The sequence below is a fragment of the Sphingomonas sp. P3_C6 genome, assembly GCF_056402595.1.
The window spans coordinates 1-47,521 of record NZ_JBFUHB010000034.1 but is presented as its reverse complement, the minus strand read 5'-3'; the positions used below and the strand labels follow the sequence as shown (position 1 = coordinate 47,521).

The following is a 47,521-nucleotide window of genomic DNA, read 5'->3' as shown; positions in this document are numbered from 1 at the left end:
GTGTTCGAGGCAGCCGTTACATCACCCGCCGCGACCGTGACGTTGCCGCCGGTCGCCATGGCGAAGATGCCGTTGCCGGTGGTGGTCGTCACCGGACCGACCGTCTTCACGGTCGTCGAGCCCTTGCCGAAGTTCTCGGCGTCCACCCCGAACCGAGCGTCGATCGCGCCATTGGCGGTGACGTTGACGTTGCCCGTGCCGCCGGCCAGGAAGACTGCCCCGACGATGCCGGCGTTACCCGCCTTGATGTCGCCGTTCGCGACGATCGTGACGTTACCCGTCAGCGACTGGGTCTGGACGTCGATGCCGTCCTTGCCGCCCGTCAGTGCCGTGACCGTGCCGCCGGTGACGACGTTCACGCCCGTGCTGGTCGCCACGTCGCGAACCGTGATGCCCTCGCCCGACGCGGCCGAGACATTGCCGCCGACATTGATGTCGATCGACCCGACACCGCCGGTCTGGACGGCGTCCAACCCATTGCCGGTGCCGTTGTTGGCGATGCCGCCGCCGGTATAGACGATCGGTCCACCGGCCGCCTTGATCGTCAGCGCCGCAGTGCCGCCGGCGGTTGGGGTATTGCCGGCATCGACGCTGATCGAGCCGCCATTGGTGACGGTGACGCCGCCGGTGCCGGTGTTGGACACCGCGAGGCCGTTGCCGCTCACCGTCTTGCCGGCATCGACGACGATCTGAAGCGGGATGGCCGACACGCCAGTATAATTGCGGTCGGACGGCGGGTTGGCCGGGAAGGTCGTATCGGTGGTCGAGGTATCGGTGCACTGCACGGTGATGCCGCCGACGATGCAGTCCGCCCAGGCCTGGCCCGGGGCGATCACGGTCATCCCCGCGGCCGCCGAAATCCCCAGCGTGGAGCGCAATGCGAATCGACTGACCTGCGAATAAAGGTCGCGACGCCGCGCAGATTTCGCGCTGGTCTCATTGCCCGTCAGAGTCGAAAAGTCGCCAGAATCCACGATGCACGCCATTGATCTGCCCCTTTATTGTGCAGCAATACTGTGCGACCCGAATAACCTTCGGGGTGTTCCGGCTTTTTTTTGGGCTCTATTATTCGGCCCGTCCGGTGTCAACTAAACCTCGACTAATCGTCGACTAAATCGTCATCATCCCTCCAGCAGCCCGGCATTGGCCATCCCCGCCAGCAGGCCCGGCAGATGGTCTGCCGCAATCTCGCGAATCGCGGGTGTGCCGGTCACGGGTTCGCTATGACGCGAAAAGGCCAGCCGGCCGGCCAGCGCTTCTTCCACCAGCCGATTCGCGAGCGCCGCATGATCCAGCGTACCATTCATCGACGGCAGGAGCGCGCGTGTCGCGGGGTCGAGCGCGATGGTCTCGTGTCGCACATTGGTGGTCGACAGGCTGCCGTCAGCCGCATCCCCGCGCGCGATCGCGATCGCCACTGGCATGTCTGCGACCGCACCCGCCAGCACCGGCTCCGACGACGGGGTCACCATGCCGACCAGAACCATCCGGTACAGCGCATCAAGCAGCAGCGCCCGCCCCTCGGCCCGCGCGTCGTCGGGGATCGCCCCGGCGCAGTCGTCGAGGCTCGATGAGGACGGGAAGCGCTCGACCAGCCGCGCGATCCCCTCGGCGACGGTGCCCGAGCCCGTGGTGAGTGAACGGCCCGCCGCATCGGTGACGACGTAGTTCTCGCCGTCGCGGTCGAGGTGCATGCCGGCCGAGGTCATGAAATGCAGGTGCTCGATGCTTTGCGGGGACAGCGCCCGGTTCACCGTCGCCATACGCTCGCTCGCGATCAGCAAGGTCTGGCGAAACGTGCGCCCGGACAGGAAATCAAGATATTGCTCGGATCCGACCAGATCGTTGGCGGACCGCGCCCGGACCTGCTGCGCGACCTCCGCGCCGTAATTTTCGAGGATCATCGACGCCAGCTCGCACTCGGCCAGGAAGCCGAGTCCGTTGCGCGATGCGTTATTGGCGAAATCGCGCACGGTGCTCGGATGGTTCATCTCCTCGAGAAACTCGTGCGCCACATAATCGTCAGGCAGCGTCGACAGCCGATCCGCCCAGATGCGCAGCATGTCGCCATAAGGCCCCTTGTCGGGCGTCGACGCCGCCAGGAAGGCGAGCAGCTCGCGCGCCTTGGCGACCCGGCCGAACGAATCGACTTGGTCCGGCACCTCCAGCAGGAAGGCGTCGCGCAGCGGCTGCAGCATGCGCCACCCCGGCAGCACGTTGTAACTGATGCAGGCGACGCCCAACGGGGACAGCCGCGCGCGGACGATCTTGAAGATCGCATCCTGCACCGCGGTCGGCACCCAGCTATAGACGCCGTGGCAGATGATATAGTCGAAGCTGCCCAGCTCCTCGCCGATCTCGGTGAAGCTCTGGCACCGGATCTCGATATTCTTCAGGCCCAGCCTGGCGATGCGCGCCCGCCCCACCGCCACCTGGGTCCGCGCGAGATCGACGCCGACAAAGGTCGCGTCCGGATACCGTGCGGCATGGGGGATGATGTTGCCGCCCGAGGCGCAGCCCAGTTCAAGCACCCGGGCGTTCGCCATCGGCGCAACCTCCAGCCCAAACAGATGAGCGATCGCGCCGAGCCGCGCCGGCTGGCTCTGCGCAAAGGCCTTCGACTGATACGGCAGCAGATCATATTTCAGCGCCGTCCGCGCGATGATCGCCTCGATCTCCTCAGTCGTCGCCGTCGCGCTCATATGATTCTCCTCCCGCGGATCACGGTGCGCCGGGGATGTACCTGCCTCTGGCCCGGAAGCAGGGTCTTATTGCAACGATCATCCGTTTCGGATTGGTCAAAGGCGACATGATGAACTTCTGCTGTCGCGACAGGCTGATGGATGTCATCATTACCAGGCGCACGTGAACTGAGCGTGGAAGCGCATGATCGCCTCGGCACCCCTCATCCCGGACATGAAGCAGCGCCGAACCGCGGGATATGGTCTACATGGTCGAGCAGATAGCCGCGCTGCTGGAGGCGGCTTGGACGCTCGAGGAGCACGTCAGCACATCCATATGTTTCGATGATCATGCTCAGCACCAACGCTCGCGTGGAGGCCGTCCTTGATCTGGACAAAGACATCCCGGTGCGCGACGGCCTGATCTACTTCAATGCCCTCGGTCGCCGTCGGAGCGGCTTACCAAGCATCTGATAATAGAACTTTATTTCGCAGTCATGCGTGTGTGGTCCCGGCACGACCCCTGACAAGAACCAGGACACTGACCCGAGCCGCGCGGAAAATTGTAGCGAGCTAGAGCGTTGGGCGTGAAATGGGAATCGGGTTGGGGATTTGTTCGTGCCTGGAATATGATTCATCGTCATGTGGAGGTGAATCATGGGAAGGACTGGTGCGCTTACAGGACTCACGCTGGGCAGCTAAACGCGCGGAAAAGCGTGGGTTTCGGGGCCATTCCATACCCGTGGTCCACTCGTGGTCCACCCCAAAAATTGGTCCGTGACTCGGACTCACACCCGAGACGGAGAGGCATTTCCTGAGCCGATACGCCACAAACCGATTCGCTTTATTTTGGCCTCGATGGCCGTCGCGATGGGCGCATTTCGGGATTCGACCAACCGGCGTTTGCAATCTTGAAACCGCGTCGCGACCGGCTCGCCAGCGCATACTCCAGGCTGAACCTCTGACATTAGACGGGCGCGTCATCCCTTGCACTCCGTAGGGTTGAGAACCTTCTTTGCCCGCACAAGGGACCGCCGTACCGCGTGGCACCTCGCGTCGAGCCCCCAAGTTCAACTCCGCGGGAGGGGTACCAGAATTCCTGATATCACATTGATAATATGGAAGAGTTTAGGACGCGCTCAGCGGCTACCCCACATTTTTCCCCACATCATTCGCTGGATTTCTTGAAATCTCGTGGAGCGCCGCGGCAGCTTTGCGCTCCGAAGTCGGCCATTCGGCATCGCTGCCGAGCGCCCCAATAACGGACATACGTTCAGCTTGCACCGGAGGTCCGTTCGGCCCGTCCCGGAGGTCGCGAGGAGTGGCGGCTATACCCCCGCGTTCGGTCGTCAGGACAAACTCTCTAGCAGACGGAAAACAGTCGTTGAGAGTTTCGGACGCCGCCAGGCGTCGGAAAGTCTTCGGTGCCCGAACCCGCGGGCCCTAGGCGCTGCTCTATGGGGATTTCGATTTCGGTCGGTTCTGGGCGGTGGTGGACGCTGCCGATACGCGGTCGGAATCGATAGCAGACCTTCTGCTTTTCAGATGGCGGTGTGGATGTCGAAAGTCGGACCGTCCGATTTTGGCCGACCAATGGCTGCTTTCGGTCAGGCTCAATGCAGTCGTCATCGTTCCCCGGAGCACGGTCTCGGTGAGGGTCGTTGCGGGCGAGCCGTGCCGGATCACGACGCTGATCTCCCGGGTGAGCTGGCAAAGGCGGGTGGTGCGCGCGGTTGATAACGGCGTTCGACGATCTCGATGATGATCATGCGCCCGCCGCAGCACGGACAAGGTGGCAGGGTTGGTTGCGGTGCGGAGGTGACGTCGTCGACGGGCGGCGGCGCGACTGCGAGCAACTGGCGAGCCCGTTCGAGATTATCCTTGCGCGTACCGCTGGCGAGCAGGCCGTAATGTCGGATGCGGTGGAACCCCTTGGGCAGGGCATGCAGCAGGAACCTGCGGATGAACTCATCGGTCGCGAGCGTCATCACCTGCTGCCGATCAGCGCCGCCACGGTGATAGTCCTTGTAGCGGAACGTCACACCCGCCTCATCGAACCGGAGCAGGCGGCTGTTCGAGATGGCGACCCGGTGGGTGTAGCGCGCCAGATAGGCGAGCACGGCCTCGGGCCCGGCGAACGGCGGCTTGGCATAGACCACCCAGCGCTTCTTCCGGACCGGCGACAGGTGACGCAGGAACGCCCTGCGCTCGGCAAGGTGTGCCATGCTGCCGAAGAAACCGAGCCGGCCTGCGTCGTACAGCGCGACCAGCCGGGTCAGAAACAGGCGGCGGAACAGGGCGCCAAGCACCCGCACCGGCAGGAGGAACGCGGGCCGGGCCGAGATCCAGCGTTCACCATCGAGCGAGATACCGCCACCTGGCACGATCATGTGGATGTGGGGATGATGGGTCAGCGCCGAGCCCCAGGTGTGGAGCACGGCGGTGATGCCGATGCGGGCGCCGAGATGCTTTGGGTCGGCGGCGATGATCTGCATCGTCTCGGAGGCGGCGCGGAACAGCAGGTCGTAGACGACCGCCTTGTTCTGGTGGGCGATGGCGCCGACCTCGGCCGGCAGCGTGAACACGACATGGAAGTAGCCGACCGGCAGCAGATCGGCCTCGCGCTCGGCAAGCCAGATGCGCGCGGCGGCACCCTGGCACTTGGGGCAGTGCCGGTTGCGGCAGCTATTATAGGCGATCCGCCAATGGCCGCAGTCTGTGCAGGCCTCGACGTGACCGCCAAGGGCCGCGGTGCGGCACTGCTCGACCGCCGACATGATCCTGAGCTGGTGCAGGCTCAGGTGCCCGGCATGCGCGGCCCGGTAGGCTGGCCCGGCCGTGCGAAAGACGTCGGCGACCTCGATCGTCGCCACCGGCGTCAGCCATCCGGCTCGGCTCCGCTGTTGGTGAGCGCCAGTCGGTCGAGCGGGCTGATCACCGCGCGCATCGTCTTGGTGGCGACCTGAGTGTAGAATGCGGTGGTGTTGAGCTTGGCATGCCCGAGCAGCGCCTGGATGACGCGGATATCGACGCCATCCTCGAGCAGGTGGGTGGCGAAGCTGTGGCGCAGGGTGTGCGGACCGACCCGCTTGGCGATGTCCGCCGCCGCTGCAGCCTCGACGACGACGCGGTAGAGCTGCCGGGTGCTGATCGGCACCATCGCGTTGCGGCCGGGGAAGAGCCAGCCATCCGCGTGCAGCACGCCCTGCTGACGCCCGGCGCGCCACCAGTCGCGCAGCAGCGGGAGCAGGCCCTCGGGCAGCATGGCGTTGCGATAGCGCCCGCCCTTGCCGCGCTCGATCCGCAGCAACATGCGCGTACTGTCGATGTCGCTCACCTTGAGCGCGGAGACCTCGGCGACGCGCAGCCCCGCACCATAGGCGACCGAGAGTGCGGCCTGATGCTTGAGGCAGGTGGTCGCCTCCAGCAGCCGCTTCACCTCGCCCAGGGTCAGCACGACCGGGATCTTACGAGCATGCGCGGTGCGGACCAGCTTGCGTGCGAGGTCCGGCCGATCGAGCGTCTGGGTGAAGAAGAACCGCAGCGCCGCGACGATGCTGTTCATGGTCGGCGCTGGCACGCCGGCCTCCTGCTGCTCAATCTGAAACCGGCGGAGATCCTCTGCGGTCGCGGTGTGCGGCGATCGCCTCAGCCACGTCGCAAACCGCCCGACATCGCGGAGATAGTTGCGCTGCGTCTCGTGCGAGAACTTACGCAACGTCATGTCATCGATCAGGCGCTGGCGAAGCGGGCTCGCGGCAATAACCGGTATGAGATCGTTCATCGTATGACTCCTCAGTTGAAGGAGCCTCGATGGTCTGCCCGCCTCAGGCGGCGCTCAACTCAGGCGCAAACCTCGTATCTACGTCTCGACCTCACCGCGCACGCCAATCCCACGCAGCGGGTTCGTGCAACGGATGCCTGCTGCCGTTGAACCGGGAAGAGGCACCTTTATCAGCCCCGGTACCGCACGGCCGCGATAAAAGCTGCCAGGGCCGGGGACTGCTGTCGGCGGCTCAGATAGTAGAGGTGATAGCCGGGGAATGGTGGGCACCAATCTTCCAGCACTTGCGCGAGCGCGCCTGCATCTAGTTCGTCCTGCAGATAGTCCTTCGGCAAGTAGCACAAGCCAAGGCCATCGACGGCGGCCTGCCGGACCAGCGCTATGTTGTTGACGACGAACTGCCCGTCGACTCGCACATTCACAGCGCGGCCATCCTTCTCGAGGTCCCAGACGGAAACGCCGCCCTTCGCCTGATGACGAAGATTGATGCAGTTGTGGCTTGCAAGCTCATCGGGCGCCCGCGGTAATCCGTGCGCCGCAAAATATTCCGGTGAGCCAGCGACCGCCATCTGCATCTCGGGACCGATCGGCACGGCCACCATGTCCTGGGCAAGTGTTTCGCCCAGCCGCACGCCTGCATCGAACCGCTCCGCAACGATGTCCACGAAGCCGTTATCGACCGTCACCTCGACCGTCAGGTCCGGATAGAGCGGCAACAATTTCGCCAAGGCGGGTAGCAGAATGGACTCCGCGGGCTGATCGCCCGTGGTGATGCGCAGGGTGCCGGCGGGCTTATCGCGTAGCTCGGTCAGACCATCCAGTTCTGCCGACACCTCATCGAAGTGCGGCCCCACGCGCTCCAGCAGGCGCTCGCCGGCTCCGTTGTCGAAACACTTCGGCTGGTCCGTGTGAGCAAGCGTACGCCGAGTCGCTCCTCCAGCTTGCGGATCGTATGGCTCAGCGCAGACGGCGAGACCCCGAGCTTCGCGGCAGCCCGCGTAAAGCTGCGCTCCCTCGCCACTGCGAGGAACGCGACCAGATCCGCCATGTTCTCACGATGCATCATTGAATTTTGCTCACAGCCGCATGCCGATCCTTGCGTCTAATCAGCATGATGAGAAAGTCCTAATATCGGGTCATGGAAAAGGCCCAGACTTTGACTGAAGCAGATGTACCCCTGCCCGCGGGCACCCGGGCGGGTGGATGGCCGGCGGTGTTGGCGCTAACGCTGTGCGTCTCAACGCTGATCGCATCGGAATTTATGCCGGTCAGCCTGCTGACGCCGATAGCCTCGGGGCTTCGGGTCAGCGAAGGCCAGGCGGGGCAGGCCATAGCCGTGTCGGGCATATTCGCCGTGCTCACGAGCTTGTTCATCGCCTCAGCGACGCGGCGCCTCGATCGCAGAACCCTCCTGCTGTGGCTTACCGGCCTGATGATCGCTTCCGGCGCTGTCGTCGCGTTAGCGCCGAGCTATGCGGTCTTCATGGTTGGGCGCGCGCTGCTCGGCGTGGTGATCGGCGGGTTCTGGTCGATGTCAACCGCTACGGTGATGCGGCTGGTTCCCGAAGAGGCGGTGCCCCGGGCGCTCGCGCTGCTCAACGGCGGCAATGCGCTCGCAACGACGATCGCCGCACCGCTTGGCAGCTTCCTCGGTCAATATATCGGCTGGCGAGGCGCGTTTTTCTCCGTCGTCCCGCTCGCTGCCGTGACGCTCGCCTGTCAGTATTTTAGCTTGCCCAACATGCCCAGCCGCGAACGCGCGAATGGCGTGGCGGCGTTCAAGGTCCTTCGCCGCCCGCAGGTGCCGCTCGGCATGCTCGCGGTCGCGCTATTCTTCATGGGGCAGTTCGCTCTCTTCACCTACCTTCGGCCATTTCTGGAGACGGTCACTGCTGTTGATGTGACCTCGCTTTCACTGATACTGCTGGGGCTCGGCCTTGCCGGCCTTGCCGGAACCTATGCGATCGGCTTCGCACTCAAGCGGACGCTTTACGGGCTGCTAATTGCGACGCCGCTGGCGATGGCACTCATCGCCGGGGGGCTGATCGCCCTTGGCTCGTCACCCGCCAGTGTCGCGATACTGCTCATCGGCTGGGGCCTGATCGGCACCGCCGCGCCTGTCGCTTGGTGGACCTGGGTCAGCAAAGTGCTTCCAGGCGAAGCAGAGGCCGGCGGCGGACTGATGGTGGCGGTGATCCAACTCGCGATTACGCTCGGTGCGGCGCTTGGTGGGACTCTGTTCGACGGCTGGGGCTATCAGGCCACGTTCTTCGCCAGCGCCGCGCTGCTGGTTTCGTCGGCACTGATCGCTGCGCTTGCCTCACGCGCACCCCGCCCAGTGACCGATTGCGCAGCCCCTGTCACCGCCAGCACGGCGACATCCTGAAACCGGGGAGACTCATGCAACACCCGTCTAACACCCGCACTGCACTGAGCCGGCGCAACCTCATTGGCGGTGGCGTGCTCGCCACGGCAGCGATCGCCTTAGTCGACGCCCAGCTGGCGCTCGGGCAGGCCACGACCAAAGGAGCTACCATGTAATTGACTGAGGACTGGGACAAAACCTTCCCCAAGAGCGACAAGGTCGACCACCAGAAGGTCACCTTAACCAACCGCTACGGAATCACGCTCGCCGGCGATCTCTATCTGCCGAAGGACCGTCGCAGTCGTGCGCTCCCGGCGATCGCGGTCGGCGGACCGTTCGGAGCCGTGAAGGAGCAATCCTCGGGTCTCTACGCACAGACGATGACCAAGCGGGGCTTCGTCACGCTGGCCTTCGATCCCTCTTACACCGGCGAAAGCGGTGGAACGCCGCGCAACCTCGCGTCGCCCGACATCAACACCGAGGATTTCAGTGCCGCCGTCGATTACCTCGGCCTGCATCCGGCGGTGGACCGCGAGCGCATCGGCGTTCTCGGCATTTGCGGGTGGGGTGGGATGGCGCTCAATGCGGTCGCCGTCGACACCGAAGACTTTCCGACGCCTGACGGCGTCCGAAACTCTCAACGCTAGCGGTCTGGCGGGTTTCAATGCTGCTTGGTGGAAAGCAGCCTTTTCCAGACAATGCACAACTGTACGAGTGCGCAGGTAGGTTCGAAGGCTAGCGGGAGACGGCCTGCCGCTTTCGCGACAGCAGGATCAGCGCCGGCAAGAACACCAGCACCAACGGCACCGCAGCGGTCAGGCCGAAGATGATCGCGGTGGCGAGCGGGCGCTGCAGCCCCGCGCCGCGCGACAGGCCGAGCGCGAGCGGCGCCAACGTCAGCGCGGCGATCAGCGCCGACATCAAAATCGGGCGCAGGCGCTTGCGGCCGGCTTCACGCAGGGCGTCGATACCGATCACGGTGTCGCGCGGCAATTCGGCGAGGAAGAAGATCACCAGTTCAGTGACCATGCCGACCACCATCGTCAGCCCCATCAGCGCCGAGATGTCGAGTTCGATGCCGCTAATCCACAAGCCGACCAGCACCATCGCTGCCGACAGCAGCACAGTGACGATCGCCGCCAGCGTCCAGGCAAGCCGCCCGAACAGGAAGGTCAGCAACAGCGCGCTCAGCAGCAGCGCCGCGAGGAACACCACGGTGAGGTCGGCAAAGCTCTGCTGCTGCTGCGCGAAGAGGCCGCCATAGTCGACGCGCACTGAGGCCGGCAGGTGCAAACCTCTGACGGCCGCCTGTACGTCCTTCATGCCTGAACCGAGATCGCGCCCCTCGAGCCGGGCCGTGACGGCGATGAAGGGGGCGAGATCCTCGCGGGTAATCTGAGTCTGGCCCGGCGTGACGGTGACAGTCGCGATCTGCCCGAGCCGAACGAGATGCCCGTCAGGCGCGGTCAGCGGGAGACGCACCAGCGCGTCGGCGCGGGTACGCAGCTCTGCTGGCGCGCGGACGCGGGCGGCGACAAGTTGCTCGCCGATGCGGAGCTGGGTCGACTGCGTGCCGGCCACCAGCGCCTCGACCTGAGTCGAGATCGCATCGGGGTCGAGGCCCTGCTGCAGCGCCGCGGCGGGATCGACCTTCACCGTCAGCGCATCGCCCGCAACGCGCAGACCATCGACCACCTCGACGATGCCGGTGATCTTGCCGATCGTATCGCCGACGCGCTTGGCCGAATCCGCCAGCAGCTTGGGATCATCCCCGAACAGCTTGACCTCGACCGGTTGCGGCACCGCCGTCAGATCGCCGATTAGGTCCTCCATCAGCTGCGCGGTTTCGACTTCGAGGCCGGGGACCTTGGCCTGCACCTCACTGCGAATCTCGGCCATGACCTCGTCGAGCGGCCGGCGCGATCCGTTCTTCAGGCGGATGAAATAATCGCCCTCGTCCGCCTCGGTCAGGCCGCCGCCGAGCTGGACACCGGTTCGCCTGGAATAGCTCGCGACCTCCGGGGTGGCGGTGATGATCTGCTCGACTTGGCGCAGCAGCCGGTCGGTATCGCCGAGCGCCGCACCCGACTGTGCTCTGTAGTCGAGGATGAAGCCGCCCTCGTCCATCGCCGGCATGAATCCCGACGGCACGTGGTTCCACGCCGCATAACCGAGCACCGCCAGCCCAATGCCGACCAGCGCGACGAATAGGCCGGGACGCGCCAGCGCGCGGTCCGCCGCCTTGCCGTTCCAGCGTTCGAGCCGCTGCTGGAAACCGCCCGCCTTCTCGGCCGCCTCGACATCTTTCGCGCGCACCCAGCGCTCGGCCAGCAGCGGCAGGACGAGGCGCGCGAATAGCAGCGACAGCCCGAGCGCGGCGACCATCGTCAGCGCCAGCGCCTTGAAAAAGCCGCCGGTCACGCCGCTGACGAAGGCGAGCGGCATGAACACCACGATCGTCGCGGCGGTCGATCCGATTAGCGGTTTGGACATCTCGGCGGCAGCCTTGCCGACCGCCTTCTCGCCTTCCTGCAACCGGCGCATGATGTGTTCGAGCATCACCACCGCATCGTCGACAACGAGTCCGACCGCCGCCGCCATCCCGCCGAGCGTCATCATGTTGAAGCTCATGCCGAAGGCGAACAGGACAAGACATGTCGAGGCGAGGACGGCGGGCAGCATTAGCCCGGTGAGGATCATCAACCGCGTCGAGCGCAGGAACAGGAACAGCACGAGCCCCGCCAGCACCGCGCCGATCAGGATCGCGTCGCGCACCGCATTGGCCGCGCCAGTGACCAGTTCCGACTGGTCGTAGAAGGGCGTGACCTTGACGCTCGGCGGCAGGCCAAGGCCGGCGAGGCGCGTATCGACGTCCTGCACGATTCGTACGGTATCGCCGGTCAGCGACTGCCGGACGTTGACCAGCACGGCGTCGCGCCCGCCGGAGGAAACCTTGGTGAAGCTGGGCTGCACGGAAGGATGGATCGTCGCGATCTGGCCGAGCGTCACGATCCCGGCGGCGCTGCCGGTCGCGGCCTTGACCGGCGTTGCAGCGAGATCGGCGATGCTGGCGATGCGGTTCTCGGCCAGCACGAGGTAGAGCCGGTGGCGGTCCTCGAGCTTGCCGACGCCGCGCACCGCATTGGCCTTGCCGACGGTGGCGGCGATCGCGTCGAGCGAGAGACCGAGCGACTGCGCCTTGGCGGGATCGACGTCGATCGCGAGTTCGCGCGGGGAGCCGCCGAGGATGTCGATCCCCGCCACGCCGGGCACGGCGGTCAACGCCGGGCGGACGTTCAGCTCGGCGATCTGGCGAAGGGCATTCTGGTCGAGCGTGTCTGACGTCAGCGCGATGCCGAGCACCGGGAAGATCGTCGGATCGGAGCGGCGCACGTCGAAGCGCGTCCCCGTCGGCAGGTCCGGCAAAGTGGTGGCGAGCGCGGTCTGCGTCGCGAGCGTCGCCGCGACCATGTCCACGCTCCAAGGGAAATCGACCGCGACCTCGGCGGATCCACGGCTGGTGGTCGAGCGCACGCGCGTCACGCCCGGCACGGTGCGCAGCGCGATCTCGATCGGGCGGGTGATTTCGGCCGTCATCTGCTGAGCGTCGCGGTCGCCGGCATCGATCGAGACCACGACGCGCGGGAAATCGATATGCGGGAACAGGCTGACCGGCATCCGCGTCGCCGCGAAGATGCCGCCCGCGATCAGCAGGATCGCCGCCAGCCACAGCGCCTGTGCATTGCGTTGCAGGGCATCCTTCACCGCGTGCGGACCTTCATCCCATCCTCGACGGCGGTGCCGCCTTCGACCACGACCTGCTCGCCGGGCTTGAGGCCCTTCCCAATCGTGACGCGCTCGCCGGTCGCGGGCTCGGTCTCGACATCGCGGCGATGCGCGACGCCACCCGAGACGGCGTAGACATAGGGTTGCCCGGCATCGTCGAGCAGCGCCGCATAGGGAATGGTCAGCGCCGACCCTGTCTGCGTGACCGCGACCGAGCCCGACAGGATTTCACCCGCGCGCAGACCGCTGCCGGCGGGCACCTTGGCATAGACCGAGGCGAGCCTGGTCTGGGCATCGACATTGGTGTTGACCGACTCGATCGGCACCGAGACCGGCGCGCGCGCGGCATTGCCCGCGATCCGAATCGTCATGCCGGGACGCAAAGTCTGGGCGGTGTCGGGATCGACGCCGAAGCGCACGCGCACGTCTCCACTGCGCGTGACAGTGGCGACGGCGGCGGCGGGCTGCAGAAGATCGCCGACCGCGACCGGCACGGTATCGACGGTCCCCGCTGCCGGCGCGCGCAAGGCAAGTCCGCCGACGCGGTCGGCGAAGCTGGCGCGCAGGGCATTGGCGGCGGCGGCGGCGGCGCGTGCGGTCTCGACATCGGCGTCGCTCATCAGCCCGTCACCCCGCATGCGGATCGCGCGGGCGAGCGCCTTGTCGGCGGCGGCGGCATCGCCGGCGGCCTTGGCGGCATCGGCGCGCGTGGTCGGCGACGGCGACAGGCGGACGACGACCTGGCCCTGGCGCACCGTCGTGCCGGCGGGCGCGTCGATCGCGGCGACCTTCGCCTCGGCGGGCGCGACCAGCGACATCTTCGCCGCCGGGCCGGCTTCGGCTGCGCCATAGAGCGCGATGTCCTGCCCGGCCTGTCCTTGCGTGGCGGGGGCGAGCTTGACCAGCGCCACCGGGTCGGCGGCCTTATCCTCGCCGCCGCCCGAGCAGGCGGCGAGCAGCAGCGTTGGCGCGGCGATCCACAGCCGGGTCATTGTGTCCAAGTCTCCCTGAGCGTTCCGGTAAGCAGTTCGAGCGCGATGCCCTGTTCGGCGATCGCCTGTTCGGCCTGGGCGAGCAGGATGCGCTTGTCGCGCAGCGCCTGTTCGGCGGTGTCGGCGGTCGAGCGCGCGAGGTCGCCACGGGTCGCGGCGGTGCGGCTCTTGGCGGCGAAGCGCTCGGCGGCGGGCAGGTCGCGTAGCACGGTGTCGCGCTGCGTTCGCGCGATGCCGATCCCGGCGACGGCGGCGGCGATTTCCGCGCGGGTCTGGAACAGGCGCCCGTCATATTCGGCGCGCAAGGCTCCGCGCGTGGCCTTCTCGGTTGCGATGCCGCCGCGATTGCGGTTCCAGAGCGGTAGCGTGAAATCCACCGCCGGGCCGACGATGAGGTTGCCGGCGGTATCGCGGTTGACGGTCGAGGTCAGTCCGAGCGTTGGAAACTGGTCCATGGTCGCCTTGCGCACCGTCGCCTCCTGCGAGGCATAGCCCGCCTCGAGCGCGCGCAAATCGGTGCGGTTGGCCTGCGCGACGGCGAACAGGAGCGCCGGATCGAGCGGTGCGTCGAATTCGGGCGTAGTCGCGAGGTGCAACTCGGTCGCGGGCGGCAGGCCCAGCAGCTTTGTGAGCTCGAACCTGGCGGTGTTGAGATCGGTGCGCGCGGTCTGCAGCTTGGTCTCCGCGTCGGCGGCGGCGAGGCGCGTGGACTGCACCGGATCGCCCGCTATGTCGCCGCGTCCGGCCGCGCGCAGGTCGCGGTCGAGCAGCGAGCGGGCGCTGTCGCGGCTCGCCTCCGCCAGCGCCAGCGCCTGCGTCAGCGCGACGATCCGCACCGCCTGCAGCCGCGCCGCGCCCGCCGTCTGCCATTCGCTCCAGGCGAGGTCGAGCCGTATCTGATCGGCCGCCGCCTTGGCCGCCGCGACCTGCACGCCGCGCGTCCGCAGCGCGTTGAGATCGAGCGCCAGAGCGCCGACGAGGTCCATCAGCGGATCGGGGCCGGTCAGCACCTTGCTCGCACCAAGGTTCAGCGTCGGGTCGGGCAGCAGTCGCGCCGCGAAGACCTGCGCATCGGCGACCCCCGCACGCTCGCGCAGCGCCTTCAGATCGGGGTTGTTGAGTACCGCCAGCGTCGCCACCGCGTTGCCGTCCAGCGGCGCGGCAAGATCGATCGTTACGGGCTTCAGATAGGGGCGGTCGATCTTCGCTGCCGCAAGCGACAGTGCCTGCACATCAGGCGCCGCCAACATCGGAGGCCGGGGGTCGAGCGGCGCCGGAGCGTAGCTCTGGCACCCTGCCAAGATCAGGCAGGCAAGCGGGAGAAATCTACGCATCATGCGATCCTGGGTATCGTGATCGTCACGCGCAGCCCGGTCGATGCTCCGCCCGTGTCGGCCCCGCCGCCATGCGCCGACGCGACCGCCGCAACCAGGCTGAGGCCGAGGCCGTTGCCCGGCGTGGTCCGGCTTGCCTCGCCGCGATAGAAGCGCTGCAGTATGGCGGGCAGCTCCGCTGCGGGCACGCCGGGGCCGTCATCCTCCACCGAAATCCTCGCCTGCGCCGCGTCCGCCGCCAGCGTGAGCATCACGCGCGTATCCATGGGCGTGTGGACGCGTGCATTGTCGAGCAGATTGGCGATCGCTTGCGCCAGCAATTCGCGGTCGCCCCACACCATGACGCCGCGTTCGACCTTCCACGCCAAATGGTGGCCGCTGTCACTCAATGCCGGCAGGAAGCTGTCGCCCACATCATCGACGAGGGCCGACAGATCGACCCGCGCAAAGCTCTGTTCGAGCCCGCCACCCTCGACCTCGGAGATGCGCAGGATCGAGCTGAACAGGGCTAGCAACGCGTCGCCCTGCTCCAGCGCGCGTTCGGCCGCGCCATCGACCTTGCCGACCTGTTCGAGCTGGCCGCGCAGCCGCAGCAGCGGGGTACGCAGATCGTGTGCGACGTCGCTGGAAACCTGCCGCAGATTGTCCATCAGCCCGGCAATCCGGTCGAGCATCGCGTTGAGCGCGAGCGCGACGGCGTCGAACTCGTCGCCGTAAACGCTGACGGGCATGCGCTTGTCGAGATCACCGCCGACGATCGCGTTCGCGGTGCGGCTGATGACGCCGAGCCGCTGGCGCAGATACCGCCCGAGGAGCAACGCCCCGGCCAGGCCGACCAGCAGGACGACCGCGAAAGCTATCCCGAACAGTTCGAGAATCGTGGCGTCGATGGCCTCGACCGCCTCGGAATCGATCGCCACCACGAGCCGACCACGGCCCGGCAGGTCGAGCGCCTTGGCACGCGCATTGTCCGGGCCCTCCACCGGGTCGCGGAAGACGATCATGCTGAACCCCGGCGCCGGGCGCGTCGTGTCCATCCGTCCGGCGATGCGCTTGCCGGCAGAATCGAACAGCGCATACACGAAAGACTCGGTCGTACTGCCGCGCTCGCGCTCGGCGATCTCGTCTTTCAGTCCCGCCGTTCCGTCCGGCTCTTGCGCGAGATCGGAAAGTTCGGCGGCGATACGCTCGTCGCGTTGATGACGGAACTCCGCGTCGGCGGCGAAATAGACGGCGATGCCCAATACCAGGATCGCCGCGGCGAGGGCCGCGGCGTAGGTAAAGGCAATGCGATAGGCGGCGCTGGAGCGCAGGCTAGCCATCCGCGCGCATCCGGTAACCGGCACCGCGTATCGTCTCGATCGGATCGCCAGCAAAACCCTCGCGCAGCTTGGTGCGCATCCGGCTGAGGTGGCTTTCGACGATGTTGGTCTGCGGGTCGAAGTGGAAACCCCAGACTTCCTCCAGGAACATCGTGCGCGTTACGATCTTGCCGGCGTTGCGCATCAGCAGTCCGAGCAACTGAAATTCGCGCGGCTGGAGATGCACCGGGCGGCCACCGCGCGTCACCTCGCGCCGAAGCACGTCCAGGCCGATGTCACCGACTTCGAGCCGTGTCACGACCTCGTTGATCGGCGGACGCCGCGCGAGGGCATTCAGCCGCGCTACCAGCTCGGCCATGGCGAAAGGCTTGACCAGATAGTCGTCGGCGCCGGCATCGAGGCCATCGACGCGGTCGGCCACGCCACCCTTGGCCGTCAGCACCAGCACGGGGGTGCGGACCGACGCCGCCCGCAAGCGGCGCAGCACGTCGAGTCCTTCGACACGCGGCAGCATGCGGTCGAGCACGATCGCGTCGAAGCTCTCGGTCGCGCCGAGATGCAGCGCATCCTCCCCGTCGGCCACGCGCGTAACCACGTGGCCGAGTTCGCCCAGCCCCTGCTCCACAAAGGCGGCGATGTCCGTATCGTCTTCGGCGAGGAGGATGCGCATCGCTGGCTCAGTCCTTCGCGCCGGGGGTTTCGTACGCGTCCTCGACGATCTTGCCTGACATCGCGTCGACGCCGATCTCGTGGATACGCGCACCTTGCACAATGTCGAAGGAATAGCGCCAGCCGCCCTTTTCATATTCGTAATCCCCGGCTTTCACACGCCCCGGAGCGCGCTTCAGCGCGATCGCGCGGGCGGCCGCCATCGCGATCTTCGGCTTCGGTTTTGCAGGCGCGGCGGCAGCCGGGCGGGAAGCAGCAACAATGGCGATCGTCAGCGCAAGCATCGCAGGTTTCATGATCTCAGATCCTCGAACACGCGATCGGTGCTACCGCATATTCTTCTTGCCGCGCTGTAGATTGGCAGGCCGTGGCACGGCACATCGTTTTTCCCAATGTTTGTTAACGGCGGTAAGCGCCGCCCGTCGGTGCGCGATTGTATTTCGCCAATGTGGGCGCCGGGTGCTGGCGCCGCCGAAATGCGCGGAGCAGAAGGCCCGCGTTCCATGCGAGGAGTTTCGAATGCGCCTGTCCCTGATCGCCCTGTTGGCCGCCGTCGCCGCTCCTGCCCTCTCCGCACCTGCGGCCGCGCCCAGTTATGCCGTGACGGGCAAGATCGCCGGTCCCGACGGATCGTGGGACTATGCGAGAGTTGATCCTGAGACGCATCGGCTCTTCGTCGCGCGCAGCGGATCGGTGACGGTGATCGACCTCGCCGGTGGCGGCGTCTCGTCCTGGGGCGAGATCGCGCGCGGCCATGCCGTCGTACCGCTGCCGGGCAATCGCCTGCTGGTGACGAGCGGCAATGACGGCACTGCGCGCTTCCTCGATGCCACGACCGGTAAGCAGATCGCGAGCGTCGCGGTCGGCAAGAAGGCCGATGCTGCGATCTTCGATGCCGCGAACGCCCGCGTCTTCGTAATGAATGCGGACGGCGGCACCGTCTCGGTGATCGACACCGCCGCGATGCGCGTCACCAAGACGATCACGGTCAAGCCCGCGCTGGAATATGCCGCGCTGGTCGGCGGCACGCTCTTTATTAACGACGAAGATGCGAACGAGCTCGAGATGGTCGACGTGGCGAGCGGCAAGGCCGGCACGCCGATCGCCTTGCCGGGCTGCGAAGGCCCGACCGGGCTCGGCTATGACGAGCGCAGCAATCGCCTGATCAGCGTCTGCGCCAACGGCAAGGCGGTGATCGTCGACGCGAAAACGCGCAAGATCGTCGGCATGGTCGATACCGGCAAAGGCCCCGACGCGGTGATCCTCGATACCGCACGGCGGCTGGCTTTCGTCCCCTGCGGAAAGGACGGCGTCCTCGACATCCTGTCGCTCGACGCCCCCGGCGGCGTAGCGCGCGTCGGCCGCGTCACGACCGAAGTGGGCGCCCGGACCGGCGCGCTCGATCCCGCGACCGGCGCGATCTACTTGCCGACCGCCGCCTTCGCTGCACCCGCCACGCCCGGCGGCCGCCCAACGGCAGTTCCCGGCAGCTTCCACGTGCTGGTCGTAAAGCCGGCGCAATAAGTGTCCGAGATTAAATAACCCCAATGTAGGCCAGCTGGGCAGCGAGAGTCGCCCAACGGTCACAAACCGCGACCATCCACCCGGAACCAGCCGTCCGGGAGCGGCCTCCAAGGGGGAAATCACGTGAGAAATCGCGCGCTGCTGCTCGCCTCGACGATGCTTGTCCTGGCGACATCGACTACCGCTTTTGCCGACACCACATCGTCGCCGGGCGACGACGACACTCGCAAAGACATCATCGTCACGGCCCCGCGCGAAGAGGAGAAAGCGCGCGAGACACAGCGCGATGCGCCGAACCTCATCAACGTCCAGTCGGCGGAAGCGATCGCCAAATATCCCGATTTCAACTCGGCCGAAGCGCTGAGCCGCGTGCCGGGCGTGTCGCTTTCGAGCGATACCGGCGAAGGGCGCTTCGTCGTCATCCGCGGCATCGACGGCAACCTCAACGGCGCGACCTATGGCGGCGTGGTGCTGCTCAACACCAACCCGGCCGGCACCGTCTTCGGCAGCGGCCGCGCGGTCGAGTTCGACACGATTCCGACGGGGGCCATCGACGGTTTTATCGTCAGCAAGACCGGCATGCCCAATCACGATGCCGAAGGGCTCGGCGGCACGATCGAATTGACCCCGCGCTCGGCAGCGCGGATCGAACATGCCTTCATCGATGGCGCGATCGGCTATGGCTACGAACCCGCGCACGATCACACTGGCCCGCTCAACCTCGACCTCGCGGTCGGCGCGCGCTTTGGCGCTGGCAACAAACCCTTCTCCTTCGTGTTGACGGGCTCGTTCCGCAGCGACAAGCGCGGCTTCGACGATCTCGAGGCGGATTATGTCGACGATCCGCGTCTGACGGCTGCCTCCGGCCAGGCCTTCTCGCCGCTGCAGGTCAACAAGGCGCTCGCCGACATCCAGTTGCGGCGCTACGACTATAACCGGCGCCGGTTCGGCTATGGCGGCGAATTCGCTTTCACGCCGAACGACGACACGCAATATTACGTCCGGGCCTCGATCGCGGGCTATGTCGAATCCGTGCTGAAGAACCGGCTCACTTACGACAAGCTGGACGGCTCGCTGAGCGTCAATCCTGCCAACCCGGCCGGGTACGTGACGACGACCGCGATCACGATCAAGGGCACCGATGAGGAAGAGACGCACCGCAACCAAGTGTTCGTGGTCGGCGGACGCAATCGCTTCGGCAACCTCGCGCTCGACTATCACGGCGCATACTCGCGCGCGACCTTCAGCGTCGGGCGCAATTTCGGGACGACCTACACCGGCCCCAAGAACGTACCCTTTGCGATCGACAACATCACCAACGCCGATTTCCCGACCCTCGGCGTGACCAACGGCGTCAACGTCAACGACCCGACACTGTACAAGCTGACCAAGCTCGGCAACTCGACCGAAAAGGCGGTCGACGAGGAATGGTCCGGCGCGATCAACGCCGCGCTCGACACGCACTGGATCGGCAGCGACGACCGCCTGCAGATCGGCGGCGAAGTGCGGCTGCGCACCAAGACCGACACGCCCTTCGCGCAATCGTACACGCTACCGTCGAGCGGACTGCCCGCCCTGAACCCGGCGATCACCGACTATTACCAAGACCATTACAGCAACGGCCCGCAGGTTCCGGCCGGCGCCATTCGCGCACTCGCCGCAACCGCCACCAGTGCTGGCCTTGCCACCGACCTCACCGGCTATTTCAAGGCGGAAGAGGATATTTATGCGGGCTACGCGATGTACACCTTCTCGCTCGGCAAGTTTGGCGGCATCGCCGGCGCGCGTCTCGAGCATACGCAGGCCACTTACACGACTTACACCTTCGATACCGATCCGCTGACCGGCGACGATCTCCCGCCGGCACTGACGGTGCGCAAGCGCAGCTACACCAATGTCTTCCCGACGGTGCAGCTCCGCTATAACCTGACGCCGAGCCTGATCGCGCGCGCGACCTATTCGACCGGCGTCGGACGGCCCGGCTTCAGCCAGATCGCCTCGGCGATCTCGATCGACCGCGACAAGGGCATCATCACGCAGGGCAATCCCGATCTAAGGCCGACCACTGGCAACAATTTCGACCTCTCGATCGAACAGTATCTGCCGCATGGTGGGATCCTGTCGCTCGGCTTCTTCGACAAGGAGTTCGACAATTACATCGTCGCACGCCAGCATATCGGCAGCGACGCGCGACTGACCGATTTTGGCAATCAGGTCGTGTTCGTCACTTACGAAAACGTCGGCGCATCCTTCGCGCGCGGCATAGAAGGCGCGTACGACCAGCATTTCACCTTCCTGCCCAAGCCGTTCGACGGCTTCGGCATCGGCGCCAACGCGACCTATGTGGACAGCGGGATCACCCTCCATGACGGCGGCCGCAGGCAGATCCTGCCCGCCACCTCGAAATGGACGTGGAACGCGGCCGCATATTACGAGGCGCACGGCCTGCAGCTGCGACTGTCGGCGCAATATGTCGGCGCGAACCTGTTCGGCATCGGCGACGGCCCCGCCACTGACGTTTATCAGGATGCGCGCACGACCCTCGACTTCACCTCGTCGCTGGAGGTGCGCAAAGGCATCAAGCTCTATTTCAACGTCAAGAACCTGACGAACGAGCGCTACCGCATCTACGAGGCCGACACGACGCGGCCGATCCAGCGCGAATTCTACGACCAGACCTTCGAAGGCGGCGTGAAGTTCAAATTCTAGACGGAAAGAGATGCCCGCGATGACCGACACAAAGCAAATCACCCGCCGCACCGTCGTCGGCGGCATCGCCGCCGCCGCGGCGATCACTCCTTTCGCGCGCGCCGCCGTCGCCAAACCGACGGGCGGCTTCCTCGTCGTCGGCGATTGGGGCCGGGACGGCGCGCAGCATCAGCGCGACGTGGCGGTGGGGATGGGCAAGGCCGCGCGCGAGCTCGGCAGCCGTTTCATCCTCTCGGTCGGCGACAATTTCTACGAAAGCGGCGTCCAGACCGCGCATGACGCGCAGTGGAAGACATCATTCGAGGATATCTACACCGACGCAGCGCTGCAGGTGCCGTGGTACGTTGCGCTCGGCAATCACGACTATAAGGGCAATCCGCAGGCGCAGATCGACTATGCAGCGACCAGCGCGCGCTGGAAGATGCCGAGCCGCTACTACAAGGTCTCTGGCGATACGGCCGGTCTGCCCGGCGTCGATTTGTTCGCGATCGACACGTCGCCGCTTGTCCACAAATACAGCGAAAAGGCCGAGGCCGCGATCGCCGCGAACGTGACGCAGCAGGATACCGCGGCGCAGCTCGCATGGCTCGACCGCGAGCTCGCCGCGTCGACCGCGCTGATGAAGCTGGTGTTCGGCCATCACACCATTCGCTCTGGCGGCAGCGGACACGGCGAAACGCCGGAGCTCGTCGAGCTGGTCCGACCCATTCTCGTGAAGCACGGCGTGTCGGCCTATATCAACGGCCACGATCACGACCTCCAGCATATCCGCCGCGACGGTCTCGATTACGTGCTGTGCGGCGCGGGTTCGGAGGTGCGCGCCGTCAAGGCGGTCGAAGGCACGCAATTCTGCATCGCAAAATCCGGCTTCGGCGCGTTGAGCCCAGTGCCAGACGGCCTCGCGCTGGAGTTTCGCGATTATATCGGGGCTTCGCTCTATCGCGCCGTCATTCCTCGCCACAAAGCGTCTTGAAGGGTAGCCGACCGGGGACGCGTGGCGCGGGATTACATTTTCCCAATCTCCGAACTGTCGTGGTTTCGCCATCGAAACGTAACATGACTTCCATAGCCGCCGCTTCAGCCGGGAGCGGTAAGGGGTTTTAGAACATGAGAGTCGCATTGATCGTGTCCGCACTCGCGGCCACGTGCGGGGGCGCTTGCGCCCAGGCCGCACCACCTGCAATCGACGTAGACTACCGCATCGTCGGCCGGATTCCCGGACGCGACGGCTCCTGGGATTTCGCGTCGGTCGATACCGTCGGCGGCGCGCTGTACATCGCACGCGGCGAGGCGATCGAACGCGTCGATCTTGCCACGCACAAGGTCGTCGACGCACTCGCGCCCGCGCGCCGAGCGCATTCGGTGCTGGCCATCGACGGCGGCGAGACCGTTTTCGAAACCGATGGCGAAACGGGCCTCGCGCGCTTCGTCTCGGTCAAGGACGGCAAGGTGCTCGCCGAGATCGCCACCGGCGCGAAGCCCGATGCCGCGTTCGTCGATCCGGCGACCGGCCTGATCGCGGTGATGAATGCGGGCGACGGCGACGTGGCGCTCATCGACCCGAAGACCCGCACGCTCGTCGGCAAGATCACCGTCGGCGGCGCGCTCGAATTCGGCGTTGCGGACGGCAAGGGCGGTGGCTTCGTCAACGTCGAGGACGCGAACGCCATCGCTCGCATCGGCTTCAAGTCGAAGCGCCGCACCGGCACGATCGCACTGCCCGGCTGCGACGGTCCGACCGGCCTCGCGCTGGTGGCGAACGGCACGCGGTTGATCTCCGCCTGCGCCAACCATGTCGCCTTGGTGATCGACGCGAAGAGCGGCAAGACACTCACGACGCTGAGGATCGGCGCCGATCCCGACGCCGTACTGGTCGACGAAGCGCGCGGGCTTGCCTTCATCCCCTGCGGCGGCACCGGCACGCTGGTCGCCCTGACAATCGCCGATCCGAACCACATCGCGGTGGCCGGCGTCATCGCAACGCAGCGCGGCGCCAAGACCGGCGCGATCGATCCGCGCGACGGACGCATCTACCTTCCGGCCGCCACGCTCGGTCCGATCGCCAAGGGTGCGAAGCGCGGCCAGCCGGCGCCGGGCAGCTTCACCGTGCTGGTGCTCGCGCCGGCGACGAAGGGCGACAAAACCCTACAGTATCTCGACTCCGCCGCCTTCGAGCCGGCCCGCACGCTGCCGGCACCCGCGCCCAAGGGCTCACCCGCCGAGGCACTCGAACTCAAGCGCATCCATGCGCTGATCGACGGCGCCGACGCCGCCCGCATCGCGCAGGCAAAGGCCGACAGCGACCTGGAAGACCCGTCGATCTTCGACAAGGCGGCGGGTCGCGACCTGAAGGCGCTGCCCAACACCTGGGCCCTCCTCAAGCTTGTACAAGGCGAGACCGATCTCACGGTCGGCCTGAGCAAGAATTTCTTCAACCGCGTCCGGCCATGGGGTGTCGATACGACGATCCACAATTGCGAGAACGAGCCCGGCGCCAAGCCGACGCGCGGCTATCCGAGCGGCCATTCCGGCCTCGGCTATTCGGTCGGCTGGACGCTCGCGCAGTTGCTGCCCGACCGGGCGCCGGCGATCCTCGACCGTGCCCGCGACTATGCCGTCAGTCGCGAGATCTGCGGCGCGCACTACGCGACCGACACGGAGGCGAGCCACGTCGTCGGCACGCTGTCGGCGTGGATGCTCGCAAACGATCCGCGCCTTTCCGGCCTCTACAAAGCCGCCCGCGAAGAACTCGCGACGCCGGCCACCCACTGACATCCAATATCCTGGGGACATCATCATGAAGACCAATCTGCGTGCGGCATTGCTCGTCGCCACCAGCCTGACGGCGTTCGTCTGTTCTACCGTTGCCTACGCCGCAGATGCTCCGGCGCTGGCTCCTGCCGGCGTCGATGACGGACAGACGACCAGCGCCAACAGCGCCGGTCAGGCGAATGACAAGAACTCGCTGACGTCGTCGGATATTATCGTTACGGGTTCGAAGACGGCAGAGAGCGCACCGATCACCGCATCGCTCACCACCACGCAGCCGCAGTCGGCGGTCAGCCGTGACCAGATCGACAATGTCGTGCCCACCGCGGACTTCAACACGCTGATCATGCTCACGCCCGGCGTGTCGATCACCGGCACCGGTAACGGCGCCGGCTTCGGCGAGAGCAAGGCGGTGATCCGCGGCTTCCAGGACGGCGAATATAACGTCACCTACGACTCGATCCCGTTCGCCGACACCAACAACCCGACGCACCACTCGACCGCCTTCTTCCCGTCGAACACGATCGAGACCGTCGTCGTCGATCGCGGCCCCGGCAACGCCAGCCAGCTCGGCCAGGCGACGTACGGCGGCAACCTCAACATGTATTCGCGCGGCGTGCGCGACGAGAAGGGCGGTCAGATCGAAGGGATCATCGGCAATTTCAACAGCTTCATCGGCCGCGCCGAATTTCAGAGCGGCAAGATCGAGAAGCTGGGCGGCACGCGCGTCGTACTGACCGGCCAGTACCTGCAGTCGGATGGCGCCCTCACCTATTCGCCGGTGAATTCGAAGAACCTCTACGGCAAGGCGGTCATCCCGATCGGCTCTAACACGCTCACGCTGATGAGCACCTGGAACCGCAATTTCTACTACCAGTCGGACGTCGCCAAAGGCGCGACCTGCGGCAGCGCGACCGTCTCGGGCACGTCGCGTACGGCGCTGGATGCATCAAGCAATCCTCTCACACAGCTCACCGGTGAGAATTGCGCGGCGACCTCCAACGTCGGCATTTACGGCAGGAACTTCGGCCTGACCAACGATCCGGGCCTTGCGAGCTATTACAAGTTCAACCGCACCGACAAGACCACGGACTTCTCGTACATCCGCCTGCAGAGCGATTTCGGCGGCGGCTTCTCGATGGATAACCGCGCGTACATGTACGGTTACACCAACAACACCTTTTCGGGGAACGGCAGCACCTCGATCAAGGCCGGGACGCCCAATACCTTCGTGCAAAGCCCCGGCACCGTATTCACCGGCTTCTCCGGCGCCGGCACCGCCGCATCGCCGCTTGTCGCCGTCAAGGGTCCGTCGACCGACGTGCTCGGCTACAACAAGCTGAACAAGTACCGGACTTTCGGCTATATCGGTCAGCTCAACTACGACTTCTCACTGGGCAAGATCCGGCTCGGCGGCTGGTACGAATATGCCGTCACCGATCGCCACATCTTCGATCTCGACCGCACCACCGGCGCGCCGAGCTTCAACGAGAAGTTCGCCGACGGCACTGCCGCGAACGCATCCCAGCCCTCCAGTACGCTCGCCAACGTACAGTATCTGCAGCATTCGAACTGGCACCAGTATCAGATCTTCGGCGAGTTCGAATTCCATCCGTTCGAGGGCCTGTCGATCACGCCTGGCCTGAAGTACGTCCACTTCACGCGCGGCGTGAATGCGGTGCTCAACCAGAAGGCGCGCGCGCCGATCGACACCAGCGCGACCTGGACCAAGCTGCTGCCCTTCGCGACGATCAACTGGCAGCCGACGTCGAATTGGTCGTTTTATGGTCAGTATGCGCAGGGCATGTACGTCCCCGACCTGTCGAGCTTCTATTCGACATCCGGCTCGCTCTCGTCCGCGCTCGACGCGCTGAAGCCGCAGACATCGACCAACTACCAGATCGGCACCGTCTGGCACGGCCACAACATCTCGCTCGACGTCGACGGCTATATCATCAACGTCGACAACAAGATCGGCACCTGCACCACGACCGGCTGTGACTCGTCGCTGCTGACCAACATCGGCCAGGTGAAGTACAAGGGCGTGGAAGGCCAGATCAACGTCATGCCGATCCACGGCCTGACATTGTTCGCAAACGGATCGTACAACCAGGCGAAGAGCGTAACGACGGGGGAGCAGATCGCTAAGGCACCGTTCACGACGGCGGCGGCGGGCTTCATCTACCGCAACGGTGGCTTCCGCGTATCGTACAACCACAAATACACGGGCGCGCAATACGCCACCGAGTATAGCGGCAGCCCGGGCTATCGACTCTATCGCATCAAGCCGTACAGCATCGGCGAGTTCGCGATCAGCCAAGACATCGACAAGCGCTTCCAGGTCGGCGTGACGGTATCAAACGTGTTCAACAGCCGCGCCGTCACCGCGATCTCGAACAGTTCGTCAGGTGCGCCTACGACAGTCATCGGCGGCACGAGCTATCAGAGCGGGTACGGCCAGCTCGACCAGTTCAACTACCTTCCGCCGCGCTCATTCCTGGTTGATGCACGTATCAAGTTTTGACGTTCGATGCGGGCGAGAAGCGGCCCGCCTACATGCGGCAGCTTTCAGCGGAATTGAATGGTGGCGCCAATGGCGATTTTTAGGGCGCGTAGCCGACCGTGTGCTTCGAAGTGCCCCCCTGTCGGCAGCTTCCGACAGAACCGGTCATTCACCAGAGCGGATGTGAATGACTGGCTCCGGTGGAAGCACGAACCCGCTGCCCGCGCTGGGCGCCGCTCAATCCAGGCGGGGCGCCCGCGTCATCGCCCTTACATCACCACCAACGCCAATCCCGCGCAGCGGGTTCGTGCTTCCACCAATCTTGACACCCAATGCACTCTGGAAAGACCGTTTCTGGGTTGGGACATACCTCTCAACGACCGGCACTGGCGCGAAGCAGATCTATCTACATCTCGATTCCCAGCCCCCGACTCCGACCTCGGCCAATAACGTCCGCCAGACTCTGCCCAACGCTGCGCCCCGGCATCTCCGGCAAGCCCAACTGCGCTTTCCGATTACGCAGAATTGACTCGACCTGAGGGTCGCGCTCGAGACTCTTCGCCATCGCGCGAAAGCCGTGGCTGGTCATCTCGTCATGCTCAAAGCCCAACCGGCGCAGTGCCGTGTTCAAGGTGTTTTCACAGATCGAACGTTTGGTCGTATGCAAGGCCGGGAACAGAAACTCGCTCGGTCTAGCGAGCGACCGCAGTTCCTGGAGCAGGTAGACCGTCTGACGCGACAACGGCACGGCGTGCGGCTGCTTCATCTTCATGCGCTCGGCCGGGACCCGCCAGACCTTGTCCGCGAAATCGATCTCGCTCCACTTAGCCTGCCGCAATTCGCCGGGCCTGAGGAATACGTGCGGCGCCAGCCGCAAGGCAAAAAGCGTCTCCGGCCGTCCCTTATAATCCTCGATGGCGCGCAACAGGTCTCCGACCTTTGCCGGCTCTACGATCGCGGCGTGATGACTGACCTTCGGTACGGTCAGCGCTCCGCGTAAAATATCGGCTGGATTGCGGTCGGCGCGCAACGTCGCGAAGCCGTATCGAAAGACGCGGCCGGCGAACGCCCGTAGCCTGAGTGCGGTTTCGTGGTGACCGCGCCGCTCAACACGCTTCAGGACATCCAGCAACTCGTGAGGCGTCACCGATGCGATCGGCCGGCTGGCAATGCCGTCCAGCAATTCGAGAAACCAGCGCGCCTTCTTGATGGTGGCAGGCGACTTTCCCTCCCGTTCCATCTTTTGAATGTACTCCTCGGCGACCAGTTTGAAGGTGGTCTTGGCGGCGAGTTCGGCCTCGAGCCGCTTCTGCTGCTTCTCCTGAACGGGATCGATGCCGTCGATGAGTTGCGCGCGCGCCTCATCCCGCTTCTTGCGCGCCTGCTGGAGCGTTACGGTTGGAAATGTGCCAAGCGAGAGCTTTCGCTCGGTGCCGAAGACCTTGAAGCGAAATCTCCACAGAAGCGCACCGGTTGGCTGAACCAATAGGAACAGGCCGTCGGTGTCAGGCACCTTGTAGGGCCGTGCCTGGGGCTTCAACGCGCGAATCTGCACATTCGTAAGCATGGTGGACCACGCCTCCTTGGCTCGTTCGTGGTCCACCGATTCGTGGTCCACTTTGGGTGGACCACCACGGAACATAATGAGATTTCGTGGGACCGCCGAGAGCCAGTTTACCGCAGATTTCTGCGGTTTTCTAGGGGTGTTCTCGTTATGGACTGGTGCCGCTTACAGGACTCGAACCTGTGACCCCCGCATTACGAATGCGATGCTCTACCAACTGAGCTAAAGCGGCATATCCCCGGTGCGGCCCTGCACGGGCTGTCGCGAGGGGGCGGCGCTTAACATCTGCTTCGCCGCCTGACAAGCCGCCTGAGCGGTGGGGTTGCCCCGGCCCATCCCTTTACACAACATTTACCACGCCCGGTGCAGGATGCCGGGGTAACGGGCTTCTCAAGGCCCTTGAGGGTAGCTTTTGCATGGATAACGTCCGCGGTTTCGAAGAGGATCGGGGGATCGATCATGATCTCGATTCGGGCGCGAGCGGAGTCGAGGATCCGCGGCTCGATATCGGCACCGATGAGCGGCGCATGCATGTGCGCGCCTATAATTACTGGGTCTCGCTGCTGCGCGGCCGCGCCTATCCGTCGATCGAGGATCTCGATCCGGCCAACATCACCGATTTCGGCCCGCACAGCGTGCTGCTCGACTTCTCGAACGGCGTCGAGGATCCGTCGATCCCGTGGCTCGGCAAGCTGCTGCGCGACGAATGCGCGCTGGACCACAGCGTCACCCATATCGCCCAGGTACCGAGCCGCTCGCTGCTGTCGCGCCTGACCGACCATTATCTCCAGATCATCGCGAATCGGGCGCCGATCGGCTTCGAGGCCGAATTCGTCAACACGCGCGGCCACAACACCATGTATCGCGGCATCCTGATGCCCTTTTCCTCGGACGAGGATTCGATCGACTATATCTATGGCGTGATCAACTGGAAGGAGCTGGTCGACGCAGACACCCAGGCGAAGCTGGATGCCGAGGTCGACGAATCGCATCGCGCGACGCCCAAGCCGGTCGCCAGCGCCCCTGCCTGGGCCGATGGCCCGAGTGCGGGTTTCAACGCGATCGAGCAGGATGAGCCCATCGGCCGCGGCATCGGGTCGAACGCGCCGAGCGGCAGCCTGACCGACCAGCTGATGCTGGCGCAGCAGACCGCCGCCGCGGTGCGGGCGGCCGACACACGGACGCGCAGCACGCTTTACCGCGCGCTTGCCCGCGCGCATGATTTCGCCGCCGCGGCCGATGCCGATCCGACCGCCTATGAGCTGTTGCTCGACCATGCCGGCATCGCGGTGCAGCTCCGCGCCCCGATGACGCCGGTGGTGAAGCTGGTCTTCGGCGCCGATTACGACAAGACGCGGCTGACCGAATATGCCGCCGTGCTTTCCCATGCCCGCCGCGTCGGCGTGGCGCCGGGCGGCCTGACCGACTTCCTCGAAGGCTTCGAGGGCGGCATCAAGGGCGTGGTCAAGGCCGAGCGCGACGCAAAGAGGCCCGCCGCGGCACCAAGATCGGCCGATCCGGCAACCGTGCTGAATGCGCGCCCCACCCTTGCCAGCTTCTCGCTCGAGACCGGCCTGCATGCCGGCGACTATGTCGTGCTGCTGGCCCGTGCCGGTGACGGCGACACGCTCGACATCGTCGCGACGGTCGATGGCGACATCGCCCTCACCCAGCGCGCGATGCGCCAGGCGGTGAGTTGACCCCTACCCTCCGGCCCGTCAGCCGATGGCGGGCGGATCGCTGGCGGGGAAGCTCTCGTCGAGCGCCTCGTCCAGCTGCTCGTCGAGATGCCGGGCCTGCGCCGTCCCGCCCAGCCACCGCGCCAGATTGGCGACATAGAGCCTGGCCGACCGCAGCGCCTCGGGCGTGGCGATCAGGCTCCCGCCCGGCGGCTCGCTGACGAAGCTCGGCGCGCCATGCGCCACATCCCAGTTGTAATCGACGAAATGATGGAAGGTCGATTGCGCCACCGCCGGCCCCGCGCCGTCCTGCGGCTCGAACGCAACCGCGATCGCGAATTCCGCCCCCGTCACCTTGCTGCTGCCCGTCGCGATGACCCGCGCGCTGGCATCGTCGGCCGGCGCCGAGACATCGCCCTCATGCGGATGCGCGGGAAGATAGCGCAGGAAACCGTCGGGCGAAGCGGGATCGAGGAGCAGCGCATGGACCGGCTGCACCGGCACGATCTCCTGATAATCGCCGTTCGATCCCGAATGGAAATTCGGCCAGAGGATGTTCGTGGTGAAGGTGTCGTCGATCGCGTGCCGCGCCGGATCGGGATCTAGATTGTGCGTGTGGAAATGATGCGCCCGGCCGACTCCGCCCAGCTCGCAGACCGAGGACCCCAGGTCCATATGGTCGCGCGTCACCAGCAGCCCGCCGCCCCGCTCCCGGAAACGGCCGATCGCCGCGCACTCCGTGGCGTTCAGCCCGTCACCGACATCGACCGCGAAGAGCCACACCTGGTCGAAATCGCTCTCGTCGATCCGCGCCAGCACCGGATCGTCAGCCCCGGGCGGCGCCGCCCGGTCGCGCGCGGTTACCTCATACAGCTGCGCGCCGTCATCGCCGCGCAACTCTTCCAGCAGGCCGCGCAGGACGGAGAAGCGCGCAATGCTCCAGTCGTCGCTCGCTGGCTCGATCGTGGTCTGCAGCAGGATACGCAGGGGGGTCGTCACTGTCTCGCTCCTCGGTCGATCGGCGGGAGCCAGCGGCCCCGCCTGGTGAGAGATAGGCCATGCAGTCGGTTTTTCACCCTACACTTATGGTGTAATTGACGCTGGCAACACCGCCCTCCTAAGCGCATCCCTGCTGTTTCCCCGGCGATCGAGTCGAGGAATTGGGGGCAAGGAAGACAGGGACGTGGTGGAATACGTCTTCAAGCCGCACGAGAAACCGACGCTGCCGGGGTCGCCGGCCAATCCCGATCATCCTGCGCGCCGCCGTGTCTGGTATTTCCTCATCGGCTGCCTGATCGGCATCACCGGTGGCCTCGGCAACGCGCTGGTCACGGTCAATCTCAACTTCGCGCAAGGCACGCTCGGCCTCGACAGCAATGAGAGTGCGTGGCTCACCGCCGCCTATTTCATGACCAACGTCACCGCGAACCTGCTGCTGGTGAAGTACCGCCAGCAATTCGGCCTCCAGCCTTTCATCCGCTACACGCTCGGCGCCTATGCGGCGACGACGCTGCTCCATTTGTTCCTCCACGATTTCTGGACCTCGGTGGCGGTGCGCGCGATGAGCGGCGTGGCGGCCAGCGGCCTCTCCACCCTCACCATCCTCTATTTCTTCCAGGCGATGCCGGCACCGAAACGGCTTGCCGCGGTGATGATCGGCATCAGCATCTCACAGCTCGCCTCGCCGCTGGCGCGGGTCTTCTCGCCGCGGCTGCTCGAATGGGGCGACTGGCACAATCTCTACTGGTTCGAGCTCGGGCTCGCGCTCGCGACGCTCGGCGCCGTGATGAGCCTGCCATTGCCGCCAAGCGAGCGCGAGGAGGTGTTCGAGCCACTCGACTTCCTCACCTTCTTCCTGCTCGCGCCCGGCCTGTGGCTGCTCATCGCCGTGCTGTCCGAAGGGCGGATCGAATGGTGGACCGATCAGGCCTGGATTGGCTGGGCGCTCGTCGCCAGCATCACGCTGATCGCCGCCGCGCTGATCGTCGAGCATCGCCGCGCCAACCCGCTGATCAACACGCGCTGGCTCGCCACGCGGGAGGTGCTGCGGCTGATGGCGGTCGCCGCCTCCGTCCGCATATTGCTCTCGGAACAGGCCTTTGGCTCGGTCGGGCTGCTGACCGTGGTCGGCATGATCAACGACCAGATGGTGATGCTGAACGTCATCGTCGTGCTCGCCTCGATCGCCGGCCTGGCCACCGCGGTGCTGACCTTCAGGCCGGACAATGTTGCGCGTCCGATCACCTTCGCGGTCATGCTGATCGTCATCGCGTCCTTCATGGATGCCGACGCCTCCAACCTTACCCGGCCGAGCAGCTTCTATATCAGCCAGGCACTGATCGGCTTCGCCTCGCTGCTGTTCCTCGCCCAGGCGATGGTGATCGGCATCGCGCGCACGCTGCTGGCGGGCGGCAAGAACTTCATCAGCTTCGTCGTGCTGTTCAGCATCAGCCAGAGCTTGGGCGGGCTGGTCGGCAACGCGCTGCTCGGTACGTTCCAGGTGGTGCGGGAGAAGTTCCACTCGCATGAGCTGGTCCAGCGCATCGTGCTGACCGACCCGCTGGTCGCGGCCCGCCTGCGGGCAGGCGGCGGCGCGGTGGCCGGCGTGGTCGGCGACCCGACGCTTCGCGGCGCCGAGGGCACGGCGATCCTGGCGCAGCAGGTCGCGCGCGAGGCCAACATCCTCGCCTTCAACGACGTGTTCCTGCTCGTCGGCGTGCTGGCGGTGTTCGTCGCCCTGTGGGGCTTCGCGATCCGCTGGTCGATCCGGCGGCGGGGCGAAAAATCACCGGTCGTGCTGCTCCAGCAGGCGATGCAGAAGGCACAGGCTCAACAGGGGCAATGAGATGAGCGAGACGAAGGTTGAATCGGCACCCGCGGTCGAGGCGGCTCCCGCCACCGCCCTGCCCGCCGAGGCGGCGCCCAGCGGCTGGCGCCCGGCGGACAAGTCGCGCCCGACGATCATCGTGATCGTCGTGGTGGCGGTCGTCGCCGTCCTGGCCATCCTCTACGCCTGGCGCCTGCCGCCCTTTGCCGGCTGGACCGAAAAGACGGACAATGCCTATGTCCGCGGGCGGGTGACGATCATCAGCCCGCAGGTCAGCGGCTATGTCACCAGCGTGCCGGTGCAGGACTTCGCCGAGGTGAAGGCCGGGCAGGTCCTCGCCACGATCGACGACCGCATCTACCGCGCCCGCGTCGCCCAGGCCGAGGCGAATGTCGCGGCGCAGGAGGCGGCGCTGGCCAATTCGAGCCAGGCGCAGCGATCGCGCGAGGTCGCGATCCAGAGCCAGGATGCCGGCATCGCCAATGCCACCGCCCAGCTCGTCCGCGCCCAGGCCGACATGAAGCGCGCCCAGGCGCTGGTCGCCGACGGGTCGATCTCGACCCGCGAGTTCGACCAGACCCGCGCGACCCTGCTCGCGGCCGAGGCCGGCGTGCGCCAGGCGCAGGCGAGCCGGTCGATCGGCACGCAGGACGTGCGCACCGTGGTGGTCGGCCGCGGCGGGCTGGAGGCATCGGTCGAGGCGGCGAAGGCGCAGCTCCGCCTTGCCCAGATCGACCTCGACAACACCATCATCCGCGCGCCCGAGGCAGGCCAGCTGTCCGAGATCGGCGTGCGCAGCGGCGCGTATGTCGTGGCGGGCACGCAATTGCTGTTCCTCGTGCCGCACGCGGTATGGGTCGTCGCCAATTTCAAGGAAGCGCAGACGCACAATATGGCGGTCGGCCAGGCGGCGCGGTTCAAGGTCGACGCGCTCGGCAGCGCGCGGCTGTCCGGCCATGTCGAGAACATGTCCCCGGCAACCGGGTCCGAATTCGCCGTGCTCAAGGCCGACAATGCCACCGGCAATTTCGTGAAGGTGGCGCAGCGTATCGCGGTGCGAATCCGGATCGACCCCAACCAGCCGCTCGCGGCGCGGCTGCGGCCCGGCATGTCGGTCGAGCTGAGCGTCGACACGCATGGCGGGAAGCGCCAGTGACCCGCACAGCAAGCCTGATCCGCACCGCCCCCGTCACGGCCCTGTTGCTGCTCGCCGCCTGTGCCGGCCCGGCTGTGGAGACCGCGACCGTCGCCCCCGTCGCGCCGCCGCCCGCCTGGCGCACCGACGCCGGCCCCGTCGCGCCACTCGACCGCAGCTGGTGGCAGGCGTTCGGCGATCCGGCGCTGACCGCGCTGGTGGAAAAGGCGCTGGCCAACAACCCCGACATCGCCATCGCCGCCGGCCGGGTGCGCGAGGCGCGGGCCAATCTCGACCTCGCCCGGTCGCAGCTGCTGCCGTCGATCGACGCGGGCATCAGCGGCGGCCGATCGCGATCGGTCAATCCGTTCGGCCAGCCGGTCGAGCAGAACGCGGCGCAGCCCCAGGTCCAGGCAAGCTATGAGGTCGACCTGTTCGGCCGCCTCGCCGATCAGCGCTCCGCCGCGCGCGATGCCTGGCTGGCGAGCGAGGCGGCACGCGACGCCGTCCGGCTCGCGGTCGCGGGCGCAACGGCGAGCGGGTACGTCACCCTGCGCGGCCTCGACGCCCGGCTCGAAGTGGCGCGCTCCACCCTCGCCGCTCGCTCGGATTCTTTGCGGATCGCCCGCTCGCGCGTCGGCCGCGGCTATTCCCCCAAGCTCGAGCTGCAACAGGCCGAGGCGGAATATGAGGCGACCGCACAGATCATCCCGCAGATCGAGCTCGGCATCGCCCGCACCGAAGATGCGCTGAGCACCCTGACCGGCGAGACCCCGCAGGCGATTGCCCGCGGCGTCGCGCTCGGCGCGCTGACCGAGCCGCCCATCCCCGCCGGGCTGCCCTCCGAACTGCTGCGCCGCCGCCCCGATGTGGCCCAGGCCGAATATCAGCTCGCCGCGACCGACAAATCCCTGGCGGCGGCGCGCAAACGCTTCCTGCCCCAGGTCCGCCTGACCGCCGCGGCGGGCGCCGCCTTCTCGACGCTGCTGCAGGACCCGATCACCATCTGGTCGGCCGGCGCCAGCGTGCTCGCGCCGCTCTTCTCGGGCGGGCGGCTGACCGCCCAGGCCGAGGCGGCGGGCGCGCAGCGCGACCAGGCCGCCTTCGCCTATCGCCGCACCGCGCTCACCGCGTTCCGCGAGGTGGAGGACGCGCTGGCCGCGGCCGCGCGGCTCGACGAACAGGCAGCCTCCGCCACCCGCCAGCGCGACGCCCTTGCCGAAGGGCTGCGGCTCGCCACCAATCGCTATCGCGAGGGCTATTCGCCCTATCTCGAACAGCTCGATGCGCAGCGCGGCCTGCTCGGCGCGCAACTCTCGCTGATCCAGATCCGCACCGATGCGCTGACGGCGCGCGTCCAGCTCTACCAGGCGATGGGCGGCGGCTGGTCGAGGTGCGTGCCGGATGCGACTGCGTGCGAAACCATGCCCTGACCCGAAGGGAAACCGCGCCTGACTCCGTCCTTGTCGCGAAAGGTTCATCTTGATGAGCCTATCGGGAACGGCCTTAGCATCGGAGAAGACATGGTTTCGTTGAGAATATTCGCCCCCGCCACCCTGGCGCTGGCCGCGATGGCAGGCACGGCGGCGGTCGCGAGCGTCGACACCTCGCCCAAGCCGGGCGGCGTGTACCGGCTGAAGCCCGGCATCTATGTCGCCAAGGGATCGCGCTGCGCCTCCCCCGCCAATGCGGCGATCCGCCGCTATGACGGGCGCGGGATCAGCGGCGCGCACAGCCGCGCCTGCCGCGCCACCGTGCTGTCGCGCAAGGGCGGCAGCTTCACCGTCAGCCAGAGCTGCATCGATGCCGGCGCCGGCCCCGCCCCGCGCGTGACCGAGCGGCAGATCGTGACGGTGCAGGACGCGCTGACCTTCACCCAGAAGACGCGCGGGCCCGGCACGACCTACAGCTATTGCCCGATCTATCAATTGCCGGCCGATCTGCGGAAGGTGGCGAAGTGAGCGCGGGCCTGATCCGGATGGCACTCGCCGCCGCCGCGATGCTGAGCCTCGGCGCCTGCGCCGCGAACGGCACCCCGCCGGCCACCGCCGCCGCGCCGACCCCGCAGGCAGCCGGCGAGACGATCGCCGTGTCGGTCGGCCCGTGCTTCGGCTTCTGCCCGGTCTACAAGGTCGCGGTGAGCCCCGCCGGCATGGTGACCTTCACCGGCGAACGCCACACGGCCGAGCTGGGCGAGAAGACCCGCCAGGCGACCCCGGCCGACTATCAGGCGCTCGCCACGGCGCTGGCGACCTATCGCCCCGCCACCGGCACGACGGGCGAAACCCAGTGCGACCAGCGCATCAGCGACCAGTCGCACACCCGCATCACCTGGACCGCGCCCAACGGCACGGTGACCACGCTGGAGCATGACAAGGGCTGCCGGTCGGCGGCCAATGAAAGGCTCAACGCGCTGTTGCAGGACCTGCCGACCCGCCTCGGCATCGAGCCCTGGACACGCCAGATCACCCGGCCGGGCGTCTCGCGCGGCTGACCCGACAGGACGGAGGCGGCCGCACGGGTCGCCTCCGCCAACCGCGCCCGATCCGGCATCACGCCGGCAGGACCCGCAAAAGTACCGACAGTTCCGATACGGTTCCATTAACCGAATCGTCGTATTCTCACGATCATGGACAAGCGCAGCGATCGCCAGGCGGACGTGCATGCATCCGCTCTGCCGCGTCGATCGGGAGGATCGCGGGGGCCGGTAGGACCGCGCGCGCCGCAGGGCCGCACGCCGCTCCCCGATGCCGTCTATCGCGACCTTGTCGACATGCTGTTCAGCATGACCCTGCCCGTCGTTGCGATGGGGGCGATCTATACCTGTGTCGGCGCGCTGATCGTCTGGCAATGGCGCGACACGGCCGTGGCGGTGCTGACCATCGCCGCGATCGCCGTCACGCTGTTCCGCTGGATCAACCTCAACGCCTATTGGCGACGCGACCCGGCGACGATGGATCTGGCGGCGGTGCGGCGCTGGGAACGGCGCTATGCCATCGGCAATTATGCCTTTGCCGCGCTGCTCGGCGCGCTGAACGTGCGCACGCTGATGTTCCACCTGCCGCTGGTCCATCTGATCGGCGTCAGCCTGGTCTTCGTGTTCGGCGCGGGCATCGTCTCGCGCATCGCGATCCGCCCGGTGATCTGCGTGACGAGCCTGTTGCTGGCGGTGGTGCCGACCACCATCGCGCTGGCGGCCCATGCCTTTACCAACGATCACAGCCCGCTCCATGTCCAGCTCTTCGCGTTCGAGGCGCTGCTCGTCGCGTTCACCGCGGTGCTGAGCCTGCAGAGCGTCGCCCATCTCCACCGCTCCATGGTGCAGCACCTGACCGTGAAGCACGACCTGTCGATGCTGGCGCGGCACGACGCGCTGACCGACCTGCCCAACCGCCTGATGCTGCGCGAGCGCTTCCAGGAGGCGATCGGCGCCGTGGCCCAAGGACCGGGGCGCAGCAAGAGCCGGCTTGCGGTCCACTGCCTCGATCTCGATGGGTTCAAGCAGGTCAACGATATTCATGGCCACCCGGCGGGCGACGCCGTGCTGCGCGAGGCGGCGCGGCGCCTGGCGGCGGCGGTGCGCGGCGGCGACACGGTCGCGCGGCTGGGCGGCGACGAGTTCGTCGTGGTGCAGGCGGGCGTGACGCGGGAGGACGAGGCCGAGATGCTCGCCCGCCGGATCATCCGGCAGCTGAGCCTGCCCTACCGCATCAACGGCGGCGAAGGGGGAGGCGAAGGGGGCATGGTGGAGATCCGCATCGCCGCCAGCGTGGGCATCGCCATGGCGCCGGACCGCGGGCTCGACCTGGGGCAGCTGATCGCCTGCGCCGACCAGGCGCTGTACCAGGCCAAGCGGGCGGGCAAGGCGCAACTTCGGTTCTGCGGGGCGAAGGGTGCGGGGCTTGGGTTGCGAGGTGTGGCTGCGTGAGGGGTGGACCTGTTTTGCGGTGGACGGGTGGTTGATGAATTCGCAGTGCGGCGGGCGGGGATTCGCCTGAAGAGGTGAAGGTGTCGTGTTGGAGGATGCGGCGGGCTGCGCTGAAGCGGCAAATAGCGGCCGATTTATGCGAGGCACTTGCGAGAGGGCCGAAATCGAGCGGTTCTTGGCGGTTGCGCGGCCTTTATTTACACACGCACGATGAATGCTGTGCGGTGACTGACAGCGCGCGGCGATCGGCGTGGAATCGTGCTTGATCGATAGCGTCATTTTACTTCCCGAATTCCGCGAGGGGTATCAGGATTTCTTGACGCATTACTTGGGGCCGCTGTGCGGGCATCAATGATCTCCGGGCGCGCCGGGAGGACGCCTCAGGATTTCAGCATGGATGCGGGATCGCGTGAATCGAGGGCGGCAACTTGTAAAGAAGACTTACAAGTTCGAACCGAGGGCAACGGATGCGGTGTCGCGTGGATCGGGGAGACCAACCGTCAAGCAATCTTTGACGGTTGCCCTTGTCGCGCCGTGACGCGCGTCACCGGCCATCATTGTGCGTCACGGCGTCGTGATTTGCGTCACTGGGCGTCACCGCGCGCGATTTCGGCGTTACGGTGCGGTGTCACGCGTCACGGGCCAGCTACCCCGCTTGATTCAACCCATTCGGAGAAGCGTCCATATGCGCCGCCGCCCGGCCGGGTTGGTTCGATACTCTGGCGGTCGGGCACAGTGCGCGACCAGAAGGGGTCCGATCAGAGCGCATCCCGAGTCCGGACGGCAGAGCGGGGATCGGCGGGGCAGGAATGCCTCGCAAGCAACTGCCGATCGCTCAGCCATTCCCGGCTCGAGCGAGCACGCGAAGCGACGGGTGGCTCCAAAGGTCATGCGGTCGAAAGCGGGCGGGACTGCCTCTGCCTGAGCGGCGGGGGCAGTTATCCTATGCCCGCTTCGCTCCTGGTTCACCAAAGATCAGGCGGGCTGTACGCTGCGGGCAGATAACCGGCGCGCTGAATTTAGCTCGCGTGGAAAACCGCGCCGCTACGGGTCAAGATATGCGCGAAAACCGCTTGCGCCTTCAGATCAACCTCGTCGGGTTGGTAACTCTGCGGAAGTCCGGTGCGATCATCATAGAGGAAATCGGTGATAGCGACCCGAATGCTATCGCGTGTCGCCTGCTTGCGAGAGAAATCCTGCATGGCATCGAGTTGCTGTCTCAGCACCTCGAATAGCCCGACCGCGACCTTCTTGAGCTTCGCGATGTCAGCCTTTTCCAGATCGGGCTTCATCAAAAGGTCGAACAGGGCCAAGGTCTCTTCATCCAACCCTTCGCGCATTGCGCGCCGCTGTTCGTCGTCGAGTTCCTCCGCCAGTGTCAGCAGGGCGGCGAATGTGCGCTCAATATTCACGGCATCCTTTTCGCTATTATATTCAGCGACCAGTTGCTCGTAATGCTTCTGAAAATCGGTGCGAAGCGGGTTTTGGCGCAGCATCGTTTCCAGCTTCTTCTGAATTGCGTCCTTCAGGCTCTGAACAGTGGTATTCTTACGCGGGCTGCGTTCAAATTCTTTCTTCAGCTTCTCGAAGTCGATCCGGCTGATGTCATATAGCCGATCCTCTTTGACAACGTTGGTCCGTGTTTCAAGGCTCTGATCGACGATAGTCTGCAGCGTGCGGATAATGTCGGAGATGTCGGCCCGCTGCACATCCTCTTCAAGGCTGTTGTAGATGACCCTGATCGCCGCGAACCTCTGGCGATAGGCGTTTACGGCACGGAAGTTCACGCATGCCTTGAACTTCTTGAATACCTCGCGCGCCATGATCTGGAAGCGTTTGCGGCTTTCGTCATTTTCGTTGACCGCTTCCTTGGCGTCGATGATCGCCTTGTTCCGCTCGAACGCGATCTTCTCTAAAATGTCGAGCAGGCGAAAATTGCGCGCAGCCAGAAATCCCTCGGCGGCTTCGATCGCCTCTTCCAGATCAGCCAGCAATTCCTCGGGTGGACGCACCGGGTCAATTTCGGGCGGGGGATCGCCCGGACTGCCCAGCCCGCCCCCCGGCGTCCCCGCATACGTCGCCAGCGCCTTGCGCAGGTTCTTCAATATCCCGCAATAATCGATGATCAGCCCGTTATTCTTGCCCGCGTTCACCCGATTCGCCCGCGCAATGGCCTGCATCAGCGTGTGCGCCTTCAGCGGCTTGTCCAGATACAGGGTCGACAGGCTCGGCACGTCAAAGCCGGTCAGCCACATGGCGCAGACAATGGCGATGCGGAACGGGTGATCCTCTTTCTTGAAGGCGGACTCCAGATCGATGCGCTTGCCATCGTCGGTTTCGAAGCCGATCTTGATCAGAGCGCGGTGTGGAGTGATGTCGAGGCCCCACTTGCGGAAGCGCTCGACCTCGCCCTGTTCCTCCGAAACCACCACCGCCGCCTTGGTCGCCTTGACCCAGGCAAGCTGACGCTGCCGATCGGACAGATCCTGTTCGTCGCCCGCCTTCGCCAGCCCCTTCTCCAGTGCGACGATCCGCGCATCCCAATGCTTCGTGATCAGCGCGTGCATGCGAACGCACGTCACCTTGTCGATGCACACCAGCATGGCTTTGCCGGTTTCCCAGCCGGTCGCGTAGTGCTCCACCAAATCCGCCGCGACGGTATCCAGCCGGGCTTCCGCCGTGATGATATGATATTCGCGCTTCAGCTCCTTTTCGAGCCGCTCGGTTACATTGGGATCGTCCAACTCAAGCTCGTCCAGCTTGGCGGCGATCTTCTCATTCAGATCATTAGTGGCGACACCCAGCTTTTCCCCGCGCGCATCATAGTAAAGCGGCACGGTGGCGTGATCCTCCACCGCGCGCTGGAAATCGTAGGTCGAAATATAATCGCCGAATGTCTGCTTCGTCACTTCGTCGCCGGTCATCAGCGGCGTTCCGGTAAAGCCCAGGAAGCTTGCACTGGGCAGCGCGTTGCGCATGTTGAGCGACAGCAGGCCGTTCTGCGTCCGGTGCGCTTCGTCGGTAATGACGATGATGTCGTCGCGATCCGAATAAGGATCGTCCGGGTCCACATCCTGATTGAAGCGATGGATCAGGGTGAAGACATAGGGTTTCTGCACCGCCAGCAGCGCTTTCAGCTCCGCCCCCGTACCGGCCCGCACCTGCGCCTTATCATTATTGACCAGCCCGCACCCGGCAAAGGTGCCGTAAATCTGTCCATCCAGATCGATGCGATCGGTGCAGATCAGGAAGGTGAAGTTCGCCCCGATCTTGCGGTGCACCTTTTGCGTCAGGAAGGCGATGGAATAGCTCTTGCCCGACCCCTGCGTGTGCCAGAAAACGCCGAGCTTGCCGTCGCGCGCCTTGCGGTCGCGCACTGCCGCAATCGCGCGGTTGACCCCCAGAAACTGGTGATTGCGCGCCACGATCTTGACCATCCGTTCGCGGCCATCGTCAAACAGGATGAAATTTTCGAGGATGTCGATGAAATTGCTCTTGGCGCATACGCCCTTCAGCATCGTCTCCAGATCGACGACGCCCGGCTCGCCCTCCTCCAGCCGTTTCCAGTCGTTGAAATGCTCATATTTGCTTGAAAGCGAGCCGATCTTCGCTTCATGACCGTTGGTCAGGATGATGAACGCGTTGTGGTGGAACAGGTGCGGGATGGTGTCCTTATAGTCGGACAGATTCTGCTCATAGGCATGGCGGATATCCTTGTGGACCGCCTTGCACTCCACGAACAGCAGCGGCAGGCCGTTGACGAAACCGATAATGTCGGCGCGGCGGCGGTACAGGTCGCCCTTGATCCATAATTCGCGCACGCACAGAAAATGGTTGTTTTCAGGCGTATCGAAATCGATCAGGCGCAACCGTTGCTTGACCAGATCGCCCTTCGCATTGCGGAAACTGGCCAGCACGCCGTCCTTGATCTGGGCGTAGGCGTCGCGATTGATCGCGAGTGCGCTGGAACCAAGCGGTGCATCGGTGATCTGGCGCAGGGCATCGGCATAGGCGACATCGGGCAGGCCGGGATTCAACCGGATCAACGCTTCACCCATATGGCGGGTTAGGATGACATCCTGTTCGGAGGTGCGGCCCAGCGTGCCCTCCGCGCCCAATGTTTCGGTGTTGAACGCAAACACGCTGTCCCAGCCCAGCGCATCGCCCAGATAATCGGCCATGGTCGCCTGAACCAGCGTGTCTTCGTTCAATAGAATCATATCGAGATGGCTCCGCTCATCAATCTGGGGAGGATGAGGTCGCGGGCTGTGGCGAGTTGGCCATTCTGCTGCCGAAGTACAGCTACCATTTCGAAGTTTGGTTCGCACAAATCGTGGAAAGCCTTAAGTAGGTGACTAGGCGGCACCACCACATCGGCTCTTTTAAAATCATCCGAACGTACAGCAGGATAGCTCGCACCGGTAGCGTGATTGACCAAGAAATTCACAAAAGCATCGGTCGTCGTGTACAGATAGAGGAACGAGAACGGAAAAATGGAACTGCTCAATATAGTGAAGCCCGTTGAAAATACGTCAATTTCGTCGGGATGCATCACCAACGCATATGCGCGAAGATTTGGCCGCACGTTGGACCAAATCACGTCCCCGTGTTTGGCGATCCGCCTTGCACGCCCAGGCGCTTCATCAGATGCGATTGGAGAATTTATGGTTATTTCGCCCTTACTCACTGCCGATATGTCAATGTAGCGCAAATGGTCCGGCAAATTCTTGGCCGAATATGACTGGTCGTTCGTCGTGACGACCGCACCTAACGTTGTTGGCTCCCACCCCTCCGGCACGCCGTCGTTGATTTTGACATGCTCATGGCCGGGAAAGCGGAAGTGGACAAACCATTCCTTGTAAAGCTGCCGCGCGGCCTCCTCCAACAAGGCAATCCGCCGCCGGTTATTCTCGATCAGATCATCATAGGCCGAAATGATCGATACTATTTTAAGCTGCGTTGCGTAGTCGTGAGTCTTAATGCGGTAAGGACCGAGATTCGCAATCGTAATCTGAGCCTGCGCTGCCCCCGTATTCAATCTACTCTTCAATTCCTCTAAATTGAGTAAATAGAATATATACTTCTTGTCGAAGCCTTCAATCAATTCCAAGACAATGGAAAGATTTGTAATCCAAGCCTCTGCCGGAGATATCTTTACGTCGCCGGTGCCGCCAACGCCACGCGCCACCAGTATTAGCATCGGGTCTTTATATAGATATTCTTTGGCGTATCCGCTAACCCGATAGCCGCTGTAGATGGGGTAGCCAATGTTATCAGACAACACCGACTTAGGAGGCATCTTACCATATTTCATCGTGGCAATTTGGTCTAATCGGTGTTCCAAAAGCGTCACAAGCCTAGCCCCGCAAAATTACTCTGAATCTGCGCTGCAAGCGTCGCGGCCTCGTCATTCAATCCAGCCAGCTCGACATGAATATCGCGCATCACCCTTTCGAAGTCGAAATCCTCCTCCTCCTCCTCCGGGGCCACGCCGACATAGCGACCGGGGGTTAGTGACCAGTCGTGCGTCGCCAGTTCCGCCCGACCCACAAGCTTGACCAGCCCCGGCACCGCGACCAGCCGCGCATCAGGAAAGCGGCTTAGCAACCAGTGCGCCTGCCGGTGGAAATAGCGCACCAGTTTGAGCTGATCGATGGCCTCCACCCGCGCTTCCTCCAGCGCCTTGACCGGGTTCGACTTGCCGCGCTTGCCGCCCGCATCGCGATGCGCATTTTCCGCCAGCTTATAGAGTTGGTCGATTTGGCGGATCAGATCGCGACTAGACTCCGCCAGTGGTTCCAGATCGTCATACGCTTCGTGCAACAAAGGGGTGGTGACGGTACCATCAGTCCAATCGTTACCGAGCGAGGTAGTCGCCGCTAGATGTGCGACCCAATCCGCCTGAAACACGGCACGTGCATCGGACAACACCTCGGAAACGCCGTCTTCCGTTCCCTCCAATGCCTCTATTACAATGTCGAGCGTGTCTAGGAATGGCTCCATGGCGGTATCGCTAGCCAGCGCTTCTGCCATTGCCCGATCCAGATAGGCAGCGACCAACTCCCGAAAGCGCCCTTCCTGCCCGCGATAGAGCCAGAAGATGGCGGTCAAATTCTGCAACTGTTCAGGCGAAAAGTCATAGACCTTGCGCGTTACCTTGCGGAACACATGACGCGCATCCAGCATCAACACCTTGTCGGCGTGTTCAGGTGCCTTCGCCTTGTCGAACATCCACAATTCGCACGGCACGGTGCGGGTGTAGAAGAAATTGCCCCGGATCGCGATCAGCGCGTCGACATCGCCGGTTTCGACCAGCTTCTGTCGGACCTTGGCCTCCTCGCCCCCCGCACTCGATGCCTGTGACGACATGACGAAGCCCGCGCGACCGCTGTCCGACAGATAGCTGTAGAAATAGCTGATCCACAGATAATTGCCGTTAGAGACCTTCTTCCCCTTGTTCACGCCAGGTAGGCCGAACGGTAAGCGGGGGTCTTTCCTGATCTTTTCCGCGTCCACCTCGTCCACGTTGAACGGGGGGTTGGCCATCACGAAGTCGGCCTTGCCGACCAGTTCATGCGCATCGGTATAATAAGTGATTCCGGGTTCGATCCGCCCCTCCAACCCGTGCACCGCAAGGTTCATCTTGGCCAGTCGAATGGTCGTCGCGTTCTTTTCCTGCCCGTAAAAGGTCGCGACCTTGGTCGGGTCCTGCTGCATCTTCTCGATGAAATGCGCGCTCTGCACGAACATGCCGCCGGAACCGCAGGCCGGGTCGAGTACGCTGCCATGATCCGGCTCGATCGCGTTGACGATCATCTGCACGATAGAGGGCGGGGTGAAAAACTCGCCGCCGTCGTGCGCGCTCTGATCGGCAAACTGCGTGAGGAAATATTCGTAAATGCGGCCGAATACGTCGCCCTTGGCATTTTGCAGCGCCGGATCGTTGAAGATGCGCAGCACGTCACCCAGAACATCATTTTCCAGTTGTTGATATTCATTCTTCGGAAGCACGCCCGCCAGCGCGGCATAGTCGCTTTCAACCGCCTCCATCGCCGCAATGATCGCCGCCGCGCGATCCGCGCCATCGGGTAGGCTGGCCAGATGATCAAACTGGGCTTCGTGTTGCAGGAAGATCGCACCTCGGCTGGTGAAGTCTTCCTTAGCCAGGGGGCGCGTCACGCCGCCACGACTGGGTAGTCCCGCCTCGATTTCAGGCTTCACCGCCAGATAGCGGCTATAGGCGTGCCGCAGGAAAATCAGGCCCATGATGGGAAGGAAATATTCGTTGCTCGCGAAGTCACTATTGGCGCGGAGTTGGTCCGCGGCCGTCCACAGCCGCTTTTCAAGTGCGCCGATATCATTGGAATTCATCTGGTTACTCTGCCTACCCCGTAAGCTGCGAGGTTTACGCAGGGCGCGCTGATGCTACAAGGGCGAGACTCTTCCCGCGCGGCTGGCCGGTAGTTCCACAGGATCTATTGGGTCGATTCAAACCTCCCCCAAACCCCCCCACAAGCGCCCCATGCCAAGAGGACGCCCCACCACCTATCGCCCCGCCTATGCCGACATCGCGCGCAAGGCCTATGCCAATGGATCGACGGCCGAGGAGGTCGCCGCCCTACTGGAGATCGACAGCGCCACCTTCTATCGCTGGCGCAGCAAATATCAGGAATTTGCCGAGGCCTGCACGACCGGCAAGGCGCTGGCCGACGAGCATGTGGTGAATTCGCTCCACCAGCGGGCGTGCGGGTTCGACTATAAGGCCGAGCGATCCTTCATGTTCGCCTCGTGGAAGGAGCCGATCGTCGGCGAATATCGGCGGCGGGTGCTCGCCGATCCGCGCGCGGCGCTGCAATGGCTGCGCATTCGCCGGCCGGACGAGTGGCGCGTTCCCGAGGACGATAAGGACGATGCCGTGGATGGGCTGGCCGAGATTCTCGGCGAGGCGTTGCGGCGTGTAGCCGAAGGGCGGGAGGCGGACGGGGATGCCTAAAGTCATGGCCTCCAAGGCGCTGCCGCCTACGCCGATCGCGCGCGCGGTGGCCAAGTTCCAGCATGATCCGCTGGGGCATGCGCTGCTCGCCTATCGCTGGGGCGAGGGGGTGCTGCGCGGCGTGCGCGGGCCGCGGCAGTGGCAGCGCGAGGTGATGGAGGCGATCGGCACGCACCTCACCAACCCCGCCACGCGCCACACCCCGCTGCGCATCGCCCGCGCCTCCGGCCACGGCATCGGCAAGTCGGCGCTGATCGCGATGCTGATCAAATGGGGCCTCGATACCGGGGTGGACACGCGCATCGTCGCGACCGCCAATACCGAGAGCCAGCTGCTCACCAAGACCGCGCCGGAGATCGTGAAGTGGCATAACCTGTCGATCACCCGCGACTGGTTCCGCCCGACCGCGACCGCGCTCGTCTCGACCGCGCCGGGGCATGAGCGGTCGTGGCGCAGCGATCTCGTCACCTGGAGCGTCACCAATACCGAGGCGTTCGCCGGGCTGCACAACCAGGGCAAGCGCATCATCCTGATCTTCGACGAGGCCAGCGGCATCGCGGCCAAGGTGTGGGAGGTGGCGCTGGGCGCGTTGACCGACGAGGAGACCGAGATCCTCTTCCTCGCCTTCGGCAACCCGACGCTCAATTCGGGGCCTTTCCGCGAATGTTTCGGGCGGCACCGGCATTTGTGGAATGCCGGCCAGATCGACAGCCGCAGCGTGGAGGGCACCAACAAGGCCTATCTGGACGAACTGGTCGCGACGTACGGCGAGGACAGCGACATCGTGCGGGTCCGCGTGCGCGGGCAATTCCCCTCCGCCTCCTCGATGCAGTTCATCGGGACGGACATCGTCGATCTCGCCCGCGCGCGGGAGGTGCAGGGCATCACCATGGACCCGGTGATCTTCGGGCTGGATTGTGCGCGGTTCGGCGACGATCATTCGACGCTCGCCATCCGGTGCGGCCGGGATGCGCGGTCGCGGCCGTGGAAGCGCTGGCACCGGGTGGATGCGATGGCGCTGGCCGGCGACGTCGCGCTGCAGGCGCAGGCGTTCAAGCCCGATGCGATCTTCGTCGATGCCGGCAATATCGGCGCGGCGGTGGTCGACCGGCTGCGCCAGCTGGGTGTCGAGAATGTCTATGAGGTGTGGTTCGGCGCGAAGGGGCGCGATGCGCTCTGGGCCGGCGATCTGCGCGTGCAGACCGCCAACAAGCGATCCGAGATGTGGACCAACATGCGCGGCTGGCTGGCCGGCGGGGCGATCCCCGACGAGGAGACGCTGGCGGCCGACCTGACCGGGGTCGAATATGGCTATGCCGCGGACCAGGTCTCCATCCTGCTGGAGAAGAAGGAGCATATGAAAGCGCGCGGGCTCGGCTCGCCCGACGATGCCGATGCGCTGGCGCTGACCTTCGCCGAGCCGGTGATGCCGCGGGAGCCGGCCTGGCTGGATGCCTCGCGGTACGAGCGGCGTCGGCCGAGGACTTGGGAGGAGGATACCGAGGATCTGTACCGGGAACTGCGCGAGGATGATGGCTACCCGTACGACCGGTGGTGAGGGGTGCTCTACTCCCTCTCCCCCTGTGGGAGAGGGAAGGAGGAGCGAAGCGACGGGAGGGTGAGGGGGAGTGTGGTTCGAGACACTCTTAAACAAGTGTCCCCCTCACCCTTCCCATCGCAAGAGCGATGGGCCCCTTCCCTCTCCCACAAGGCAGGGGAATCGCATATGGCGATAAGGGTCTGGCGCAGTTTGCCAGATTGGATTCTGTATCGTCTCCTGGATTGCCTGGGAGGAGCAGATGCGGGGTTTCCAAGAGCTATTCGAGGTTGTGCCGGACCCTCGTCGTGCGAATGTCAGTCATGCCTTGCCGGACATATTGCTGATAGCGTTTGCAGCGGTGCTGTGCGGGGCGGAGACGTGCGTCGATATCGCCGAATTTGGCGAAGCGAAGCTGGA

General features: G+C 65.0%; 32 protein-coding genes, 1 tRNA gene and 2 pseudogenes. 18 read left to right on the top strand and 17 right to left on the bottom strand.

All coding sequences use genetic code 11. The features are described from left to right. From AC1DT7_RS21795 to AC1DT7_RS21775, 5 genes and pseudogenes are all read right to left on the bottom strand, one after another. Positions 1-842: pseudogene (locus AC1DT7_RS21795) on the bottom strand (hypothetical protein); the annotation flags it as partial. Between the two features lie 279 nt (positions 843-1,121). Beyond that, a complete protein-coding gene (locus AC1DT7_RS21790) occupies positions 1,122-2,702 on the bottom strand; it encodes a methyltransferase regulatory domain-containing protein (RefSeq protein ID WP_478038277.1) in 1,581 nt (526 codons plus the stop codon). 1,661 nt (positions 2,703-4,363) lie between these two features. Continuing rightward, positions 4,364-5,563, bottom strand: a complete 1,200-nt coding sequence (locus AC1DT7_RS21785; protein ID WP_478038278.1) for an IS91 family transposase — start codon at positions 5,561-5,563, stop codon at positions 4,364-4,366. Beyond that, entirely contained in the window at positions 5,560-6,465 is a 906-nt protein-coding gene (locus AC1DT7_RS21780) for a tyrosine-type recombinase/integrase (protein WP_478038276.1), read from the bottom strand. The genes AC1DT7_RS21785 and AC1DT7_RS21780 overlap by 4 nt, the downstream gene beginning before the upstream one ends. A 170-nt stretch (positions 6,466-6,635) precedes the next feature. Next, a pseudogene (locus AC1DT7_RS21775) lies at positions 6,636-7,528 on the bottom strand (LysR family transcriptional regulator). Between the two features lie 150 nt (positions 7,529-7,678). Between AC1DT7_RS21775 and AC1DT7_RS21770 the strand changes: the two are divergent. Genes AC1DT7_RS21770 through AC1DT7_RS21760 form a run of 3 tightly spaced genes read left to right on the top strand, consistent with a single transcriptional unit; the run spans position 7,679 to position 9,477 of the window. Then, positions 7,679-8,851, top strand: a complete 1,173-nt coding sequence (locus AC1DT7_RS21770) for an MFS transporter (RefSeq protein ID WP_478038275.1) — start codon at positions 7,679-7,681, stop codon at positions 8,849-8,851. 14 nt (positions 8,852-8,865) lie between these two features. Beyond that, on the top strand, positions 8,866-9,006 hold the full coding sequence (locus AC1DT7_RS21765) for a hypothetical protein (RefSeq protein ID WP_478038274.1): 141 nt from the start codon (positions 8,866-8,868) through the stop codon (positions 9,004-9,006). After that, entirely contained in the window at positions 9,007-9,477 is a 471-nt protein-coding gene (locus AC1DT7_RS21760) for an alpha/beta hydrolase (RefSeq protein WP_478038273.1), read from the top strand. An 88-nt stretch (positions 9,478-9,565) separates the two neighbouring features. Here the strand turns inward: AC1DT7_RS21760 and AC1DT7_RS21755 are convergent, their stop codons facing one another. From AC1DT7_RS21755 to AC1DT7_RS21730, 6 genes are read right to left on the bottom strand one after another with little or no spacing between them, the layout of a single operon-like run. Next, on the bottom strand, positions 9,566-12,595 hold the full coding sequence (locus AC1DT7_RS21755) for an efflux RND transporter permease subunit (RefSeq protein WP_478038272.1): 3,030 nt from the start codon (positions 12,593-12,595) through the stop codon (positions 9,566-9,568). Then, complete coding sequence (locus AC1DT7_RS21750) at positions 12,592-13,608, bottom strand: efflux RND transporter periplasmic adaptor subunit (protein WP_478038271.1); 1,017 nt, start codon at positions 13,606-13,608, stop codon at positions 12,592-12,594. The genes AC1DT7_RS21755 and AC1DT7_RS21750 overlap by 4 nt, the downstream gene beginning before the upstream one ends. Further along, entirely contained in the window at positions 13,605-14,942 is a 1,338-nt protein-coding gene (locus AC1DT7_RS21745; RefSeq protein WP_478038270.1) for a TolC family protein, read from the bottom strand. The genes AC1DT7_RS21750 and AC1DT7_RS21745 overlap by 4 nt, the downstream gene beginning before the upstream one ends. Next, the gene (locus AC1DT7_RS21740; RefSeq protein ID WP_478038269.1) at positions 14,942-16,264 is read right to left on the bottom strand and encodes a sensor histidine kinase; all 1,323 of its coding nucleotides are present in this window, start codon (positions 16,262-16,264) and stop codon (positions 14,942-14,944) included. Before AC1DT7_RS21740 ends, AC1DT7_RS21745 begins: the two co-directional genes overlap by 1 nt. Further along, positions 16,257-16,934: a response regulator transcription factor gene (locus AC1DT7_RS21735; protein WP_478038268.1), complete on the bottom strand. Its 678-nt coding sequence runs from the start codon at positions 16,932-16,934 to the stop codon at positions 16,257-16,259. Before AC1DT7_RS21735 ends, AC1DT7_RS21740 begins: the two co-directional genes overlap by 8 nt. 7 nt (positions 16,935-16,941) lie before the next feature. After that, the gene (locus AC1DT7_RS21730; protein WP_478038267.1) at positions 16,942-17,217 is read right to left on the bottom strand and encodes a PepSY domain-containing protein; all 276 of its coding nucleotides are present in this window, start codon (positions 17,215-17,217) and stop codon (positions 16,942-16,944) included. Positions 17,218-17,452: 235 nt separating this feature from the next. Here AC1DT7_RS21730 and AC1DT7_RS21725 point away from each other — a divergent pair, with 235 nt between their 5' ends. From AC1DT7_RS21725 to AC1DT7_RS21705, 5 genes are all read left to right on the top strand, one after another. Then, positions 17,453-18,457 carry a YncE family protein gene (locus AC1DT7_RS21725; protein WP_478038266.1) on the top strand — a complete coding sequence of 335 codons (1,005 nt, stop codon included), beginning with the start codon at positions 17,453-17,455 and terminating at the stop codon, positions 18,455-18,457. A 123-nt stretch (positions 18,458-18,580) separates the two neighbouring features. Then, on the top strand, positions 18,581-21,166 hold the full coding sequence (locus AC1DT7_RS21720; protein WP_478038265.1) for a TonB-dependent receptor: 2,586 nt from the start codon (positions 18,581-18,583) through the stop codon (positions 21,164-21,166). A 19-nt stretch (positions 21,167-21,185) separates the two neighbouring features. Continuing rightward, the gene (locus AC1DT7_RS21715; protein WP_478038264.1) at positions 21,186-22,139 is read left to right on the top strand and encodes a purple acid phosphatase family protein; all 954 of its coding nucleotides are present in this window, start codon (positions 21,186-21,188) and stop codon (positions 22,137-22,139) included. A 134-nt stretch (positions 22,140-22,273) separates the two neighbouring features. Further along, on the top strand, positions 22,274-23,938 hold the full coding sequence (locus tag AC1DT7_RS21710) for a phosphatase PAP2 family protein (protein WP_478038263.1): 1,665 nt from the start codon (positions 22,274-22,276) through the stop codon (positions 23,936-23,938). A gap of 25 nt (positions 23,939-23,963) precedes the next feature. After that, entirely contained in the window at positions 23,964-26,459 is a 2,496-nt protein-coding gene (locus tag AC1DT7_RS21705) for a TonB-dependent receptor (protein ID WP_478038262.1), read from the top strand. A gap of 385 nt (positions 26,460-26,844) precedes the next feature. Here AC1DT7_RS21705 and AC1DT7_RS21700 read toward each other — a convergent pair whose 3' ends face one another. Together AC1DT7_RS21700 and AC1DT7_RS21695 are read right to left on the bottom strand one after the other, a co-directional pair. Then, complete coding sequence (locus tag AC1DT7_RS21700) at positions 26,845-28,005, bottom strand: tyrosine-type recombinase/integrase (RefSeq protein ID WP_478038261.1); 1,161 nt, start codon at positions 28,003-28,005, stop codon at positions 26,845-26,847. A 153-nt stretch (positions 28,006-28,158) separates the two neighbouring features. Next, positions 28,159-28,234 (bottom strand) — tRNA-Thr (locus AC1DT7_RS21695). 184 nt (positions 28,235-28,418) lie between these two features. Between AC1DT7_RS21695 and AC1DT7_RS21690 the strand changes: the two genes are divergently transcribed. Beyond that, positions 28,419-29,702 carry a PAS domain-containing protein gene (locus AC1DT7_RS21690; protein ID WP_478038260.1) on the top strand — a complete coding sequence of 428 codons (1,284 nt, stop codon included), beginning with the start codon at positions 28,419-28,421 and terminating at the stop codon, positions 29,700-29,702. 18 nt (positions 29,703-29,720) lie between these two features. On the opposite strand, the gene AC1DT7_RS21685 is transcribed toward AC1DT7_RS21690, so the two are convergent. Then, the gene (locus AC1DT7_RS21685; protein WP_478038259.1) at positions 29,721-30,680 is read right to left on the bottom strand and encodes a hypothetical protein; all 960 of its coding nucleotides are present in this window, start codon (positions 30,678-30,680) and stop codon (positions 29,721-29,723) included. A gap of 184 nt (positions 30,681-30,864) precedes the next feature. Between AC1DT7_RS21685 and AC1DT7_RS21680 the strand changes: the two genes are divergently transcribed. The 6 genes from AC1DT7_RS21680 to AC1DT7_RS21655 all read left to right on the top strand — a co-directional run bounded on the left by AC1DT7_RS21680 (position 30,865) and on the right by AC1DT7_RS21655 (position 37,571). Continuing rightward, positions 30,865-32,526, top strand: a complete 1,662-nt coding sequence (locus AC1DT7_RS21680) for an efflux MFS transporter permease (RefSeq protein ID WP_478038258.1) — start codon at positions 30,865-30,867, stop codon at positions 32,524-32,526. A gap of 1 nt (position 32,527) precedes the next feature. Then, on the top strand, positions 32,528-33,664 hold the full coding sequence (locus AC1DT7_RS21675) for an HlyD family secretion protein (RefSeq protein WP_478038257.1): 1,137 nt from the start codon (positions 32,528-32,530) through the stop codon (positions 33,662-33,664). Continuing rightward, the gene (locus AC1DT7_RS21670) at positions 33,661-35,076 is read left to right on the top strand and encodes an efflux transporter outer membrane subunit (RefSeq protein ID WP_478038256.1); all 1,416 of its coding nucleotides are present in this window, start codon (positions 33,661-33,663) and stop codon (positions 35,074-35,076) included. The genes AC1DT7_RS21675 and AC1DT7_RS21670 overlap by 4 nt, the downstream gene beginning before the upstream one ends. Before the next feature lie 90 nt (positions 35,077-35,166). Then, positions 35,167-35,604, top strand: coding sequence for a hypothetical protein (locus tag AC1DT7_RS21665; protein WP_478038255.1), 438 nt, complete (start codon positions 35,167-35,169; stop codon positions 35,602-35,604). Continuing rightward, positions 35,601-36,137: a DUF6438 domain-containing protein gene (locus tag AC1DT7_RS21660; protein WP_478038254.1), complete on the top strand. Its 537-nt coding sequence runs from the start codon at positions 35,601-35,603 to the stop codon at positions 36,135-36,137. Before AC1DT7_RS21665 ends, AC1DT7_RS21660 begins: the two co-directional genes overlap by 4 nt. Positions 36,138-36,272: 135 nt before the next feature. Continuing rightward, on the top strand, positions 36,273-37,571 hold the full coding sequence (locus AC1DT7_RS21655; RefSeq protein ID WP_478038253.1) for a diguanylate cyclase domain-containing protein: 1,299 nt from the start codon (positions 36,273-36,275) through the stop codon (positions 37,569-37,571). A 1,019-nt stretch (positions 37,572-38,590) separates the two neighbouring features. Here AC1DT7_RS21655 and AC1DT7_RS21650 read toward each other — a convergent pair. From AC1DT7_RS21650 to AC1DT7_RS21640, 3 genes are read right to left on the bottom strand one after another with little or no spacing between them, the layout of a single operon-like run. Next, the gene (locus tag AC1DT7_RS21650) at positions 38,591-41,899 is read right to left on the bottom strand and encodes a type I restriction endonuclease subunit R (protein WP_478038252.1); all 3,309 of its coding nucleotides are present in this window, start codon (positions 41,897-41,899) and stop codon (positions 38,591-38,593) included. Continuing rightward, positions 41,788-42,924: a restriction endonuclease subunit S gene (locus AC1DT7_RS21645; protein WP_478038251.1), complete on the bottom strand. Its 1,137-nt coding sequence runs from the start codon at positions 42,922-42,924 to the stop codon at positions 41,788-41,790. The genes AC1DT7_RS21650 and AC1DT7_RS21645 overlap by 112 nt, the downstream gene beginning before the upstream one ends. Further along, positions 42,921-44,942 carry a class I SAM-dependent DNA methyltransferase gene (locus AC1DT7_RS21640; RefSeq protein WP_478038250.1) on the bottom strand — a complete coding sequence of 674 codons (2,022 nt, stop codon included), beginning with the start codon at positions 44,940-44,942 and terminating at the stop codon, positions 42,921-42,923. Before AC1DT7_RS21640 ends, AC1DT7_RS21645 begins: the two co-directional genes overlap by 4 nt. A 151-nt stretch (positions 44,943-45,093) precedes the next feature. On the opposite strand from AC1DT7_RS21640, the gene AC1DT7_RS21635 reads away from it, so the two are divergent. The 3 genes from AC1DT7_RS21635 to AC1DT7_RS21625 form a co-directional block, all read left to right on the top strand. Beyond that, positions 45,094-45,564: a helix-turn-helix domain-containing protein gene (locus tag AC1DT7_RS21635; protein ID WP_478038249.1), complete on the top strand. Its 471-nt coding sequence runs from the start codon at positions 45,094-45,096 to the stop codon at positions 45,562-45,564. Then, positions 45,557-47,122, top strand: coding sequence for a terminase (locus AC1DT7_RS21630; protein WP_478038248.1), 1,566 nt, complete (start codon positions 45,557-45,559; stop codon positions 47,120-47,122). Before AC1DT7_RS21635 ends, AC1DT7_RS21630 begins: the two co-directional genes overlap by 8 nt. A 241-nt stretch (positions 47,123-47,363) precedes the next feature. Next, positions 47,364-47,521 (top strand): transposase family protein (locus tag AC1DT7_RS21625; RefSeq protein WP_478035525.1); only part of this gene is annotated, 158 nt, incomplete at its 3' end.

Bases quoted from the DNA above. Each gene is read 5' to 3' on its own strand.
- AC1DT7_RS21790 (WP_478038277.1), bottom strand. From the start codon at position 2,702: ATGAGCGCGACGGCGACGACTGAGGAGATCGAGGCGATCATCGCGCGG.
- AC1DT7_RS21780 (WP_478038276.1), bottom strand. From the start codon at position 6,465: ATGAACGATCTCATACCGGTTATTGCCGCGAGCCCGCTTCGCCAGCGC.
- AC1DT7_RS21765 (WP_478038274.1), top strand. From the start codon at position 8,866: ATGCAACACCCGTCTAACACCCGCACTGCACTGAGCCGGCGCAACCTC.
- AC1DT7_RS21750 (WP_478038271.1), bottom strand. From the start codon at position 13,608: ATGACCCGGCTGTGGATCGCCGCGCCAACGCTGCTGCTCGCCGCCTGC.
- AC1DT7_RS21745 (WP_478038270.1), bottom strand. From the start codon at position 14,942: ATGCGTAGATTTCTCCCGCTTGCCTGCCTGATCTTGGCAGGGTGCCAG.
- AC1DT7_RS21740 (WP_478038269.1), bottom strand. From the start codon at position 16,264: ATGGCTAGCCTGCGCTCCAGCGCCGCCTATCGCATTGCCTTTACCTAC.
- AC1DT7_RS21735 (WP_478038268.1), bottom strand. From the start codon at position 16,934: ATGCGCATCCTCCTCGCCGAAGACGATACGGACATCGCCGCCTTTGTG.
- AC1DT7_RS21730 (WP_478038267.1), bottom strand. From the start codon at position 17,217: ATGCTTGCGCTGACGATCGCCATTGTTGCTGCTTCCCGCCCGGCTGCC.
- AC1DT7_RS21725 (WP_478038266.1), top strand. From the start codon at position 17,453: ATGCGCCTGTCCCTGATCGCCCTGTTGGCCGCCGTCGCCGCTCCTGCC.
- AC1DT7_RS21715 (WP_478038264.1), top strand. From the start codon at position 21,186: ATGACCGACACAAAGCAAATCACCCGCCGCACCGTCGTCGGCGGCATC.
- AC1DT7_RS21710 (WP_478038263.1), top strand. From the start codon at position 22,274: ATGAGAGTCGCATTGATCGTGTCCGCACTCGCGGCCACGTGCGGGGGC.
- AC1DT7_RS21705 (WP_478038262.1), top strand. From the start codon at position 23,964: ATGAAGACCAATCTGCGTGCGGCATTGCTCGTCGCCACCAGCCTGACG.
- AC1DT7_RS21700 (WP_478038261.1), bottom strand. From the start codon at position 28,005: ATGCTTACGAATGTGCAGATTCGCGCGTTGAAGCCCCAGGCACGGCCC.
- AC1DT7_RS21690 (WP_478038260.1), top strand. From the start codon at position 28,419: ATGGATAACGTCCGCGGTTTCGAAGAGGATCGGGGGATCGATCATGAT.
- AC1DT7_RS21675 (WP_478038257.1), top strand. From the start codon at position 32,528: ATGAGCGAGACGAAGGTTGAATCGGCACCCGCGGTCGAGGCGGCTCCC.
- AC1DT7_RS21665 (WP_478038255.1), top strand. From the start codon at position 35,167: ATGGTTTCGTTGAGAATATTCGCCCCCGCCACCCTGGCGCTGGCCGCG.
- AC1DT7_RS21655 (WP_478038253.1), top strand. From the start codon at position 36,273: ATGGACAAGCGCAGCGATCGCCAGGCGGACGTGCATGCATCCGCTCTG.
- AC1DT7_RS21640 (WP_478038250.1), bottom strand. From the start codon at position 44,942: ATGAATTCCAATGATATCGGCGCACTTGAAAAGCGGCTGTGGACGGCC.
- AC1DT7_RS21635 (WP_478038249.1), top strand. From the start codon at position 45,094: ATGCCAAGAGGACGCCCCACCACCTATCGCCCCGCCTATGCCGACATC.
- AC1DT7_RS21630 (WP_478038248.1), top strand. From the start codon at position 45,557: ATGCCTAAAGTCATGGCCTCCAAGGCGCTGCCGCCTACGCCGATCGCG.